Origin of the sequence: Kroppenstedtia guangzhouensis (genome assembly GCF_014637345.1) — a bacterium.
GTDB lineage: Bacteria > Bacillota > Bacilli > Thermoactinomycetales > DSM-45169 > Kroppenstedtia > Kroppenstedtia guangzhouensis.
Map to the genome: position 1 here is coordinate 1 of NZ_BMEX01000004.1, position 57671 is coordinate 57671.

Annotated in this window: 53 protein-coding genes, 6 pseudogenes and 1 riboswitch (1 of these 60 running past the window's edge); of the genes and pseudogenes, 35 read left to right on the forward strand and 24 right to left on the reverse strand. The window is 52.3% G+C overall.

All coding sequences use genetic code 11. The features are described 5' to 3' along the window. The first annotated feature begins 283 nt into the window (after window positions 1-283). Genes IEV46_RS06535 through IEV46_RS06555 form a run of 5 tightly spaced genes read left to right on the forward strand, consistent with a single transcriptional unit; the run spans window position 284 to window position 4032 of the window. Window positions 284-1132, forward strand: coding sequence for an ATP-binding cassette domain-containing protein (locus IEV46_RS06535; protein ID WP_188431202.1), 849 nt, complete (start codon window positions 284-286; stop codon window positions 1130-1132). Beyond that, on the forward strand, window positions 1129-1692 hold the full coding sequence (locus tag IEV46_RS06540; RefSeq protein WP_188431204.1) for a MauE/DoxX family redox-associated membrane protein: 564 nt from the start codon (window positions 1129-1131) through the stop codon (window positions 1690-1692). The genes IEV46_RS06535 and IEV46_RS06540 overlap by 4 nt, the downstream gene beginning before the upstream one ends. Further along, window positions 1676-2233, forward strand: coding sequence for a redoxin domain-containing protein (locus IEV46_RS06545; RefSeq protein WP_188431206.1), 558 nt, complete (start codon window positions 1676-1678; stop codon window positions 2231-2233). Before IEV46_RS06540 ends, IEV46_RS06545 begins: the two co-directional genes overlap by 17 nt. After that, on the forward strand, window positions 2220-3110 hold the full coding sequence (locus IEV46_RS06550; RefSeq protein WP_188431208.1) for an ABC transporter permease subunit: 891 nt from the start codon (window positions 2220-2222) through the stop codon (window positions 3108-3110). Before IEV46_RS06545 ends, IEV46_RS06550 begins: the two co-directional genes overlap by 14 nt. Continuing rightward, window positions 3103-4032 carry a hypothetical protein gene (locus tag IEV46_RS06555; RefSeq protein WP_188431210.1) on the forward strand — a complete coding sequence of 310 codons (930 nt, stop codon included), beginning with the start codon at window positions 3103-3105 and terminating at the stop codon, window positions 4030-4032. Before IEV46_RS06550 ends, IEV46_RS06555 begins: the two co-directional genes overlap by 8 nt. 42 nt (window positions 4033-4074) lie before the next feature. Here the strand turns inward: IEV46_RS06555 and IEV46_RS06560 are convergent, their stop codons facing one another. Both IEV46_RS06560 and acnA read right to left on the reverse strand, forming a co-directional pair. Next, window positions 4075-4446: a VOC family protein gene (locus tag IEV46_RS06560; protein WP_188431212.1), complete on the reverse strand. Its 372-nt coding sequence runs from the start codon at window positions 4444-4446 to the stop codon at window positions 4075-4077. Then, entirely contained in the window at window positions 4443-7145 is a 2703-nt protein-coding gene (gene acnA, locus IEV46_RS06565) for an aconitate hydratase AcnA (RefSeq protein WP_188431214.1), read from the reverse strand. Before acnA ends, IEV46_RS06560 begins: the two co-directional genes overlap by 4 nt. 220 nt (window positions 7146-7365) lie before the next feature. Here acnA and IEV46_RS06570 point away from each other — a divergent pair, with 220 nt between their 5' ends. Both IEV46_RS06570 and msrB read left to right on the forward strand, forming a co-directional pair. Next, complete coding sequence (locus tag IEV46_RS06570) at window positions 7366-8106, forward strand: IclR family transcriptional regulator (protein WP_188431216.1); 741 nt, start codon at window positions 7366-7368, stop codon at window positions 8104-8106. Between the two features lie 195 nt (window positions 8107-8301). After that, window positions 8302-8763 (forward strand): peptide-methionine (R)-S-oxide reductase MsrB, encoded by a 462-nt coding sequence (msrB, locus tag IEV46_RS06575; protein WP_188431218.1) that lies wholly within the window; start codon window positions 8302-8304, stop codon window positions 8761-8763. A gap of 105 nt (window positions 8764-8868) precedes the next feature. Here the strand turns inward: msrB and IEV46_RS06580 are convergent, their stop codons facing one another. Both IEV46_RS06580 and pdxK read right to left on the reverse strand, forming a co-directional pair. Next, window positions 8869-9894, reverse strand: coding sequence for a methyltransferase domain-containing protein (locus IEV46_RS06580; protein ID WP_188431220.1), 1026 nt, complete (start codon window positions 9892-9894; stop codon window positions 8869-8871). 438 nt (window positions 9895-10332) lie between these two features. Continuing rightward, window positions 10333-11130: a pyridoxine/pyridoxal/pyridoxamine kinase gene (gene pdxK / locus IEV46_RS06585; RefSeq protein WP_188431222.1), complete on the reverse strand. Its 798-nt coding sequence runs from the start codon at window positions 11128-11130 to the stop codon at window positions 10333-10335. A gap of 306 nt (window positions 11131-11436) precedes the next feature. Then, a riboswitch (guanidine-I (ykkC/yxkD leader) is annotated at window positions 11437-11539 on the forward strand. A gap of 56 nt (window positions 11540-11595) precedes the next feature. Between pdxK and IEV46_RS06590 the strand changes: the two genes are divergently transcribed. The 3 genes from IEV46_RS06590 to IEV46_RS06600 all read left to right on the forward strand — a co-directional run bounded on the left by IEV46_RS06590 (window position 11596) and on the right by IEV46_RS06600 (window position 12577). Beyond that, complete coding sequence (locus tag IEV46_RS06590; protein ID WP_188431224.1) at window positions 11596-11931, forward strand: DMT family transporter; 336 nt, start codon at window positions 11596-11598, stop codon at window positions 11929-11931. Further along, window positions 11931-12245: a DMT family transporter gene (locus IEV46_RS06595; RefSeq protein ID WP_188431226.1), complete on the forward strand. Its 315-nt coding sequence runs from the start codon at window positions 11931-11933 to the stop codon at window positions 12243-12245. The genes IEV46_RS06590 and IEV46_RS06595 overlap by 1 nt, the downstream gene beginning before the upstream one ends. A 161-nt stretch (window positions 12246-12406) precedes the next feature. Next, window positions 12407-12577: a hypothetical protein gene (locus IEV46_RS06600; RefSeq protein ID WP_188431228.1), complete on the forward strand. Its 171-nt coding sequence runs from the start codon at window positions 12407-12409 to the stop codon at window positions 12575-12577. Here IEV46_RS06600 and IEV46_RS06605 read toward each other — a convergent pair. The 7 genes from IEV46_RS06605 to IEV46_RS06635 all read right to left on the reverse strand — a co-directional run bounded on the left by IEV46_RS06605 (window position 12562) and on the right by IEV46_RS06635 (window position 21593). Beyond that, window positions 12562-13893 carry a YjiH family protein gene (locus IEV46_RS06605; RefSeq protein WP_188431230.1) on the reverse strand — a complete coding sequence of 444 codons (1332 nt, stop codon included), beginning with the start codon at window positions 13891-13893 and terminating at the stop codon, window positions 12562-12564. The two genes, IEV46_RS06600 and IEV46_RS06605, sit on opposite strands and share 16 nt — an antisense overlap. A gap of 56 nt (window positions 13894-13949) precedes the next feature. Beyond that, complete coding sequence (locus tag IEV46_RS06610; RefSeq protein ID WP_076526386.1) at window positions 13950-14957, reverse strand: agmatinase family protein; 1008 nt, start codon at window positions 14955-14957, stop codon at window positions 13950-13952. A 38-nt stretch (window positions 14958-14995) separates the two neighbouring features. Continuing rightward, window positions 14996-16264 (reverse strand): imidazolonepropionase, encoded by a 1269-nt coding sequence (hutI, locus tag IEV46_RS06615; RefSeq protein ID WP_188431232.1) that lies wholly within the window; start codon window positions 16262-16264, stop codon window positions 14996-14998. A 24-nt stretch (window positions 16265-16288) separates the two neighbouring features. Beyond that, window positions 16289-17959 carry a urocanate hydratase gene (gene hutU, locus IEV46_RS06620; RefSeq protein ID WP_188431234.1) on the reverse strand — a complete coding sequence of 557 codons (1671 nt, stop codon included), beginning with the start codon at window positions 17957-17959 and terminating at the stop codon, window positions 16289-16291. A gap of 129 nt (window positions 17960-18088) precedes the next feature. Beyond that, complete coding sequence (locus IEV46_RS06625) at window positions 18089-19600, reverse strand: response regulator transcription factor (RefSeq protein ID WP_188431235.1); 1512 nt, start codon at window positions 19598-19600, stop codon at window positions 18089-18091. 143 nt (window positions 19601-19743) lie between these two features. After that, on the reverse strand, window positions 19744-20643 hold the full coding sequence (locus tag IEV46_RS06630; RefSeq protein ID WP_188431868.1) for an SDR family oxidoreductase: 900 nt from the start codon (window positions 20641-20643) through the stop codon (window positions 19744-19746). 119 nt (window positions 20644-20762) lie between these two features. Then, window positions 20763-21593: an aldo/keto reductase gene (locus tag IEV46_RS06635; RefSeq protein WP_188431237.1), complete on the reverse strand. Its 831-nt coding sequence runs from the start codon at window positions 21591-21593 to the stop codon at window positions 20763-20765. 271 nt (window positions 21594-21864) lie between these two features. Between IEV46_RS06635 and IEV46_RS06640 the strand changes: the two are divergent. The 5 genes and pseudogenes from IEV46_RS06640 to IEV46_RS18460 all read left to right on the forward strand — a co-directional run. Then, window positions 21865-22483: pseudogene (locus IEV46_RS06640) on the forward strand (LysE/ArgO family amino acid transporter). Between the two features lie 151 nt (window positions 22484-22634). After that, window positions 22635-22850, forward strand: a complete 216-nt coding sequence (locus tag IEV46_RS06645) for a hypothetical protein (RefSeq protein ID WP_188431239.1) — start codon at window positions 22635-22637, stop codon at window positions 22848-22850. A 105-nt stretch (window positions 22851-22955) separates the two neighbouring features. Then, window positions 22956-23441: pseudogene (locus tag IEV46_RS06650) on the forward strand (spore coat protein). A gap of 179 nt (window positions 23442-23620) precedes the next feature. Beyond that, window positions 23621-23881: a hypothetical protein gene (locus IEV46_RS18455; RefSeq protein WP_308420287.1), complete on the forward strand. Its 261-nt coding sequence runs from the start codon at window positions 23621-23623 to the stop codon at window positions 23879-23881. A 12-nt stretch (window positions 23882-23893) separates the two neighbouring features. Continuing rightward, window positions 23894-24106: pseudogene (locus IEV46_RS18460) on the forward strand (TrmO family methyltransferase domain-containing protein); the annotation flags it as partial. Between the two features lie 183 nt (window positions 24107-24289). On the opposite strand, the gene IEV46_RS06660 reads toward IEV46_RS18460, so the two are convergent. Continuing rightward, window positions 24290-24439 (reverse strand): hypothetical protein, encoded by a 150-nt coding sequence (locus IEV46_RS06660; protein WP_188431241.1) that lies wholly within the window; start codon window positions 24437-24439, stop codon window positions 24290-24292. A 630-nt stretch (window positions 24440-25069) separates the two neighbouring features. On the opposite strand from IEV46_RS06660, the gene hsdR reads away from it, so the two are divergent. The 4 genes from hsdR to IEV46_RS06680 all read left to right on the forward strand — a co-directional run bounded on the left by hsdR (window position 25070) and on the right by IEV46_RS06680 (window position 32137). After that, window positions 25070-28333, forward strand: coding sequence for a type I restriction-modification system endonuclease (hsdR, locus tag IEV46_RS06665; protein WP_188431243.1), 3264 nt, complete (start codon window positions 25070-25072; stop codon window positions 28331-28333). Next, window positions 28334-29758 carry a class I SAM-dependent DNA methyltransferase gene (locus IEV46_RS06670; protein WP_188431245.1) on the forward strand — a complete coding sequence of 475 codons (1425 nt, stop codon included), beginning with the start codon at window positions 28334-28336 and terminating at the stop codon, window positions 29756-29758. Then, complete coding sequence (locus IEV46_RS06675; RefSeq protein WP_229735955.1) at window positions 29755-31299, forward strand: restriction endonuclease subunit S; 1545 nt, start codon at window positions 29755-29757, stop codon at window positions 31297-31299. The genes IEV46_RS06670 and IEV46_RS06675 overlap by 4 nt, the downstream gene beginning before the upstream one ends. Before the next feature lie 370 nt (window positions 31300-31669). Then, complete coding sequence (locus IEV46_RS06680) at window positions 31670-32137, forward strand: hypothetical protein (RefSeq protein ID WP_188431247.1); 468 nt, start codon at window positions 31670-31672, stop codon at window positions 32135-32137. 7 nt (window positions 32138-32144) lie between these two features. Here the strand turns inward: IEV46_RS06680 and IEV46_RS06685 are convergent, their stop codons facing one another. The 5 genes from IEV46_RS06685 to IEV46_RS06705 form a co-directional block, all read right to left on the reverse strand. Further along, on the reverse strand, window positions 32145-32351 hold the full coding sequence (locus tag IEV46_RS06685) for a bacteriocin immunity protein (protein ID WP_188431249.1): 207 nt from the start codon (window positions 32349-32351) through the stop codon (window positions 32145-32147). A gap of 182 nt (window positions 32352-32533) precedes the next feature. After that, entirely contained in the window at window positions 32534-32983 is a 450-nt protein-coding gene (locus IEV46_RS06690) for a hypothetical protein (protein ID WP_188431251.1), read from the reverse strand. Window positions 32984-33228: 245 nt separating this feature from the next. Beyond that, on the reverse strand, window positions 33229-33732 hold the full coding sequence (locus IEV46_RS06695) for a hypothetical protein (RefSeq protein WP_188431253.1): 504 nt from the start codon (window positions 33730-33732) through the stop codon (window positions 33229-33231). Beyond that, on the reverse strand, window positions 33729-34556 hold the full coding sequence (locus IEV46_RS06700) for a hypothetical protein (protein WP_188431255.1): 828 nt from the start codon (window positions 34554-34556) through the stop codon (window positions 33729-33731). Before IEV46_RS06700 ends, IEV46_RS06695 begins: the two co-directional genes overlap by 4 nt. A 4-nt stretch (window positions 34557-34560) precedes the next feature. Then, complete coding sequence (locus tag IEV46_RS06705) at window positions 34561-35511, reverse strand: DUF4244 domain-containing protein (RefSeq protein ID WP_188431258.1); 951 nt, start codon at window positions 35509-35511, stop codon at window positions 34561-34563. Between the two features lie 239 nt (window positions 35512-35750). Here IEV46_RS06705 and IEV46_RS06710 point away from each other — a divergent pair, with 239 nt between their 5' ends. After that, on the forward strand, window positions 35751-36092 hold the full coding sequence (locus IEV46_RS06710) for a type II toxin-antitoxin system HicB family antitoxin (protein WP_188431260.1): 342 nt from the start codon (window positions 35751-35753) through the stop codon (window positions 36090-36092). Window positions 36093-36179: 87 nt separating this feature from the next. Here IEV46_RS06710 and IEV46_RS06715 read toward each other — a convergent pair whose 3' ends face one another. After that, window positions 36180-36398, reverse strand: a complete 219-nt coding sequence (locus tag IEV46_RS06715) for a hypothetical protein (RefSeq protein WP_229735956.1) — start codon at window positions 36396-36398, stop codon at window positions 36180-36182. A 191-nt stretch (window positions 36399-36589) separates the two neighbouring features. Between IEV46_RS06715 and IEV46_RS06720 the strand changes: the two genes are divergently transcribed. Together IEV46_RS06720 and IEV46_RS06725 are read left to right on the forward strand one after the other, a co-directional pair. Further along, window positions 36590-38056 carry an aldehyde dehydrogenase family protein gene (locus IEV46_RS06720; protein ID WP_188431264.1) on the forward strand — a complete coding sequence of 489 codons (1467 nt, stop codon included), beginning with the start codon at window positions 36590-36592 and terminating at the stop codon, window positions 38054-38056. A gap of 192 nt (window positions 38057-38248) precedes the next feature. Further along, window positions 38249-39346, forward strand: a pseudogene (locus IEV46_RS06725) (NAD(P)-dependent alcohol dehydrogenase). A 176-nt stretch (window positions 39347-39522) separates the two neighbouring features. Here the strand turns inward: IEV46_RS06725 and IEV46_RS06730 are convergent. The 3 genes from IEV46_RS06730 to IEV46_RS06740 form a co-directional block, all read right to left on the reverse strand. Beyond that, window positions 39523-40392: a tetratricopeptide repeat protein gene (locus IEV46_RS06730; protein WP_188431266.1), complete on the reverse strand. Its 870-nt coding sequence runs from the start codon at window positions 40390-40392 to the stop codon at window positions 39523-39525. Between the two features lie 11 nt (window positions 40393-40403). Further along, window positions 40404-41720 carry an ATP-binding protein gene (locus IEV46_RS06735; protein ID WP_308420289.1) on the reverse strand — a complete coding sequence of 439 codons (1317 nt, stop codon included), beginning with the start codon at window positions 41718-41720 and terminating at the stop codon, window positions 40404-40406. A 143-nt stretch (window positions 41721-41863) separates the two neighbouring features. Continuing rightward, window positions 41864-42409, reverse strand: coding sequence for a flavodoxin family protein (locus tag IEV46_RS06740; protein WP_188431270.1), 546 nt, complete (start codon window positions 42407-42409; stop codon window positions 41864-41866). A 197-nt stretch (window positions 42410-42606) separates the two neighbouring features. Here IEV46_RS06740 and IEV46_RS06745 point away from each other — a divergent pair, with 197 nt between their 5' ends. Next, window positions 42607-43527, forward strand: coding sequence for a LysR family transcriptional regulator (locus IEV46_RS06745; RefSeq protein ID WP_188431272.1), 921 nt, complete (start codon window positions 42607-42609; stop codon window positions 43525-43527). A 141-nt stretch (window positions 43528-43668) separates the two neighbouring features. On the opposite strand, the gene IEV46_RS06750 is transcribed toward IEV46_RS06745, so the two are convergent. Next, on the reverse strand, window positions 43669-45003 hold the full coding sequence (locus tag IEV46_RS06750; protein ID WP_188431274.1) for a helix-turn-helix domain-containing protein: 1335 nt from the start codon (window positions 45001-45003) through the stop codon (window positions 43669-43671). A gap of 217 nt (window positions 45004-45220) precedes the next feature. Further along, window positions 45221-45520 (reverse strand): cytochrome C oxidase subunit IV family protein, encoded by a 300-nt coding sequence (locus IEV46_RS06755; protein ID WP_188431276.1) that lies wholly within the window; start codon window positions 45518-45520, stop codon window positions 45221-45223. Window positions 45521-45745: 225 nt separating this feature from the next. Between IEV46_RS06755 and IEV46_RS06760 the strand changes: the two genes are divergently transcribed. The 5 genes and pseudogenes from IEV46_RS06760 (at window position 45746) to IEV46_RS06780 (ending at window position 49556) form a co-directional block, all read left to right on the forward strand. Next, window positions 45746-46186 carry a BrxA/BrxB family bacilliredoxin gene (locus IEV46_RS06760; protein WP_188431278.1) on the forward strand — a complete coding sequence of 147 codons (441 nt, stop codon included), beginning with the start codon at window positions 45746-45748 and terminating at the stop codon, window positions 46184-46186. 149 nt (window positions 46187-46335) lie between these two features. Next, window positions 46336-46979 (forward strand): annotated as a pseudogene (locus IEV46_RS06765) (IS607 family transposase). Beyond that, complete coding sequence (locus IEV46_RS06770) at window positions 46939-48063, forward strand: RNA-guided endonuclease InsQ/TnpB family protein (RefSeq protein WP_188431280.1); 1125 nt, start codon at window positions 46939-46941, stop codon at window positions 48061-48063. Before IEV46_RS06765 ends, IEV46_RS06770 begins: the two are co-directional and overlap by 41 nt. Before the next feature lie 171 nt (window positions 48064-48234). Next, window positions 48235-48897 (forward strand): AIM24 family protein, encoded by a 663-nt coding sequence (locus IEV46_RS06775; RefSeq protein WP_188431282.1) that lies wholly within the window; start codon window positions 48235-48237, stop codon window positions 48895-48897. Window positions 48898-48911: 14 nt separating this feature from the next. After that, window positions 48912-49556 (forward strand): HAD family hydrolase, encoded by a 645-nt coding sequence (locus IEV46_RS06780; RefSeq protein ID WP_188431284.1) that lies wholly within the window; start codon window positions 48912-48914, stop codon window positions 49554-49556. Window positions 49557-49647: 91 nt separating this feature from the next. On the opposite strand, the gene IEV46_RS06785 is transcribed toward IEV46_RS06780, so the two are convergent. Continuing rightward, entirely contained in the window at window positions 49648-50376 is a 729-nt protein-coding gene (locus tag IEV46_RS06785; RefSeq protein ID WP_188431286.1) for an alpha/beta hydrolase, read from the reverse strand. 337 nt (window positions 50377-50713) lie between these two features. Here IEV46_RS06785 and IEV46_RS06790 point away from each other — a divergent pair, with 337 nt between their 5' ends. The 7 genes and pseudogenes from IEV46_RS06790 to IEV46_RS06820 all read left to right on the forward strand — a co-directional run. Then, complete coding sequence (locus IEV46_RS06790; protein ID WP_373284581.1) at window positions 50714-52609, forward strand: AMP-binding protein; 1896 nt, start codon at window positions 50714-50716, stop codon at window positions 52607-52609. A gap of 502 nt (window positions 52610-53111) precedes the next feature. Further along, entirely contained in the window at window positions 53112-53909 is a 798-nt protein-coding gene (sigI, locus tag IEV46_RS06795; protein ID WP_188431290.1) for an RNA polymerase sigma-I factor, read from the forward strand. Then, on the forward strand, window positions 53878-55005 hold the full coding sequence (locus tag IEV46_RS06800; protein WP_188431292.1) for an anti-sigma factor domain-containing protein: 1128 nt from the start codon (window positions 53878-53880) through the stop codon (window positions 55003-55005). The genes sigI and IEV46_RS06800 overlap by 32 nt, the downstream gene beginning before the upstream one ends. Window positions 55006-55128: 123 nt before the next feature. Beyond that, on the forward strand, window positions 55129-55377 hold the full coding sequence (locus IEV46_RS06805; protein ID WP_188431294.1) for an AbrB/MazE/SpoVT family DNA-binding domain-containing protein: 249 nt from the start codon (window positions 55129-55131) through the stop codon (window positions 55375-55377). A gap of 165 nt (window positions 55378-55542) precedes the next feature. Continuing rightward, on the forward strand, window positions 55543-56316 hold the full coding sequence (locus IEV46_RS06810) for an enoyl-CoA hydratase-related protein (RefSeq protein WP_188431296.1): 774 nt from the start codon (window positions 55543-55545) through the stop codon (window positions 56314-56316). Between the two features lie 15 nt (window positions 56317-56331). Continuing rightward, window positions 56332-57125, forward strand: a pseudogene (locus IEV46_RS06815) (enoyl-CoA hydratase-related protein). A 144-nt stretch (window positions 57126-57269) separates the two neighbouring features. Then, window positions 57270-57671, forward strand: the 5' end (the start) of a protein-coding gene (locus tag IEV46_RS06820) for a Leu/Phe/Val dehydrogenase (RefSeq protein WP_229735957.1). The gene runs 750 nt beyond the window's last position; only the first 402 of its 1152 coding nucleotides appear in the window; the start codon lies at window positions 57270-57272; its stop codon lies off the right edge, out of view.

Below are 57671 nucleotides of genomic sequence, written 5' to 3' on the forward strand. Positions count from 1 at the left end.
TTTTCATAGTGGCGGTTTCTCCTTCTTGGTTTGTCCACCACCGTTATACCAAACGGTTTAGGAGACCGCCACTTTCAATTTCCACGATTTTTGGGACATAGCCGGCGAGTGCCTTCTTACACTTACATATATGGTCTCCGGATTCTTAGTTGCATTCTTTATTTTTGCCGGGCGTATAAAGGTAGGTGATTTTGTATCGATATTGCAGGGTATACAAAATGTTCAAAGCGGATTGACCGAAAGCACGAGAACGTTGTCGCATTTTTATGAGGACAGTCTGTACATGGAAGAATTAAGGGCTTTTTTCCTTATTACTGAGTCTGATCAGGATAAAAAGCCTTACGAGATTGACGAAATCAAAGAAATTTCCATTGAAAACCTCAGCTTTCAATACAAAGATCAATTACGTCCGGTTTTGGAAGATATTAGATTTCGGATCCGGCAAGGGCAAAAAGTTGCTTTAGTTGGTGAGAACGGTTGCGGAAAAACCACGTTGATCAAATGTTTGGCGGGATTATATGAAACGGACTCATCGATGATCAAAATCAATGGCAAACCTTTGGCAAACATTAAATCTGAATCTTACAGAACACGCATATCTGTCTTGTTCCAAGATTATATTCGATACAATTTTACTGCCAGGGAAAATATCGGCTTTGGTAATGTAGAAAAGTTGCATGATTTTAACGGGATTAAGCATGCGGCTACTTGTACGGGAATTGATCACTATCTTACCAAGTTGCCTTATCAGTATGAAACGATGCTTGGTAAATTTTTTTCAGGGAGTGATGAGTTGTCTGGAGGACAATGGCAAAAAGTTGCTTTGTCCAGAGCTTTATTCCGAAACAGTGATTTGATTATCTTAGACGAGCCGACTTCGGCTTTAGATCCTAATGCGGAGATGAAAATCATTGAAGATCTCTTTCAGGAAAACAATCAGAAAGCAATTTTATTTATTACTCACCGCTTGGGAGCGGCTTCTTTAGCCGATATAATTTTGGTTATGAAAGAAGGGCGAATAGTGGAGAGAGGTACTCATGAGGAATTGCTATTGAGGAACGGAATTTACAAAAAAATGTACCAAACTCAAAGTAAATGGTACAAGCAAAATGAAGAGGTGGAAACGGTTTGAACTTCATATTCAAAATTATGGCTATGACCTTATCTTTGATTTTTTTCACAACGTTCATTAGCAAGGTCATTAATTGGAAGGACTATAAACAAACGATTGCTTCCTATAAGATTATACCTCCAAAAGGTATTTCTATTTCTTTGCTTTTTTTCCTTATCAACGAAGCAGTGATAGCACTTTCTGCTTTGCTAGTCGGTTGGCGCCCGTTCAATGCTGTTATGGCAACTATTCTACTCCTTATTTACACAATTGCGATCAGTATCAATTTGCTTCGAGGAAGGAAAGATCTTGCTTGTGGTTGTGGAGGTGTCCTTGAGAGCGAAAGATTGCACTATGGACTTGTGATTCGTAATCTACTCTTTATCATCGCAGTGGTACTGTTATCTTTTACCTCAAAGGAAAATGATATAAGTGATGGATGGTTAACGATTGGTATATTACTGGTTTCCGTTGCGCTTTTGTTGATAACAGCTGTTATTAGTGAATTTAATCAAGTTCGCAATCAATTTCGTCATTTGATCTCTGAAGACAGGAGGATCCATGATGGAATCAAGTTATAAACTTTTATTATTGTGTACAATGTTTTTAGTTTTGGCTGAATTGTTTCTGATTTACCTGTTAGCCCGTTGGGTGGGAAGGTTTATGAAGAAGCTTCAGTCCTTCCATTTAAAATCAGATTCAACTGTAATTGGAAAGCCAGTTCCTATTTTTAATGTGTTGGGTAATGAAGAAAATCTTGTTCCGTTTGAAGAACTTTTTACTCGGCAAAAAGTTTTGGTACTGTTTGTTAAAGAGGGGTGCGAACAATGCAAGGAACTTCTGGTGGAATTAAATAAAGAACACTGGGCGGAACAATCCATGAATCTAGTTATCATTTATAACTGTGATTCTTCAAAAATAATGCTAAAACGTCCCGACAATATTCCTAAATGGGCTTATTATCTTGTGTCTTCAAAAATGGATTTTTATTTTCATGTGAATCGTTATCCATTCGCCTTATTCGTAAACAGCCAGGGATTGGTGGAAAAGGGAATGCATATTTCCGATTCAAAGGAGTTGCTACAACTGATGGGGAGTGAACAACCGATTGCTGCCTCTTGAAGTCAACACAGAAAAAATATCTGTCTATGCACGAATGTGGAAGTACTTGCTGCTTTTTTTCATTTTGTTTGTGTCGGCGTTGTGCCTGGCTGCATTTCCCCTGTTTTTCAGGGTGGAAGGGGAAGTCATCTCCTTTGATTGGGAACCGGGTATGGAAGCGATTCTTCAGTTTTTGACGGGAACGGATGGGCACGCCCCGGGTTCTGTCCGGGATTTAACCGATTACAGCAACTTTGGGGAGATGTTCGGGTATTCGGCTTTCACGCTTTGGTTTGCCGGGACCCTGGTTTTGCTGGTGGGAGTGCCGGCGGGAATGTTTTTTTCCAAAATAAGCGGATGGCCAAAATCTGTGGTGGGTTTCCTGGGGATCATCCCCGACTTTGTGCTGGCGATCTTCCTGCAGTTGGTTGTGATTCTGATTTACCGGAAAAGTGGAATTCTGGTTCTGGAGGTTGCTTCCGTCTATGACCAGGTGGCGTGGGTTTTACCCATGATCACGTTGACCTTGGTGCCCTTGGTCTACTTGGTGCAATTTGTTTCCGGCAGAACCCGACAGATACTTACGGAGGACTTTATCCGAACGGCCAAAGCAAAGGGCCTGAGCCGGATCAAGATCTATATGCACCATGTTTTTCGAAATCTTCTCCCCTCCATCAGGGGTCAGCTTCACCAGCTGAATGCCACCCTGCTGGGAAATCTGCTCATCATTGAGTACTGGTTTAATTCACCTGGCATCACCCGGTTTCTCGATACCCGGGATTACTATTACCCACTGATGGCAAAAACCTTGATCTGTCTAATCCTTATTTATTGGATCGCCTATGGATGGATGAGACTCTTATTGTGGCTGATCGGAAAGAGGTTGGCTCATGATTAAGTCAGGAAAGCTGGCCATGTGGATCGGGGTCGGAATGCTTGGGATCTTCGTCCTGTTGGCTTGGGTTGGACCTGCCATTGCTCCATATGCACCGGATCATGAGCAGGCGGTGGAGTTCAAAAAGATCAACGGAATCACAGAGGTGAGCACTGCTCCCTCTCCTCCATCGAAAGAGCATTGGTTTGGCACGGATCGTTACGGTCGGGACCTTTTGACTTTGTATCTGTATGGATTGAAATACACGGTCTTTGTTCCCGTGGTCATCGTTTTTCTTCAGTTGTTCCTCGGTGTCAGCCTCGGCTGCTGGGCGGGTTTGTCGGGGCGTCGTCGGCCTGTTTCTCATCAGGTGACGGGGGGATTGGGGAGTATTCCGGTGATTATCGTTTTGTATTTCCTTTTATACCGATTGGGGACGAACACCCCTGTGCCCGTGATTTACTTGATCTTGCTTCAGGGCGGCATACTGGTGGTGATGGGGATCGGTCCGGTCGCTTCCGCCATACAGCAGAGAACGGAAGAATTGAAAGAAAGATTATCTTTTAAGGTTTCCCTTTATCTGGGTGCCTCCCATCGATGGCTCTTTCGGAAACATCTCTTCCCTTTTTTAAAGGAGGATCTCATGCTCCTTTTCCTGAAAAGCATGATTTCCACTCTCAACTTGATCGGTCAATTGAGTGTCCTCGGTGTTTTTCTTGGAGGCACCATCGAGAAGGTTTCGCCAACCGGGATGGAGTCTGTTTCCCGTTCTTTTGAAACCATCGGTTTGATTGCTCAGGAAAGGGGAGCTTTGATCGCGGGGCATGATTGGTTGATCCTTTCTCCCTTGGCGGGTTATCTGCTGTTGTTGTCGGCTTGGTATTTGCTTTTGTCAGCCATGGAGAAGAAAACTGAAGGGAAATACAGTCTGTATCCACATCTGTAACCATCATAAGAACCCCCTTCCCATAGCGGGAAGGGGGTTTGGTCATTTTTTCTCTATCAATTCCAACCGATTGCCGAAGGGGTCCCGCAGTTCGAAGCGGTCAAAGCCTGGGATGGGGATGGAGTCCAGAAGGGAGGCGCCGTGTTCCATCAGACGGCGATGCCAGGATTCCAGGTCCTCCACTTGGTAAGCCAGGTGGGCTTTGGTTCGATTGCGGTCCACCCCGTCTTCCGTTCCGACGTGGATCTCCACATCCCCGAGCCGGAGCCAGAATCCGCCCCGGCCTTTCAGACTGTCAGGCTTGGGAATCTCCGTGAGTCCCATCACCTCACAGTAAAAATGACGGGCCTCCTCTTCCGCCCCTCGGGGGATGGTGATCTGTGCGTGGTGAATGCGGAGAGGCTTCATCTTCATTGGTTGTTCAGGATCTGACGCAGAACGGTCTGCAGGATCCCGCCGTTCCGGTAGTACTCGATATCCACCTGGCTGTCGAGGCGGACGATTCCGTGGAATTCCACCTTGGAACCATCAGCTTTGGTGGCAGTCACCTTCACCTTTTGGAAGGGTTGCACATCATCGTTCAGCCCTTCGATATCGAAGGTTTCTTCACCGGTCAGGCCGAGGGATTGCCAGCTGTCTCCCTCTTCGAATTGCAGCGGCAGCACGCCCATGCCGACCAGATTGCTGCGGTGAATCCGCTCAAAGCTCTCAGCGATCACCGCTTTGACACCGAGGAGGTTGGTCCCTTTGGCCGCCCAGTCCCGGGAGCTTCCGGTGCCGTACTCTTTACCGGCCAGAACCACCAGCGGAGTGTTCTCTTCCTTGTATTTCATGGCCGCATCGTAGATCGGCATCGTTTCCCCGGAGGGCACGTGCTTGGTGAAGCCGCCTTCCGTTCCGGGAACCATCTGGTTGCGGATGCGAATGTTGGCGAAGGTACCTCGGGTCATGACGCGGTCATTCCCCCGGCGGGAGCCGTAGGAATTGAAGTCCCGGGGTTGCACGCCGTGCTCCTTCAGGTATTTTCCGGCGGGACTGCTGGGAGCGATGGCGCCGGCGGGAGAGATATGGTCCGTGGTCACAGAGTCCTTCAGCAGGGCCATGGCACGGGCACCTTTGATTTCCCGGATCGGTTCCACTTCAGGAGACAGATCTGTGAAGAAGGGCGGTTCCTGAATGTAGGTGGAGGCTTCGTCCCATTCGTACAGTTCTCCCTTAGGTGTATCCATTTGGTTCCAGCGTTCGTTGGCGTCGAAGACACTGGCATATTGTTCCCGGAACTGGTCGGCGTTCATCGATGCGGCGACTGTCTGCTGGATCTCTTCGTTGCTGGGCCAGATGTCGCGGAAATAGACCGGGTTGCCATCAGGGTCGTGGCCGATGGGATCCTTGGCAAAGTCGATGTTGACCGTGCCGGCGAGGGCGTAGGCAACCACCAGCGGCGGGGAAGCCAGATAGTTGGCTTTGACATCGGGGTGGATCCGGCCTTCAAAGTTCCGGTTACCGGACAGGACTGAGGCGACGGTCAGATCGTTGTCGTTGATGGCCTTGCTGATCTCTTCCGGCAGGGGGCCGCTGTTTCCGATGCAGGTGGCGCAGCCGTACCCGGCCAGGGTGAAGCCCAGTTTGTTCAGGGATTCCAACATGCCGGATTTTTTCAGGTACTCGGTGACGACCTTGGATCCCGGGGTCAGGCTGGTTTTCACGTAAGGCTTGACGGTCAGCCCTTTCTGCACCGCCTTGTGGGCCAACAAGGCGGCACCCAGCATCACCGACGGGTTGGAAGTGTTGGTGCAGCTGGTGATGGCGGCGATAACCACATCCCCGTGACCCAGCTCAAAGGTTTGGCCGTTGTAGTTGACCTGCACTTTTTTGTCGGTCTCCTGAACCCCGAAACCGCCTTCTTCAATCGGCTTTTTCAGGGTTTCATTCCAGTTTTTCTGCATGTCGGTCAACTCGATCCGGTCCTGGGGACGGCGCGGACCCGCGAGGCTGGGTTTGACATCGGCCAGATCCAGTTCAACGGTGTCGGTGAAGACCGGATCCGGTGTATCATCGGTGCGGAACATATCTTGGGCGACGTAGTATTCCTTGACCAGTTGCACCAGCTCTTCATCGCGACCGGTGTTGCGCAGGTAGTTGAGGGATTCCTCATCCACCGGGAAGAAGCCCATGGTGGCGCCGTACTCCGGAGCCATATTGGCAACCGTGGCACGGTCGGCCAGACTGATGTTGGACAGACCCGGGCCGTAGAATTCGACAAACTTGCCGACCACACCTTTTTTGCGCAGCATCTGGGTGACAGTCAGAGCCAAGTCCGTGGCGGTGGCCCCTTCGGCCAGTTGTCCGGTCAATTTGAAACCGATCACGTCAGGGGTGAGGAAGTAGAGCGGCTGCCCCAGCATCCCAGCTTCGGCCTCGATGCCGCCGACGCCCCAGCCGAGCACACCCAAGCCGTTGATCATGGTGGTGTGGGAGTCTGTTCCCACGAGGGAGTCGGGGAAAACTTCGGTTTCGCCGTCCACTTCCCGCGTCTGGGCCACCTTGGCGAGATATTCCAGGTTAACCTGGTGTACAATCCCGGTGGCCGGAGGGACGGCCCGGAAATTGTCGAAGGCGTCGGTCGCCCAGCGCAGCAGGCGGTAACGCTCTTCATTCCGCTCAAACTCCCGGTCCATATTGTAGGTGAGTGCATCTTCGGTTCCAAATTTGTCCACCATCACTGAGTGGTCGATGACCAGATCCACTGGGATCAACGGGTTGATCCGTTTCGGGTCACCACCCACCCGGTCCATGGCGGAGCGGAGTGCAGCCAGATCTACAACGGCGGGCACGCCGGTGAAATCCTGCAGCACGATCCGGGCTGGTTTGAAGGCCACTTCCGTTTTGTTTTTTTGCGAGGTCCAGTTGGCCAGTTGTTCAATATGTTCCTTGGTGACGGAGTGGCCGTCGTACTGACGCACGGCAGCTTCCAGCAGGACTTTGATGGAGAAGGGCAGGCGGGAGATTTCGCCGACACCTTTTGTGTCCAGGGACTTCAGACTGTAGTAAACATAATCCTTGCCACCGACAGTCAGCTTTTGGCGCACACCGAAGAGGTCCTTTTGGGACATGGGAAAACAACCTCCTTTGTTGATTGAATGATGGGAAGGAGTTCTGTTTCATTGAATGAAACGAAGTTTCTTTTTCGATACTATTATACACCGGGTCCTTTCGTTTTGTATACCCTTGAACCGCTTGAAAATTTCTCTTTGACCCCGAAAAAAAAGAGATTATAATGGATAGAAAAAATAAAAGGGAATTTCATTAAGCGGAACAAAGGGGATCCCGCACATGGAAAGTAAGAAAACAGTGCGTGCCGCTGAGCGTGCACTGGACATCCTGCTCTGTTTCACCCGGAAACCGGAACTGTCTTTGACTGAGATCGCCCGATTGACCCAATTGAATAAGAGTACGGTGCATCGCCTGCTGGCCACTCTGGAGGAGAAGGGATTTCTGTCCCGGGACCCGGATACGGAAAAATACAGGTTGGGTTTTCGCATCTGGGAGCTGTCCGCCCATCTTTCCCGTTCGGATGATCCGGCGGTTCTCTTTCTTCCTGGGATGGAAAGGCTTCGGGACAAAATCGAAGAGACGGTGAGTCTCTATGTCCGGGATGGTGTGGAGCGGGTTCGCGTGCAGGCAGTGGAAAGCTTCCAGGCGATCCGGCGGGTGGCCCCGGTGGGAGCCCGCATGCCTCTGGCGGTGGGGGCTGCCGGCAAAGTGTTGGTCGCTTTTGCCGAACCCTCTATCCGGGACGGGATCCTGTCGGATCCCCAGTGGCCGGAGAACGTGGACCCAAAGGGATACATCCAACAATTGAGGGAAATACAAAAAAAGGGATATGCCACCAGTGTGGAAGAACGGGAGGCGGGTACCTCCGCCGTCGCCGTTCCCATCTTCGGACAAAAGGGAGAGATTGTGGCAGCTCTAGCCGTCTCCGGGCCGGTGGGCCGCCTGACGGAAGAACGGATGAAGGAAGTGGTGCCCCACGTGCTGGAAGCGGCAGATCGAATGAAAAAGATGCTCAACTGAACCGGAGAGTGATTGTCTCCTGGAAGGGAAACTGGAGCGTTGTGAAAAATCTGTTCACAGGAAGGGGTTGAGTTTCGTATGGAGCGTCTTTGGATCGTCTGAGCTTGGCGCTGGCATGTGAAACCCAATTCCCCCCAAACCTGATGGATCAGACACACCTTTAAGGAAAAAAGTCATACCGAGGAGGAGATCAGATTGACCCAAGATCGGAAGCCGAACCGGGAAGCCCTGAAAAAGCGGTTGACTCCCCTCCAGTTTGAGGTGACCCAGAACAATGGCACCGAGCCTCCTTTTCAAAATGAGTACTGGGATAACCGACGGGAAGGCATCTATGTGGATATCGTATCGGGTGAGCCCCTCTTCAGTTCTCGGGACCAGTATGATGCCGGCTGCGGCTGGCCCAGTTTCACCCGGCCCATCGACAAGTCCCGCATCGAGGAGCACGAGGATCGCAGCCATGGGATGATTCGGACGGAAGTAAGGAGTAAACAAGCCGATTCCCATCTGGGCCACGTCTTTAACGACGGCCCGGGCCCGGAAGGCCTCCGCTATTGCATCAATTCAGCCGCCCTCCGCTTTATCCCCAAGGAAGACTTGGAGAAAGAGGGGTACGGCAAGTATCGGAAACTGTTTGATGAAGAAAACGGGAAAGATTGAACAGAGAAGAGGCTGTCCCGAAGGTTATCCATGGAGACCTTTGGGACAGCCTTTTCATTTCAAACCCGATTTTGACACCAGGGGCTGGAATCGGGGATTGTTCAATCAATATTTTCGCAATTGGCATATGATGGGTCGAAGACCTTTTAAACTCAGCTGCATCAACTCACGGCAATGGATTGAACATGTATCCGCGACACGGGTTAGCAAAGCGCCATCCTCTGTCAACAGAATAGCGATTCCGCCGGGTTTAAGCACTCGGGACATTTCTTGAACCAATTGGCGATACAGGATTCCCAATTCCGCACGATTTCCGATTTGACGGCCAAAGGGTAAATTGCTTACGAATCTGTCCGCATAGTTGCTGTCCAATGGCAGTTGTCTGGCATCCCATTTCTGAATCAGATGGCCCGCCTCTCTCAGATTGCCTCTGGCGGATCGGATGGCTTCTTCCGAAGAATCTCCTCCCATGATTTCTGAGAACGGATAGTAAAACCGTTCCTTAAGGATCGTTCCGGAGCCGCAACAGGGATCCACAAAAATGTCCGTATCCTTTGGTGATGAGCACCAGACCAGAGCATGAGCGATCGTGGGACGAAGGGCAGCTGGGGAGAAAAAACGGTGTTTGCCACGAAATCGGAAGGATGAATCGGTCAATCGAAGGGAAAAAACAGCCTGATCCTCATACAGATCCAAGCGAAATTCAAGCGTATGGTTATGGGCATTTCCTCTGATCCATTCAGGATAACGTTTGGATATTCCCCTCATGGCCGCTTCCGCAGCTTCGAATCGACTGTACGTATGTTTTCCCTTCCGACTGGCATTGACAATGTAGCTCTTTTGCGGCTGATTGATTGACTCCGCAAATGAAAGGTCGAAAGAAGAGATCTGTTTCTCCAAATGTGGTAAATGACGTTTATGTGGTCCTATGGAAAAACTGCTGATCAACCGGTATAAATTGTCGGCAGTCCTTAGTTGAAAATGGAACTCCTCGGGCAAGTGAGACTCAAAAAAAACTTTGCCCCACGATGTGGACAATAATCGAACTTCGGGAAATTTGTTCTTCATTTCATCGGTTAAAACCTTTTCCAATCCTGGAAGGACAGTGGCCATAAATTTGATGTCGTTCACGCTGGTTTTCCTCCGATTCATAAAACGGAAAACCGGTTGAGCACACTCATAGATAAAAATGAAGGATCTAAGGATGTGGATCTGTGATCAAGTGAACTGATCCCGCCCGGTACCAAGTGGTAACTTGGAAGATGCAGGGGCTGTCTGTTCCTCCGGCCCGTCGCAGGCATGTCCTGATCAGTTTCCAGGATGTCTGCCGAAATGGTGCTGCCTGCAACATGAAACCGGGCATATCTTTCCACATCCGAAGCGTCAGCCTTTATTTTATTGAAGCAACCGATTGACCGTTTGTTCCGGGAAGAAACAACGGTGGGATAATCTGTGGGCCAGCACTGATTCACATTGCTTTTAGGGAGAAGGGAGGAGAGAAAAGGAAAACGGGCAGTGAAGAAAAATCACTGTCCGTTTCACTGTTTGGGGCGTGTAGGATTCGTTTGCTCAATCCACGGAAGTCTTCATCTGCCGAACCGGCCCCACGTATTGGTTCAGGGGGAAGGCATTGCGGATCGCTTCGGTGATGAAATCCTTGGCAAGGCGGACGGCCTCCTCTACGCTTTTACCGTGGGCGAGACCGGCGGCGATTGCGGCGGAATAGGTGCAACCGGCTCCGTGGGTCCAGTCCGTGTCCATCTTTTCCGCTTCAAAAAGGGTGAACTCCTTGCCATCGTACAACAAGTCGACGGCCTGTTCATGCTGGAGACCGGAACCGCCCTTGATCAGAACGTAAGACGGGCCGAGATGATGAATGGACCGGGCCGCCTCCTTCATTTCCTCCAGAGTGGTGATGGGTTCACTGTCCGCCAGCTGGGAGGCTTCAAACAGATTGGGTGTGACCACCGTCGCCTTGGGGACGAGGCGGTCGCGGAGAGCTTCTTTGTTCTCCGGATGGAGGACATCATTCTCCCCTTTGCACACCATGACCGGATCGATCACCGCCCGGTGGACTCCGTATTTTTCGATGACCTCGGCGGCCAGCTCAATCACTTCCACCGTGCTCAACATCCCGGTCTTCATGGCATCGATGCCGGTGGAGAGAATGGTCTCCAACTGGGCCTTCACTGTTTCCGTTGGAATCGGATGGACTCCGTGGGCCCACCCACGATCCGGATCCATCGTGACGATGGTGTTGAGAGCGGACATTCCATAGACGTCCAATGCATGAAAAGTTTTTAAATCCGCCTGGATCCCGGCACCCCCACTGGTGTCTGAACCGGCGATGGTCAATGCTTTTTTCATCTGGATTCCTCCTCACAGGGTCGGGATACCTTCTGTTTCGATTTTTATTTTAATCCAATTCGACGGGTTTGTCAGAGGTGGTTTGGAAGCGAAAACTGGAAAATGGACCTGGGATGAAATGGTGATCATCTGTTTGCCTTGGTGCTGTCATCATCAAGATGGAGTGCGAGCCTGACAAGCCATTCAAACCCATTCAGGGATGTTGTGCTCTTGGACCATTGGTAGAATGGCGAAGGTGAGGCAACGGGTGAAAATCTCTGTGATAGACTCGCCAATCTGTGATAAAATAGGAAAAAACAAAGGCTTGCAATGGTTTTCTAGGGTTCCGCAGCGTTGCTGGACTGGTCCGAGAGAAAACACACGACTGATGTTTCAGTGGTGCACACGGAGGGACAAAAGCCCGGGAGGATATCCGATGATATCTTCCTGGGCTTTCTGTGTACGGGATTGGAAAGGGGTGTAAGGATGAATCGGGACTGGGTGAAAGTGTTGATTGCGGCTTTTTTTGAAGTGATGTGGGTGATCGGCCTGAAACATGCGGAGAATGTTTGGAGCTGGTTGGGAACCGTCGTGGCGATCGGGATCAGTTTTTATCTGATGATCATGGCGGGACGTACTCTGCCCGTCGGCACGGTATATGCGGTGTTTGTGGGCCTGGGGACCGTGGGGACGGTGTTTTCGGAAGTGGTCTTTTTTGGTGAACCCCTCCAGCTGATGAAACTGCTCTTGATACTGGTATTGTTGGTGGGAGTGGTGGGATTGAAACTGGTGACTGAAGAGACGGGAGAGAGTGAGTCCTGATGGCGTGGTTTTTTCTCGTGCTTGCAGGCGGAATGGAGATGATTGGAGTGACGATGATCAACCGTTTGCACCGGAATCGGGATTGGAAATCATTCATGTGGATGCTGGCGGGATTTACAGGAAGCTTTATCTTCCTCGCCCTCGCTATGAAGGATCTGCCCATGGGGACGGCTTACGCCGTATGGACGGGAATCGGCGCGGCGGGCGGAGCGATCGCCGGTATGCTGTTTTACGGCGAGCCCAAACATTTTTCCCGCATTTTCTTCATTACCCTCGTACTGGGAGCCGCCGTGGGGCTGAAGCTGGTTTCGTAGGTGGGAGGTTTGTCTGAAGAACACATGTCCAGATTGACTTTTCCCGCTAACCATCCTAACATCGAATATGAAATATATGACAGCGGAGGGGAAGCTCATCATTTTTCGCTTTTTGCATGGTTTGCGTTGGCCGCCGGGTGATCAAACAGGCGGGGATTCAGATGCTGAGCCGTAAACTGCAAACTGCTGTCTTTGCGGCGATTCTGAGTTCCTTCTGGATGGCTGTCGTCTTTCCACTCAATACAGGAAGGGATGGGTATGAAGGACCGCCTTTCTCCATACCGGAGAAAGGCGGATTTTTTCGAAAGTCCCGTTTTCACAACAACAGATAGACCAGAGGAGTGGCGATGAGCAGGGTCAGGATGGTCCGCTCCACCCAGATGAGGATCAACTCTCCGATGGAGACGGGGATCTCCGTGGATAGGATGCAGGGAATGGAGGCAGAGAAGAACAGAATGGAGGAGACGGAGACGATTCCGATGACGAACTTGGTGACCAGGGGCGCTTCAGCCGCCAACAAGGCGGGCAAGAACATCTCAGCGATCTCCACCGCGGAAGCCTTGGCAGCCAGCATCGGTTCCGGCAGCTGAACCAACCAGGTAAAGGGCAGGAACAGATAGCCGATCCAATCGAAGACCGGAGTGAACTTGGCCAGCAACAATCCGATGAGGCCGACGGAGAGAATCGAGGGCAGGATGGCCATTGTCATCACCAATCCGTCCTTCAGATTGCTCCAGATGTTGCGGTGAAGGGCAGGAGCCTGATTGGCAGCGTTGAGGGCTTCTCTGATGGCGGTTTGGAACAGCTGTTGCCTCACTTCTGGTTCGGGGATGCCCTTGCCATCGGCATAAGCTTCGCTCTTATTGCGGATGGGCGGCAGGTGGACCGACAGGGCGGTCACCAGGAAGGTGACGACCAGGGTCAGCCAGAAGTAGAGGTTCCAATATTCCATCAAGCCCAGGTTTTTGGCCACCACGATCATGAAAGTGGCGGAGACGGTGGAAAAACCGGTGGCGATGATGGTGGCTTCCTTGGCGGTGTAGTACCCTTCCTTGTACAATCGGTTGGTGATCAAGAGTCCGATGGAGTAACTGCCGACGAAGGAGGCGACGGCATCGATCGCCGATCGCCCCGGGGTTTTCCAGACCCGGCGCATGATCGGACGCACCAGCACCCCGACGAATTCCAACAGGCCGTACCCCACCAGCAGGGCCAAAAAAACCGAACCGACAGGAACCAGAATCCCCACAGGGATGACTAGCTTTTCAAACAGGAAGGGACCGATATCGGGATCGAACAGCCAGCCGGGTCCAGTTTGGGTGATGAGCAACAGAGCGGTCACCAATCCGAGGATCTTCAGCAGGGAGAAGACCCGGTCGACCCAACTTTTTTTCCAAGTGCCGGTGATAAAGGGATACAAGGCTCCCGCTAAAATCACCGCCAGGGCATACCAGGGAACGAGGGGGCCCAGGGACTCACGAAGCCAAGTGACTATATGATCCAGAGGGATGGTGGAGGAGTCTCCGAGGCGGATCGGTATAAAGAACATGAAGATACCCACGGCGCTGAATAGGAGTAATTTTGAGATATTTTTGACAGAAACGGAAGTTTCGGTTTTCAGAGGGTACTGAGGATCTGTTTGGCCCATGATGAACCCCTCCTCTTGTGGTTTTTGAAAATGGGGAGGGGAGAGTCCCCCGTCCCTTAAGCTGTTTTTCTCTGGACCAATCCGGTCAGGAAAGAGAGCATCACATGGACGCCGGCCTTCACCGTCGCCTCCCGCACATCCCGCAGGGGATCCAAGCAGACGAGATCCATCGCTTTCACCTGGGGATGGGTGCCTGCGATCCGAACCGCCTCAAACAGCTCGTCGGTGCGCATCCCGCCGGGAGTGGCAGCGGGGGCTCCGGGGCCGAGCCCGATGTCCAGCACGTCCATGTCGACGGTGAGATAGATGGTGTCCACCTGCTGTTTCAGCCGGGAGAGAGCCTCCCGGATCACCACATCCACCCCGCGCTTCCGGGCTTTCTTCAAGGTGACGTAGTGAACCCCGGTCTGATCGGCATATTCTTTGAGAGAGCGGGCGTTGAAGAAGCCGTGAAGGCCGATATTGCACACATCCTCCCCACGAATGATTCCGCTCTCGATCAGATTGCGGATCGGTGTCCCGTTGGTGGGGCCGAAGTCTTCCAAGCTGCGCAGGTCAAAGTGGGTATCCAGTTGCAGGATTCCGATCCTCTCATCGGGATGGGCCTGTTTCCACCCTTTCACCAGCATGGCGGTGATGGAGTGGTCGCCTCCCATCACCAAGGGCAGAGTGTGAGGATGATGGGATCGCATCGCCACCATGGCTTCCGTGATGTTCCGGTGACAGGCGGGAATGTCGGTCACATGTTGCTTTACATCCCCGAGATCGATCACACGCAGGGAGGTAAGATCCACTTCCTCCTCCAGATTATAGGTGGTGAAGCTTTTCCAAGCCCGGCGGAGGGCATCGGGATTTTCACTGGCCCCCGAGGCGCTGATGGAAGAGCGGGAGAGGGGTACTCCGAGCAGGGTGGCATCCACTCCCGTCCAATCCATTTCTTTGGCTTTCTCTTCATCCAGGCTTTCGATCCATTCATGGACCTTGGGGTCCGCCGGGAGCGGGTCGGGCCGCTGCCAACGAAAGGCGGGCGGATTCAACATGGGATAGGGATAGCGGGTTTTCATCGGTGGCAGCCGGTGCTGCCTTCCCTCCTTTCCTGGGTTCAGTCCCGTTCATAAACCACTTTTCCATCTTTGATCACCGTTCGGGTATGGTTGGAACCATAGTGGTACTGAAGACCCATGTAGTTGGGTACATCAAAGACGACCAGATCCGCTTTCTTTCCTGCTTCCAGACTGCCGATCTCGTGGCCCCGCCGGATGGCATGGGCCGCATTGATGGTGGTGGCGGTCAGCACCTCGGCGGGGGTCATGCCCATTTTGAGGCAGCCCAGATTCATAATCAACGGCAGGGAGATGGTCGGAGAGGAACCGGGATTGCAATCGGTGGACAGAGCGACAGGAACTCCGGCATCCACCATCTTTCGCCCGTCGGCCATCTCTGCCATCAGGAAAAAGGCGGTTCCCGGGAGCAACACAGCGACCACACCTGCCTCCGCCATGGCCCGGATGCCTTCGTCGGAGGCTTTCAACAGATGATCGGCGGAGACGGCCCCCACCTGTGCGGCCAATTCGGCACCGCCGTATGGCTCAATCTCATCGGCGTGGATCTTGGGGGCGAGTCCGTACTCTTTCCCTGCTTCCAAGATGCGACGGGACTGGTCCGGGGTGAACACTCCCCGCTCGCAGAAGACATCGTTAAATTCCGCCAGTTTCTGTCGGGCCACCTCGGGGATCATCTCCCGGATCACCTGTTCCACAAATTCATCGGGACGCTCTTTGTAAGCGGCAGGAATGGCATGGGCTCCCATAAAGGTGGAGACCACATTCACCGGGTGGTCCCGGTTCAGCTTTTGGGCCACTTTCAGTTGCTTCAATTCGTGCTCCAGGGAGAGGCCGTAGCCGCTCTTGGCTTCCACGGTGGTGACACCGTGGCGCAGGAATTGATCCAGTCGCCGCCGGCTCTCCTGGTACAACTGTTCTTCATCCGCCTGGCGGGTGGCCGATGTGGTGGCGTGAATGCCACCACCGGCCTCCATGATTTCCATGTAGGTGGCCCCTTGGAGGCGCATTTCAAATTCATTTTCCCGGCTGCCAGCGAAGACGAGGTGGGTATGGGGATCCACCAGCCCCGGGGTGACGAGGCGGCCGGCGGCATCCACCACCTCCGCCTCTTCCAGCCGGGAGCCGACTTGCTCCCGAACCTGGGCGTCAGTGCCGACGGACCGAATGATTCCGTCCTCCACCCAGACACTGCCGTCTTCGATGATGTGGAGATCCTCCATCGCCTTTCCGCGCAGGGGGGCGGTGGAGCTTCCTTTCAAAGTGACCAGCTGGGCGGCCTTTTGAATGAGAAGAGGTTTTCCGCTCATAATCTTCCTCCTGGTTCTTGTTTGTTAATCCAGCATCGGGATGCGGACACCTTTTTCCCGAGCGGTCTCCACGGCCTTTTCATATCCCGCATCCGCATGACGGACAACTCCCATGCCCGGATCAGTGGTGAGGACCCGCTCCAGACGCTTCTCGGCGGCGGAGGTTCCATCGGCGACGATCACCATCCCGGCATGGAGGGAGTAGCCCATGCCCACACCGCCTCCGTGGTGGACGGATACCCAGCTGGCTCCGCCGACCGCATTGACCAGAGCGTTGAGGATCGGCCAGTCGGCGACGGCGTCGCTGCCGTCCTTCATTCCTTCCGTTTCCCGATTGGGAGAGGCGACGGACCCGGAGTCCAGATGATCCCGTCCGATCACGATGGGAGCTTTCAATTCCCCGGTAGCCACCAGCTCATTGATGATTTTTCCGAAGCGGGCCCGCTCACCATAGCCGAGCCAGCAGATCCGCGCAGGCAGACCCTGGAAGGCGATTTTCTCCCGGGCCATCCGGATCCAGTGGCAGAGAGGTTTATTATCGCTGAATTCCCGCAGGATCACCTCATCCGTCCGATAGATATCCTCGGGATCTCCGGAGAGGGCCACCCAACGGAAGGGACCCTTCCCTTCGCAGAATTGAGGACGGATGTAGGCCGGGACGAAGCCGGGGAAGTCAAAGGCATTCTCCACACCCTCATCTTTGGCCACCTGTCGGATGTTGTTGCCGTAGTCAAAAGCGACGGCTCCGCGCTGTTGCATCTTCAGCATCGCCTGCACATGAACAGCCATGCTCTTCTTGGCCAATGAGACCAGTTTCTCCGGATTCTCTTTTCGCATGGCTGCCGCCGCTTCCAAAGTCATTCCCCGGGGGAGATAGCCGTTCAGCGGATCGTGAGCGGAGGTTTGATCTGTGACGATGTCCGGGATGAATCCCCGCTGGATCATGTCCGGGAGAATCTCCGCCGCGTTACCCAGCAGACCGATGGAGAGAGGTTCTCCCTTTTCCTTGGCATCCCGGGCCATGGCCATCGCTTCCTCCAGGCTGTTCGCCATCCGATCCAGGTAGCGTGTCTCCAAGCGCCGCCGGATCCGGGTGGGGTCCACTTCCACAGCGATCACCACCCCGCCGTTGAGGGTGACGGCCAGGGGTTGGGCCCCGCCCATTCCGCCCAGCCCGGCAGTGACGGTGAGGGTTCCGGTCAGGGAACCGCCGAAGTGGCGGCGGGCACACTCAGCAAAGGTTTCATAGGTGCCTTGGACGATCCCCTGACTTCCGATATAGATCCAGCTGCCTGCCGTCATCTGACCGTACATCATCAACCCTTTTTGGTCCAACTCGTGAAAGTGATCCCAGTTGGCCCACGCAGGAACCAGATTGGAGTTGGCGATCAGGACCCGGGGGGCGTCAGTGTGGGTCTTGAAAACCGCCACGGGTTTGCCTGATTGCACCAGCAGCGTTTCATCCTCTTCCAATTCCTTTAAAGAGCGTACAATGGCGTCGAAGGCTTCCCAGTTTCGTGCAGCCTTCCCGATTCCTCCATAAACGACCAACTCTTCCGGTCGTTCAGCCACCTCCGGATCGAGGTTGTTCATCAGCATCCGAAGGGCCGCTTCCTGGATCCAGCCCTTAGTGTGCAGTTCGTTTCCCCTGGGCGCGCGCAGGGTTCGCGGACCCGTCTGTGATTTGACCATCATTGGCCACCTTCCTTTGCAGTTTCCTTTCTCCCTTGAGTATAGGGAAAAAGGCGGCGTAATTTGCAGAATCCTCCCATTTGAAAAAGGGAGGATTCTTTTGGAGTGACTGCAAAAAAGGAAACGCTTTCATCATTGATCCTTCTTTTCTTTGGATTTTTCATTGTTCTTTAGGTTACGGTACATCCGGGGGGAATGACCGGTCACTTGTTTGAAGATGCGGCTGAAGGTGTTGACGTGATTGAAGCCGCATTGGCGGGAGATTTCCCCGATGGTAAGGGTTGTGGTCTCCAGCAGGCGGCGGGCGTGCCGAACCCGGATCCTTTGCAGCAGTTGGCGGAATCCGATCTGTTTTTTCCGGGAGAGAAGATAGCTGAAATAGGAAGGGTTTCGCTCCACATGGTGAGCCACCTCCGCCAAACTGAGATCCGGACGATGAAACTGGGTTTCCATCCACCGGATGCCCCGTTCCACGGGATCCGCCTCTCCCCGTTGCCGCTGTTCCGCAGCCCCGTCCAAGAGCGCATAGATAAACAGAAGCAGTTCCTGTACGATCCGGTACAGGAGGGGGCTGTAGAGAACAGTGGAAAAGATCCGATGATAATGGTGTTCCAAGGAAGGGCGGTGTTGCAGGGACCAGCTTTTCATAAACCGTCGCAACTGGGCCAGCAGACTGGTCAACCGGATGCGCAGCAGTCCCGGATCGGGATAAGGGGGGGTCAAACCGAAAAACTCCCGTTGCATCCACGACTTGATCCCGTCCCGGTCGGCTCTGTCCAGCATTTCGATCCAGAGACGTTGTTCCTCCGGGCTGAGAAAGGGGTCGATCGGTTTCCATTCCACCGGTTCATCCAGAGTCAATACTTGTCGGTCCCCCCGGTAAAACCGGAGTTGGAGGGCCAATCTCGCCATCCGGTACTGTTGCCGGAGAGGGGGAAGGTCCTGTCGGCTTGAGATGACTGCAAACAGGGATTCCGGTGAACGATCCGACCATTCCCGGATCAACCGGTATCCTTCCCTGTGAAGAGCTGGGGCCCCGCCGGAAGAGGAAGGGGGAAAAACCGCCGCCACAGTGTCACTCAAGGGAAACAGGCGGGGCGGCTCATGGAAGGGATAATCCTCCAAGAACCGGTACAGAGCCGGAACAGTCTCTGTTCGTTCCGGCTGGAGGAGCATCAGACGTTGCTTTCCTTCTTCCGGCTCTTCGAGGAAGAGAGAGCGGTAGGAGGGCGGGGTGGGGACTGAGAGGGAGGCGGGATCAGTGCCGGAGACCGCTTCGGTCAACTCCCGGCAGGCCCGGTTGAGAGAGCGTTTGATCCGGTCTGGAGAAGCAGGTTTCACCCACAGATCGACGGCGTGCAACTCGATGGCTTGGACTGCCCGGTCAAAGGTGGCCTCGGCGGTCATTCCGATCACCCTCCGGGTATAAGCGGGGAGCAGACGCCGAAATTCCTCCCACCGCTCCCGAGGGATCATATCCAGTTCGATGCAACAAACCGACGGTACCTCCCGGGTCAATCCTTCCAACAAGGTGTCAAAATCAGCTGTTGTCACCACCTTTTGAAAGGGAATCGGCCAAGCCCGCACGAGCCACTCCAGGCCGGTTCGCTCCTTTTCATCTCGGTCTGCGATCAACAGTTTCAACTGCCATCCCTCCCTGTGCTCATCCTTTTTATTATACCGAAAAAGGGCGCCCCACTCACTTCACAGGCGCCCCATATGGAAAAAGTGGACCGGTTTGTGGGGGAGGATGTCGGTCGCTCCCGCCGGTTCCGGGAGGGAGAACATCAGGAACCGGTGATGACTCCGCCGTTGACGTGGAGCACCTGACCCGTGACATACCCCGAATCCTCCGATGCCAGATAGACATAGGCGGGTGCCAGTTCAAAGGGTTGCCCCGCCCGCTTCATCGGGGTATCGGTTCCAAAGGGGGCGACCTGCTCTGCAGAGAAGGAGGAGGGGATCAGGGGAGTCCAGATCGGGCCCGGAGCCACGGCATTCACCCGGATTCCCCGGTCGGCCAGGGACTGGGAGAGGGAGCGGGTGAATGCGACGATGGCTCCTTTGGTGGCGGAATAATCGATCAGTTCCCGATGCCCTTCATAGGCGACCACGGAGGTGGTGTTGATGATGGAACTTCCGGGATGAAGGTGAGGGAGGGCGGCCCGGGTCAGATAAAAGAAAGAAAAGATATTGGTTCGAAAGGTCAGCTCCAATTGTTTCGGGCTGATCTCCAGGATACTTTTTTGGGGAAACTGAACGGCGTGGTTGTTGACCAGAATGTCCAATCTCCCAAAGGTAGACAGGGTTTGCCGGATCACTTCCGTTGCGGCCTCTTCTTCCGTCAAATCGCATCGGATCGGCAGACACCGCCGGCCCAGCTCCTCCACCCGCATCTGTGTGGCTTTTGCATCCCCGTCTTCGCAGAGATAGGGGATCACCACATGGGCACCCTCTTTGGCAAAGGCGATCGCCACGGCACGTCCGATCCCGCTGTCTCCCCCGGTAATCACCGCCACCCGGTCCAGCAACTTGCCGCTTCCCCGGTAATGTGGGTTTTCACTGATGGGTGGCGGAACCATCAACGACTCCAGCCCCGGCTGCCGGGGTTGGTGTTGAGGAGGAAAGGCGAGAGGCTGACAGGAAATCTTTGTTTCAACTCCCCAATATGGATACACCGGATACAAAATGGGAACACCCCGCTTTTCAATCGTTCCTGTCTGCAGTTTATTCCGCAGGAGCCCAGGGGTGAGTGGACACACATAAAAGCCCCCTTCTCCTGCGATGGAAAGGGGGGCAACCGGATTCAGAAGTTGAAATTGTCCGGATCGGGGCCGGTTCTTTCATCCCGGTTGAGAGCATCGATCCGTTCCATCTCTTCCGGGGTCAGTTCAAAATCAAACACATCGGCGTTGCTTTGGATCCGCTCTTTCCGGACCGATTTGGGAATGGTGACCACCCCGTGTTGCAGGTCCCAGCGGAGGACCACCTGGGCCGGGTTTTTCCCGTGCTTCTCCGCGATGGAGAGAATCGTCTCATGATCGAGGATCTTTCCGCGCATCAAGGGAGCCCAGGCCTCCAGGCGGATGTGGTTTTGCTTGCAGAAGGCCAACAGCTCTTTCTGGGTGAGACGGGGGTGAAACTCCACCTGATTGACCGCCGGGGTGATTTCACAGTTGCCCATCAGGTCCTCCAGGTGGTGCACCTGGAAGTTGCACACCCCGATCGCCCGCACCCGACCGTTATGGACGAGATGTTCCAGTGCTTTCCATGTCTCCAGGTACTTCCCCTTCACCGGCCAGTGGATCAGGTAGAGATCGATCCAGTCCAGGCCCAGTTTCTTCCGGCTTTCTTCAAAGGCCCGGAGGGTGGATGGGTACCCTTGTTGATCATTCCACACCTTGGTGGTGACAAAAATCTCTTCCCGGGGGATTCCGGATTCCCGGATCGCCTTTCCGACCCCTTCTTCATTGCGATAAAACGCGGCGGTGTCGATCAGGCGGTATCCGTGATCCAGGGCGGTCCGCACCGACCGGACCACTTCGTCCCCCTCTTCCGCTTTGTACACCCCCAACCCAAACCAAGGCATCTCCACTCCGTTGTTCAGTCGGGTCCGCTCAGACAAACTTTTCGGCATACAGGTGCCCTCCCATTCTTTTGAAGAGTCTATCTTTTACTATACCTGAAAGGATGAGGGGGGGAGACACGTTTGTAAGGGAGCTCTCCAATCTTCATCTGTGGAGGATCTAATATAAAAAAAGCCCATAAAATCTTGATGGAGGATCCCGAGTATCGGAAAGTACACCATTGCACGGGCTTTTTGTTCCCTTTGCCCTGGGCTTTACATCGGTGGTGGATGATAGAAGAGAGAGTCACTCCCGCCCCTCCCCGTGGGGGGGATCTCTTCAATGATCGGAGGGAAAAGTGTGTGGGCTTTTATGCATGGGTTTTTGTTGGCGTTTGGATTGATTCTCCCCCTCGGCGTGCAAAATGTGTTCATTTTTAACCAAGGGGCTGTACCAGCCCCGATTCTACAAAGCGTTGCCTGCCGTTATAGCGGCGACGCTGTGTGATGCAACCTTGATCATTTTGGCTGTGATGGGAGTCTCCGTTCTGATTTTAACCGTCGGATATTTTAAATATATCTTATTGCTGATCGGAATCATTTTTCTTATTTATATGGGGATCGTTACCTGGCGATCCCAGGATGATGGAAACGGGACCAACCCGGACAGAATGACTGCAAAAAAACAGGTTTTGTTTGCTTGTTCAGTTTCTTTGCTCAATCCCCATGCGATCCTGGACACCATTGGGGTGATCGGAGCCAGTTCGATTCAATATCACGGTTCCGATAAATTCTGGTTTACTTTTGCCGGTATCCTGGTATCCTTGCTATGGTTTATTACTTTGGCAATTGCCGGAGGCTTGCTTAAAAAACTGAAATCCGGTGTGATTCCTGTCTTCAATAAGATCTCTGCTCTGATCATTTGGGGAAGTGCAATTTATCTTGTGATAAACTTTCTTTAGTTGTGTTTTTTTAATAGTAAGTCTCCTGTCTGATCTCTAGTGCTGATGTCCCGCAAAAGATACCGAGACAAGACGTATTGCACTTTTGAAAGAAGAGAGGAAAAATAGTGTATGAGGCGATGGCCTCTCGTTTCCAATTGGGGGGGAAAACATGGAGAAGCTGTGGCGGCGATCCAGGAACTTTCCCCATCGGGTTATTCTCTGCCTGGTGGGTGTACGGATGCTGATCCTGGTCATTGTCGCGCTGTGGATCATTCTCCAAGACAGAGACCTTCCGGACCTGTTGTTTTGGACGACTTTCGGAATCCTCTTTGCAACCCAGTTCATCGACGTTCGCCGGAAGGTAAAAAGAAAGGTAAAAAGATAAGAAGAGAAGAGCTCGCCCGGGAGCCTGCCCCTGGGCGTTTTTTTTTGTAACCACTCTTTGTCCATAGGCTGAAGTGGACAGAAATTGTCAAGGGAGGAAAGTGTTATGGAGGATTCCCACCCTAAACAACGGTTGGCCTGGCATGAGACGTTGGAGTGGCATGAGCTGGTGGCCTTCCAGTCCGGTGGATTGATGAGACTGAAGAAGATTTACATGGTTTTTATCCAAGGATTAACTGCCAATCTGAAGGAGCTGATGGCTTTTTATCCCGCCGCCCCCCCAAGTGGCTGACCGACTGCATACAGATTCGGAAAATATCTCCATGGAACGGAGAGATGAGACGGGTTACTATGCGGACAAATCCTGGGATGGGCCAAATCCGCCGTCCGGAACTATGCTGTCACCCTGACGGAGACAACCACCCCCAACCTTCATCAAGTCCTGTTGAAGCAGATGGTGTCCGCTGTTCAGATGCATTACATGGTATTCCGTTTCATGTACCAAAGGGGGATGTACCCCTCCCACGACCTCCAGCGATTATTGGAAGGAGACCTGATGTGGGCCAAGAAGGCTCTGTCGATGAAATACTGATGGGGCTTTGGAAGATGGATCTCGCCCGATCTTTGGTTTGGACCATCCGGGGCGTACCCGGTTCCGTTGGAGGCGGAAGGTGGGTATGTTCCCGGCGGGAGTGACAGATTCAAAAAATACTGATGGATATGATAAAATAGGGGGGGACTTTTGGGAAAAGTCATCGGAGGAGAGAAACGATGAAAACAATCACCATACATCCAGTCGGCAAAGTCTTTTCCCCCCGTAAAGATTTGATGGATGATTATTGGGGAGGAGTTGTGTCCGAGATCCGGATTGACCCGGAACAATTTACGGCGGAGGCGGTTTCTGAATTGGAATCCTTCTCCCATTTGGAAATTGTTTTTTTCATGGATCGGGTACCAAGGGAAAAAATTCAACGGGGGGCTCGCCATCCCCGAAATCGGATGGATTGGCCCAAGGTGGGTATTTTTGCGTAGCGCGCCAAGGCACGCCCCAATTGCATCGGGGTGTCCTGTTGCCGATTGCTCAAGGTGGAGGGACTCGTCTTGTCTGTGGAAGGATTGGACGCCATCGACCAAACTCCGGTTTTGGATATCAAGCCATATATGAAGGAGTTTGGACCCCGGGGACCCGTCAGACAACCGGAGTGGGCCAAAGAAGTGATGAGATTCTATTATGAATCAAAGGAGGATCCAGTATAAGGGCTCCGGGATCATGAGGGAAGGGAATTCTGATAACCGCGCTTCCCACTTCCTCCACCCCACCTGCCGGGTTTACATTCCTCATTCCGTGGGATAGAATAAAGCCAAAGACCAAAGGCATACAATCATGGCACGAACCCGGCGACCACCGGGTCCGTACAGTCTTAACCAACTGGTCATTGGTCAGATGTCCGGTTCCCGGGGCCACGGGTGCCGGACTTCTTCTTTTTCCTGTTTAGCCAGTGAGCCAGCCATACCGGGCCAAAGGCCAGGAATGCCGCCCACAGCAGGGAAAGGAAGTCCATCGGCTTTCACCTCCTCCCATGGGAGCATGGAAGGTTCACCTCCTCGGAGTGAGACATGGGTGCTCCTGCGCTGGCCCCTTCCTTCCGTGAGGACGAAAAGAAGATGCGCCAGCAGGTCTGGTGATCCACTCCTCAGAAGTGGGGTGAAGATGTCGATGGGGTCCAACATCGTTGGGTTCGTGCCTTATGGGAATTATATCTTGTCTTACCCTGACCGTCATCCCCAATCGACAGAATTATCAGTATGGTCGCAAAGTTCCTCGCAGGTAACTAACTTCAGATGGGTTTACTTTCCGATTTTGATAGAAACCAATGGGCGAACGGGACCGGATCAAGGGTTGGGAATGCCACCATGGCAAGCACGAACCCGGCGGCCACCGGGATCGTGACGAGCTGAGCCATATGATTGGGGCGTTGTGAAAAAGCGGTTTACAGGGAGGGTTGGTTTTCCGATGGAGCGTCGTTGGATTGCTAAAACTTTGGCTCCGGAATGTGAAATCGATTCCGACCGAGCACGAATTCACATCATTTCCAGAGATCAAAGGGCTTCTAACTTAGTGTGCAAACAAAGGAGAAGCTTCGTGAGTTGCCCACACCTCTGAAAATATTACCAAGCCATGCTATACTAAAAGTATCACTTTTTTCTTACAAAGAGGGAGTGGAGGCTTTGGACTGGAGCAATTTTTCTTTTTTAACCAAACGATGGCCTCTGTTGGCGGAGTTGGGGGAGGCGGGAGAACGAAATCTGCACCCCGATCCCAATACGACACTCTTTAAACTGCGTCTCTTTGGGGAGAAGATGGCGAGGATCATTTATGCGGAGGAAAAACCCATCGCCGTCGAGCCCCACAACCAGAACGAACGGTTGCGGGTACTGAGACGGGAAGCGGATCTTCCCGGTGAAGTGATCGGCATGTTTCACTCCCTTCGTCAAAAAGGAAACGATGCGGTCCACGAAGGAGCCGGAACGATTCAGGAGGCAAAAAGTCTCCTCAAGATCGCCTACAAGCTGGGCGTCTGGTTTATGCAGACCTACGGCGACTGGGATTTTCGGCCGGAACCATACCGGGAGCCTGAACCCCGATTGGAACCGGAGGAGATCCGTCGGGAAATAGAAGAAAAATACAGGAGAGAGCAAGAACAGCGGGAGCGGGAACTGGAACAGAAACTGGCGGCGGAACTGGAACGGATGCGTTTGACTACCCTGAGTCACAAAGAGATGCTCAACCGCCGGGCACAGGCCCGCCGTGCCGCCGACCGGCTTGATTTGACCGAGGAGGAGACCCGCCGAATTATCGACGAACAGCTGGCCCTGGCAGGTTGGGATGTCGATTCTCGCCGCATTCGCTATGCCAAGGGTGCCCGGCCGGAGAAAGGGAAGAACCAGGCCATCGCCGAATGGCCGACGGCTTGCGGCCCTGCCGATTACGCCTTGTTTATCGGATTGAGACTGGTGGGCTTGGTGGAAGCCAAGAAGATCAGCAAAAACATCCCCTCGGATCTGGAGCAGGCCAAAGAGTATGCCCGCCACGTGGAAGTCCAAGGGGAAGAAGAGGGGATCACTCGCTGGGGGGACTACCGGGTTCCCTTCGTTTTCGCCACCAACGGACGGGACTACTTTCAGCAGGTGGAGGAGCAATCGGGGATCTGGTACCAGGATCTGCGCAGTCGGCGAAACCGGGGACGTGCCTTGCCCGCCTGGTTTTCCCCGGAGGACCTGGAGGAAAAGCTGTCCCAGGATGAGGAGCAGGCCCTGGAGCGTCTGGCGGAGGAGGAGTTGGGTTACCTCAAGCTCCGTCCCTATCAGGAACAGGCGATTCAGGCGGTGGAGCGGGGCATCCGGGAGGGGAGGCGGGAGATGCTTTTGGCCATGGCCACCGGCACCGGGAAGACCCGCACCGCCATCGGCCTGATCTACCGGCTCATCAAGAGCAAAACCTGCCGTCGCATCCTCTTTCTCGTCGATCGAAACGCTCTCGGCGAGCAGGCGGAAAACGCATTTAAAGAGTCTCCGCTGGAAAACTACCGGACCTTTGCCCAGATCTTTGAATTGCAGGGGTTACAGGAGAAGGTTCCCCAGCCTGAAACCAAAGTCCACATTCAGACGGTGCAAGGGATGGTGAGCCGCCTGTTCAAGAGCGGAGGGGAAGCCGGGGTTCCCTCTGTCGGCCTCTACGACTGCATCATCGTGGACGAGGCTCACCGGGGTTACAAGCTGGACAAAGAGATGGGAGAGGTGGAGCTTCTCTTCCGGGATCAGAAGGAATACATCAGCCAGTACCGGAGGGTCCTGGATTACTTCGATGCGATCAAGATTGGATTGACCGCCACCCCGGCCTTGCACACAAGGGAGATCTTCGGCGATCCCATCTACAACTATACCTACCGGGAAGCGGTGGTGGACGGTTATCTGATCGACCACACCCCGCCGCATCAGTTGACCACCCGTCTGGCAAAGGAGGGCATCCGCTGGCAGGTGGGGGAGTCCGTCGAGGTGTATGATGAGGACAAGCAGAGCGTGGAGAGGATCGACCGATTGGAAGACGAGGTCAACATCGAGGTGGATCAATTCAACCAAGCGGTTATCACCCGTTCCTTCAATGAGACGGTCCTCGATGAAGTGGCCCAACACCTGGACCTGGAAAACGGCAAGAAAGCCCTGATCTTCGCCGCCAATGACAAACACGCCGACATGGTGACGGAGATCCTGAGGGAAAAGCTGGGGGAGTGGCAGGAGGAAGAGGAACGGGCGGTGCTGAAGATCACCAGCTCTGTCCACGACTCCCTGGAAGCGATCCGCCGCTTCAAGAATGAAGCCTACCCCAAGGTGGCGGTGACGGTGGATCTGCTGACGACGGGGATCGATGTCCCCGAGATCAGCTCCTTGGTCTTCCTGCGCCGGATCAAATCCAGGGTCTTGTATGAACAGATGCTGGGACGGGCCACCCGGCCCTGTGAGCGGGTGGGAAAGGAGTTTTTTGAGATCTTCGACCCGGTTCGCCTCTATGAGGCTTTGGAGCCCTTCACCCGTATGAAACCGGCCACTGTCAATCCTCAGGTCTCCTTCACCCAGCTGGTGGCAGAGATGCGGGAGGTGGATGACAAGTCGGTGCAAAACCGGTATCGTAATACCCTGTTGGGGAAATTGAACCGAAAACAGCGCTTCTTCCAAGAGCAGGAACGAAAGGAGTTCCAGAATCACTGTGGGCGCACCGTGGAGGAAATGGTGGATTGGATCCGGAACACTCCCCCGGAAGAAGTGGCGGAAAAGCTGGAACAGGAAGCCCCGTTGCTCACTTTCCTCGATCAGCGGAGGCCGCAACCCCGACGCAAGTATATCTCCAACCATCCCGATGAGTTGCTCAGCCACCGGAGGGGGTACGGGGATGCCGAGCGTCCGGAAGATTACCTGGAAGCCTTCGGTCGTTTCCTGAAAGAGAATGAAAATAAACTTCCCGCCCTGCGCCTGGTCTGCCAGCGCCCGTCGGATCTGACCCGGGAAAGCCTGAAGGAGCTGAAGCGGGAGTTGGCCAAGGCGGGCTATCGGGAGACCACTCTGCGCACCGCCTGGAATGAAATGACCAACGAGGAGATCGCCGCCGATATCATCAGTTTCATCCGGCAACGCCTGCTGAAGGAACCCCTCGTCTCCCATGAGGAACGGGTCCGGGGAGCGATGGACAAGCTTCGCCGTTCCCAACAGTGGACCGTCCCCCAGAAACGCTGGCTGGACCGGATCGAAAAGGTCCTCAAGCAGGAGAGCGTGCTGGGTGCCGATGCGGAGCGGGTTTTCAATGAAGAGCCTTTTAAGGACCAAGGCGGTTACCGTCGCATCAATAAGATTTTTCATGGGCAAGCCCAGTCCATTCTCAACCGGATCAACCAACATCTCTTTGCCTCAGAGAAAGGAAGGACATCCTAGATGAACACCCAGGAAATCGTGCAAAAGCTGTGGAACTTGTGCAATGTCCTGCGGGACGACGGCATCACCTACCATCAGTATGTGACGGAACTCACCTATATCCTCTTTCTCAAAATGATGAAGGAGCGGGAGGAGGAGGACTCCATCCCCGAAGAATACCGCTGGGACCGCCTCACCTCCCTCCATGGGGAGGAGCTTTACCAACATTACCGTCGCCTGCTCACCGATCTGGGCACCCAGGGGAGCGATCCCCTGGTACAGCAGATCTACCGCAACGCCTCTACCAACATCGACGAGCCCAAAAATCTGGAGAAGATCATCCGCTCCATCGACGGACTGGACTGGTACAGCGCCCGGGAGGAAGGTCTGGGCAACCTGTATGAAGGTCTGTTGGAGAAGAACGCCAGCGAGAAAAAATCCGGGGCGGGACAATACTTCACCCCCCGCCCCCTCATCAATGTGATGGTAAAGCTGATCGATCCCCGACCGGGCGAAAAGTGCAATGACCCCGCCGCCGGCACCTTCGGATTTATGATTGCGGCGGATCATTACCTGAAGGAGAAGTATGACGAATACTACGATCTGGAACCGGAGGAGCGAACCTTTCAGAAACACGAGGCCTTCACCGGTTGCGAGCTAGTTCAGGAGACCCACCGCCTCGCCCTGATGAACGCCCGCCTTCACGGCATCGAAGGGAAGATCCATCTGGGGGACACCCTCTCCAGTCTGGGGAAAGAGATGGGGGAGATGGACGTCATCCTGACCAATCCCCCCTTCGGCACCAAGCGGGGCGGGGAGCGGCCCACTCGGGATGATTTCACCTATCCCTCCACCAACAAACAGCTTAACTTCCTCCAGCACATCTACCGGGCCCTGAAAGCAAACGGAAAAGCCCGGGCCGCCGTCGTCCTGCCGGACAACGTTCTCTTCCAGGATGGGGACGGCAAAAGCATCCGCGCCGACCTGATGGACAAGTGCAACCTGCACACCATCCTTCGCTTGCCCACGGGGATCTTCTATGCCCAGGGGGTGAAGACCAACGTCCTCTTCTTTGAGCGGGGCACTACCGATACCGGCAACACCGAAGAAGTCTGGTTTTACGACCTCAGGACCAACATGCCCAGCTTCGGCAAGCGCAACCCCCTCACCGAAGCTCACTTTGACGGTTTCATCCAGGCTTACACCGCTTCCGACCGGAGCCGGGTGCAGGACGAGCGCTGGTCCCGCTTCACCCGGGAAGAGATCCGCGCCAAGGGGGACACCCTCGACCTCGGCCTCATCGCCGACGCCTCCCTCTCCGTCTACGAGGATCTCCCCGACCCCATCGACTCCGCCGAGGAGGCCATCGGCAAACTGGAACGCGCCGCCGCCCTCCTACAGGACGTCGTCTCCGAACTGAAAGCCGCCGGGGAGGGACGAAAATGAGCCGGAAAAGAAAACAGAAAAAAACGCTGGAGGAGTTGCTGGCCGAGGCCCTGGTGCCCGAAGCGGAGCAACCTTATGAGCTGCCGGAGAATTGGGTGTGGGTGAGGTTGGGGAGTGTTTTTGAACGAATTAACGAAAATGTGATGCCATCTTTAAATCAAAAATATATTGGGCTTGAGCATTTATCTAAGAATGGGGGGCTTGAAGGAATAGGAAAAGCAGAGGGGTTAAAGAGTTCAAAGACTCCGTTTAAAAATGGTGATGTTCTGTACGGAAAGCTCAGACCTTATTTGAATAAGCATGTGGCTATTCAATTTGATGGAGTTGCTTCAACGGATATTCTTGTTTTTCGCCAAAAGATAGATGAATTAGGTATTTTTTTGGATAAATACTTTGGTTTGCCATATGTAATGGAATATGCGATGAGTAACAGTAAAGGTATTAATTTACCAAGGGTATCGCCTAAGGTGATGGAATCTCTCCCCTTCCCCCTCCCCCCTCTATCCGAACAAAAACGAATCGTCGACCGGGTGGAGTCCTTGTTGGGGAAAATCGATGAGGCCAAGGAGTTGATCCAGGAGGCCCGGGACAGCTTTGAACAGCGTCGCGCCGCCATCCTCGACCAAGCCTTCCGCGGCGAATTGACCCGCACCTGGCGGGAACAGCACCCTGACGTGGAACCCGCCGACCGCCTCCTGGAACGGATCCGGGAAGAGAAGGCAAGCTTGGAGACCCGGAAGGGGGGACGTCGCAAAAAGGCAACCAACCTCCCACCTATCGATCCACCCTACGAACTGCCACAGGGGTGGAAATGGGTGAGGTTGGGAGAAGTGACTGTCATTAATCCAGGAAAGCCAAGAAATCTGGAATATACTGATGATAATATCTGTAGTTTTGTTCCCATGGCTGTAGTGGATGATTTTACAGGATCTATTTCTGTTCTTGAGGAAAGGCCTTTCGGTGAGGTAAAGAAGGGATATACTTATTTCGAAGAAAATGATGTGTTATTTGCCAAAATTACACCCTGTATGGAAAATGGGAAGGTAGCAGTGGCGAAAGGACTTACCAACAAATTCGGATTTGGTACAACGGAGTTTCATATAATTCGGTGCAGTCATTTGAATATTCATCCAAAGTTAGTTTACCATTTGGTCCGATCAGATTTTTTCCGAAAACAAGCTAAAGCTGTTATGACTGGGGCTGTTGGTCAGCAGAGAGTTCCGAAACATTTTTTGGAGAGCTATCCATTTCCTCTACCACCATTTGATGAACAAGAAGAAGTTGTAAAAGTAGTGGATGATTTGTTGATGCATGAATATGAAACTTATACCACTCTTGAGATTGAGGGTCATCTCAACTCCCTCACCCAATCCATCCTCACCCAAGCCTTCCGGGGCGAACTGGGGACCCACGACCCCACAGAGGAGAGTGCCCTGGAGCTGTTGAAGCGCACCCTGGCGGAGCAAAACGGCCTCGCCTACGAATCCCCGGCGACGGAAGAGCTCCGGGTGGCGGAGCAGGGGGAATTGTATCTGACCTGATCGCCCGCAAATGGAGTGGTAGGCCCAACGATCCGTCGGGTTTACATTCCTCATCCCATGGGATAGAATACAATAATCCAGCACGAACCCGGCGGCCACCGGGTCCGTGCAGTAGCTCACAAAGCTAAGACGATTCCGAACTAAGAAGTCCGGTTCCCGGTGCCGCGGGTACCGGACTTTTTCCTTTGATTGGGGGTTTTCCCCGATTTGGTTTAAAATTGAGATGGTGATTTCAATAGAGAAGGATGGGGCATTTCGGAAATGGATGGGTGTGGCTCTGTCGATGGTGGCAGTGATGGGGATGTTGAGGGGTTGTGGTGACAACAGTGGTTCACCAGGACAAGATTCACCCCAGGAGGCCTTGGGAGAGATGGATCAAGCGCAACGGATCGAAATGAAATCCGTCGCTTCGGACCAGGTTCGGCGCACCCTTACGGAGAAAAAGGAATTGGAGAGATTCGTCGCCAAACAACGAATTGAAGAATGGGAAACCGAGTCCCGATTACCCAAAGGCGCGAAACCAAGCTATGAATATATTTTCTATCAAGAGGAGACGGTCAAAGCGGGGGAAAAGAAAGAGAAAGATGCCCCGCTGCACGTAGTGGCACGGCTCATCACCTACGGGGGGGCTTCCCTATATCACATTGAAAGTCTCCTTCATCGAATTGGACTGCAAAGTCCCGGAGGATGTCGCCCAATACTTGAATCAGATTTGACTTTTTTTGGATTCTTAAATCAAAAGATCAAAAAGCCTTTTATCCAAGCAAATGGTTATCTTAGGCACGACAACAGATCTCCATTCAAACATTTTAGCCTTGGACTTACTCCAAGGCTTTAAAATGAGACTATTTGTTCGGCTTTTTATAGTTAAGTGCTTCATCTACTATTTCTTCGGCTGTTAGGTTGCGGTTATCCCAAAAAATCAAATCAGACCCGGCTGGATTTGGAACACTTTTATTAAGCAAATGAACCATCTCTTCAAGCTCTTCTTCAGAATACGAAGCTGGGTTCAAAATTTTTTTTACAAGCTGTACTAGCTCTTCTCTTGTCATTTTTTCATCACCTTTTCATCCCATTTTTTCTGCACTGGCACCTCCAAAATCATATCACCTATTAGCTCATCTCCCGCCAAATCTGCATTCTGATGCCCTGATCCTTTACGCTGGCACGTCAAGGAAACCAAAACGCCCAGCTATTCTGGGCGTTGAAGTTGACAAAGGTTAACAATCAGGAATTACGATGCTTCAATCCAATTTAACCTGGGGTGAAGCTTTTCGTATTTGTAGAAATACTTTACTGCATCAAGCATTATCTGTTTATTAACACACATATTTTCGGGCAAATTCGACAGCTGAGATATCTTAATCAAGAATTCTTTGGTGTCAGATTTAGATGGGTCTATTAGGTGAAAGATCCTGTCCCCATCATAAACTGGCTCAATTCCCTCTTCCTCTTCTTCCCTCTCAAGCTCATCATCTACAATATAAGAGTAGCCTACATGATACAAAGCTTCATTTTCTATCAAATTACCTCCGCCCACAATCAATTCTCCCTTGGCCTTTCTTTTTAAAGTGACGACTGATCGTTTCTCCCCGTCTAACTGTGTCAAATATTCTTCAATCACTTTCCAATCAGGATCTTTGATCGGCGACAACTGCTCGGGGGTTAAAACCCATTGACTCATTTTTTACCTCTTCCTTTCCTGGATGCTTCTTTCATTGCCTTGTATTTATCTCTGATGAAAGTCCAAAAACCCCTCCGTTTTAGAGGGGGGTGTTTACTTATTCAGATCGAGAATTACTTTTGATTCACCTTCAATGTTCAATTTCCAGTGGAGCATTTCAGATCACCTCTGCTATGTAGTAGGCGAATAAAGCATAAATTCAATAACGGTAAACACCCCTCCACTTTGGAGGGGTGACAATCACTTTATGATAAACTCTCTTCAGGCAACAGAGCCCAATAGTCGCCGAATTCGGGTTTGTCCTTGATCAGTGTGTCCACGTGTTCGATGCCTTCTTCCCTTTCCAACACTCCTCCCGACCAACTGTGATAAGACCTTCTATACTTCCCGCTGACTTCATAAAGCCAGTTATTCCAACCTTCTTTGTCAAAATACTTTTCCTGACGATTCCTGAGAAAGATCTGGTTCTCAATCTCTTTTGGAATGCCAATCCCTGTTTTGTCGTACATATCGTACATTTCCGAGTAGGCTTCAATGATTTTTTCCCTTCTGTTCTCATTGAGATGGAAAACAGTACAATACCATGTTCTGAACTGCATCTTCACAACAAACTTCGGTGTATCCCCCTCTTTAAACACAACCACGTACATTTCCTGTTCGTCGTGCAGTTTTTTTGCTTCCTTTTCAGTTAGAGGTCCATCAGGGGTACCACTTGGAAGATCCCAATACTCATAGTACTCTTGTTTCATGGAATGTACCCTCCCAATACCTTTCCTTTTTCATCTCGAATGGTTATTCTATTCTTTTTCGCGTACTCCAAAACTGCCTTCGGTACGGGTTTTTTCTGTACTGGTACCTCCAAAAACATTCTACCCTCAAGGGTGGCCCCAGCCAAATCTGCATTCTGATGCCCTGATCCTGGCCGCTGTGTCGGAACATCTCTTATTCTAGTCCCAGGAGTATACTTCATCAAAAACTCATTCATGTAGTTCCTGGCTGTTTGATACTGAATATCAGCCAATGGAGTATATTTCCTTGATATGATTTCTCCTTTATCTGGATCATAGGAATCGACTTTTCCTTCCCGCCATCTCCCTTTCTTGTCTTTATACTTCACGTATACCTCATTGTGAGGATACTTTGACCTCATTTTGGCGTTGAAGGCATTTCCCCGTTCCAGATTAAGAGCAATTTTCCTTGCTGTCTTTTCATCGTACCTTTCACGAAGAGACTTATATAACGATGTTTCGGAGATATCTTTCCCGATGAGATCGTTCACGATCTCATCTACACTTTTGGACTTGCTTACGATGTCACCGACATCATCTGCGGTTTGCTTGCCACCCCCACCACCGTTACCCGTGGCCTTGTTATACCCCTCTGCCGCTTCCTGCCCGTTTTTCTTCACCCACGGCATGGCCAGTGTGCCGTCGCCGGAGACACTGGGGATCATTTGTTGCAGTTGTTTGCCCAGGGCGGGGGAGCCGTCGAGGACTGCTCCGGCATAGGGGATCAATATGCCGATCATGCCGGCAATGGTGGCACTTTTCCAATCGAATTTGCGGTCTCTCAACCAGTCAAAAGCCGATTGATCCGCCACTCCTCCACTGCCGCCGCCGATGATCTTGGGCAACCACTTCTGTATGAATGGACTGAGCGTGGATTGCGCCAATTTGGCCCGCATATCGGGTGACCCCGGCGAACACACCATAACCGAAGACTCCCGCAAATCCACCGATCCCCGCATCCCGCAGGATGGTGCTTAAATCGTTTCCCTGAAGCCACGAAACCCCGCCGGAAATGGCTCCACTGACCAGCATCGTTCCCCCAAGGGGAGGGGAGGCAAAGAGAGCAATGATGGTTGCGGTTAAACCGATGGTAAATTCGGGATGATCCAATCCAAAACTGACTAACTCAAAAAACGGATCGCCCCCGGTGATAGCACCAATCAGCTTGGAAAAGCCAATCAAACCTTTTAGTTGGGGATGTTTTCCCATCTGATCATACGCAATCCGCTTCCCGACATAGTTGGAAATGCATTCCTGATCGTTTCCACAGTGTTTACGTGCTTCCTGAAGAAGCCTTTTTATACGCTCTTCACGCAACTGCTTTTTCTTTTCTTCACTGGGGCCAGAAAGAAGCTCTCCCCCTTTTTTCTTGATGCAGTCCCAGCTTAGTGCACATTCATACCAAGGTGGATCACTCTTTACTGGCCGGGGTTGGTTTTCAAGGTCAGGCTTTGTGACCAATTGAAGAGGATTTGGTTCTTTCGCTGGAGGTTCCGGCTCCGGGTCTTCTTTGGCCATGTACTTCCCGGCCTTACAGGAAGGTTCTCCGTTTTCATCGTAAAGGAAGGGAACAGAGCAAAGAATGACTTGTCGTAGGGATGCCTGCACGGGCTCACTTTTCACAATTCCGACCACAATTCCCGCCAACATCGCGGCGGCCACCATCACAAACACATATTCAACGGTGGGGGAACCCCTTCTACTTCTTACCTTTCGAAGGAGCAAACGTAAAAAATCCAATCAACCACGCTCCTTTTTTGGAAGAGTTCGTCAACTGGATTATATTTCATCTTTACTTTCCTGACCAATAGGACTTTGGTTGTAAAAAGAAAAAATCCAGCTATAGCTGGATTGCGGAAGTTTTATGGGATTAGTGCAGTCTTCATAGCACTTCTAATGAAACGGTGACTCCCCAAAAGCCCATGTGCAACATATGCTATTGAACCCCCCAAATGAATCATGTGATGGAGAGTGATGATGTGGACCGAGGGATTCACTTGCAGGAGAAACAGATTTACGTTTACCCGGCGCTGTTTCGTGTGGGGAATCAAGCGGGAATTGAAGTGATTTTTCCCGATTTACCCGGCTGTGTTGCGTACGGTGAGAATGAGGGGATGGCCTATGTGGAGGCAAAGGAAGCACTGGCCCTTCATCTCCGTGGTCTGGAAGCGGAGCCGCCGGAGCCCACCCCCGTCGATGACCTGGATCCGGATCCATATTTAAGAGGAGAGGAGAAAGGTGTCTTCGTCCTGATTAGCGTGTCGGTAAGTCCGTCCTCAGGTTCTCCATCACAAATCCATCTGCATCACCCCCGGGGTTGATCCCGGCGGAACCATTAAACCTCACGTGAAGCGACCGCTACGTGAGGTTTTTCCCTGATTCCCGGAGGATCATCCCGACCTCTTTTTTCAGTGGTCCTCCACCTTGTGTCCATAGTGTTGCTTGATGTTTTCCACAGAATCCCCATCGATCAGAAAATCGGCGTCGGGTGTGCTCAGTTTGATGACTCTTTGCTGGAAATCAAAGGAGGTGTCACCCAGGTGGATTTCATACAGTTCTCCGGAGGCAGTCGTAATGATCAGTTCTCCCCATTGTTTTAACCGCTCTTGAACGGATTCCATTTTCATTGTGTGTTCACCTCTCATACTGGATTCGTGTTTAATATCTCCGGCTGTTTTCCCCCTCATTCCCCCGCCGTTCAGATAAAAAGTGGAATCTCTGCATCCATTTAAGGCGTGTTCCCGAAAGGCGCGCATACTGAACCGACGAAGGGGGGAGAGTAAGTTTAATCCATTTTTCAGCAAAAGGAGATGTGACGTTGGCTGAATACACGGATTTAAACAGGCCACTCATCGGTACCAGGTGGCGGGATGGTTCCACTGGGAAATCTTACAACGTCACCAATCCATACAACCAGGAGACGATTGCGGAAATCGTCATGGCAGACCAAGGGGATGTGGATGAGGCCTATCAGACCGCCAAAAGTGTGCAGGAAAAGTGGGCCCAGGTACTTCCCCAGGAGAAAAGGATGATTCTCGAACACGCGGCGGAGATCATGGAGCGGCGGAGGGAGGAGTTGGTGAAATGGCTGGCCGTGGAATCGGGGAGTTCCCGGTTGAAAGCCCATGTGGAAATCGATTTTTCCATCAGCATTATCAAAGAGGCCGCCACTTTTCCCTTTCGGATGAACGGCAGCATCGTACCTTCCATAGTTCCCGGGAAGGAAAACAGGATTTACAGAAAACCGGTGGGGGTCGTCGGGGTGATCAGCCCTTGGAATTTTCCCCTCTATCTGTCGATGCGATCCATCGCCCCGGCATTGGGTGCCAGCAATGGGGTGGTGGTGAAGCCGCCGGTTTCGACGCCGATCACCGGGGGGATTTTGATTGGGAAGATTTTCGAGGAAGCCGGTCTGCCTGCGGGATTGTTCAGCGTCATCATCGGTGCAAACGAAGAGGTTGGCGATCCCATGGTCGTCCATCCGATCCCGGGAATCATCTCTTTCACCGGATCAACCCGAGTGGGTCGAATGATCGGAGCCAAGGCGGGGGAGAGGTTAAAGCGGGTGGCCTTGGAACTGGGTGGAAACAATGTGTTCATCGTGCTGGATGATGCCGATCTCGACCGGGCGGCCCGGGCAGCCGCCTTCGGCAAGTTTATGCATCAGGGGCAAATCTGTATGTCGATCAACCGAATGATTGTCGACCGACGAGTGTACGAGCCCTTTCTCGAAAAGCTGAAGGAGAGGGTGTCATCGTTAAAAGTGGGCGACCCCCTGAAGAAAGAGACCGATATCGGTCCATTGATCAAACCTTCGGAAGTGAAGAGAATCCAGGAGATGGTGGAAGAGAGTAAACGCCAAGGGGCCCAAGCGGTTCTGGAAGGCAGTGCCAGGGGAACCCTTATGGATCCCGTGATTCTGGCGGATGTCACCAATGAGATGCCGATTGCTAAAAATGAAATCTTCGGGCCGGTGGCCGCAGTGATTCCTGTGGACGGGGAAGAAGAGGCGATCCAGGTGGCCAATGACACTTCTTTCGGATTGAGCGGGTCGGTACATGCCGGCACCATCGAACGGGGGGTGAGAGTTGCTCACCGGATCGAAACGGGCATGATCCACGTCAACGACCAGCCGGTCAATGATGAACCGGTGATCGCCTTTGGCGGGGAGAAAGACTCGGGATTGGGCCGGTTCGGCGGAGAATGGGCATTGGATGAGTTTACGACGGTGAAATGGATTTCAGTACAGGAAAAGGAACGGGACTACCCTTTTGATCCGAATTAGGGTGTGTCTGATTAAACCAATATTGGGAGGCGGGCCTGTGTGACCGGCAGAGAATTCAGGGGAGCACAAGTCTCGCCTGGGCCGCTTCGCTCCTTGGTCTCGCTAGGCGCTTTTTATAAGAGATCGGAGATGGTCACGCAGGTCTCACCTAATCCGATTGTCCTAAAATGTACAGGTACAGGAGGAGCCGATATGGAAATCAAAGCAGCGATCACGACAGAAAAAGGATCACCTTTTTATGTGGAGCAAGTCCAATTGGAAGATCCCAAAGAAGGGGAGGTGATGGTCAAGGTTGTGGCCTCGGGAACCTGTCATACGGATATGGTGGCCCGGGATCAGGAATATCCCGTTCCCCTCCCGGCAGTGCTCGGGCATGAAGGGGCGGGAGTGGTGGAAAAAGTGGGCGATGGCGTGAAGAGTGTATCGGAAGGGGATCATGTGGTCCTATCTTTTGCCTATTGTGGACGATGCAAGAATTGTCTCACAGGTCACCCATACGTTTGTGAGAATTTTACAGAACTGAATTTCATCGTGGACAGTCCGAACCCTCCCCGTCGCATCCATCGGGACGGAGAGTATCTCACCACTTTCTTTGGCCAATCTTCCTTTGCAACTTAACTGACCAGTGAGCAGAATGTGGTGAAAGTGGACAGGGAGGTGGATCTGAACATTCTCGGCCCCTTGGGTTGCGGGATTCAAACCGGGGCCGGTGCTGTACTGAATACCTTGAACCCCCGGGCGGGATCCAGTATCGCCTGTTTCGGTTGTGGTGCGGTCGGCTTGAGTGCGCTGATGGCGGCCCGGGCGGTGGGATGCACGCCGATTATCGCCATTGATGTTCATGATCAACGTCTCCAACTTGCCAAGGAACTGGGTGCAACCCATACGATCAATGGGAAAGATGAAGATGCGGTGGAAGCGATCCGGAAGTTGCTGGATACAGGAGTGAAATACTCCGTAGAGACCACCGGGGTGCCCGCTGTTCTGAGGCAAGCCGTCGAATCCCTGACATTTATGGGGATGACCGCAGTAGTTGGAGCCCCTCCCTTCGGTGCCACGGTGGAACTGGATATGAATGACGTCCTGATTCAAGAGAAGACCATCCGCGGGGTGATCGAAGGGGACAGCATTCCACAAGTGTTTATCCCGCAATTGATCGCTCTCTATAAAAAAGGCTTGTTTCCATTTGACCGGCTGATCCGCTTTTACGAGTTGGATGATATCAATCAAGCGATCAAGGATTCCGAGACCGGAGTTACGATCAAGCCGGTGATTCGGATGCCCCATTGATCACCCCCCTCACGTAAACCAACGTGAGGGGGGTTCAATCCCATTTAAATCCCCTGTTCTTCCAGCGCCCGGAGGATCCATGCGGGTATCCCGGCGAATGGGGAGAAGATCAGCCGGTCAGGGGTATTGAAGCGATTCATTGAATATTTCGGGCAGTTGCTAAGATTTCCCCCGCCTCATTGAATCCACCCCCGCCGGATCAGGAAGTTGAACAAGGGATCTACAATCCAAAACAGGATGGTAAAGAGAAGGAGAAGAAGGAAAAGGGGGCGAAAGAAGATAAACAGCCCGATGATCAAAACCCAACGCCATCGTCCGATTCGCGACATGAACAGGGCCCAGGACCAAAACAGATCGTAGACCGGATGCTTCGCTTTCAGGGAAACGAGGAAGGCTTTCCGGATGTCCGGATCTTCCGGATCGATCCGGATAGCTTCCCGCAGATATTCGAAAGCTTCTTTGGGATGGTTTTGATTCAGCAGGAACAACCCGTAATTATAATGGATGTTCAGCCCCTCGGGATCCATCCGGAGAGCCGTTTGGAAAGCTTTCCGGGCTGCCTCGGGTTTCTTTTTTTCCACCAGGATCCGCCCGTGGAGGGTGTGATAATCCGCGTCCCCGGGATCCAGCTCCAGAGCCCTTTGGATGTGGTTCAGTGCCCGCTTCAATTCCCGGCGGTCTTGGAAAAGAAAATTCGCGTACCAATAATGGATGAGATCGTGATCGGGATCCATCCGGAGAGCCTGTTGAAAAGCTTTGTCCGCCTCGGTCTTTTTCTTGTTGATTTCCAAAAGAACTCCGTGAAAGGCCAGATACAAAGCGTGGTCCGGTTGAAGACGGACCGCCTTGACAATGGATTCCAGCGCCCGCTGAGGCTGTCCCTTCAGATATTCCGCCCGGGCCATCAAATAGTGGGCACCGGCATGATCCGGCTCAGCGGTCAGAACTTTGGCTATCCGCTGTAAGGCGAGATCGTAGCGTCCGATCTGGATCGCCTGTTCTGCCCGGTCAAATTCCAGCGAGACATCGATTCCGGTGGCAGACATGATGTCTCCTCCTACTTATTCAGGTACTTCAGAATCTCATCATAGGTTCCGGCCTCATTGCTGTAGGTGGCATAATTTTTGGCGGTGGACAACCATTCCAGGGTGGAGGGTTTTACCTCTTTGACAGCCTGGATGAGCATCGAAGTGGTGATAGGACGCTTTTGGCCGGTTTTCATCGCTTCCCGGATCGCCATGTCGGCGGCGGTATCCACCACAGCACGCAGGTCCGCTCCGGAGAAGCGATCTGTTTTTTTCGCCACCTTCACATAGTCGATCTCCTCCACAGGCTTCTCTTTCAAATGGATATGCAAAATCTCCACCCGGGCCTCCAGATCAGGAGGTGCGACAAACAACACCCGGTCAAACCGTCCCGGCCGCCGCAGGGCGGAATCGACAAACCAGGGGGTGTTGGTGGCTCCCAGGACGAGAATGTCTCGGTTATCGGAGTGGATTCCATCCATCTCATTCAGCAGTTGGTTGGTCAAAGCCCGGGTGTGGGGCGACTGTCCCTTTTGCCGGGAGCCTCCGATCGCGTCCAGTTCATCGATAAAGATGATGGTGGGGGCATGGCGGCGGGCAGTCTCAAAAAGTTCGTGCAGATTTTTCTCACTTTGTCCGATATAAAAATCCAGGATCTGGTGGATGTCCAAGCTGACGAAATGGGCGTTGCACTCCCCGGCGGTTGCCCGGGCAATAAAGGTTTTGCCACAGCCGGGAGGGCCGTACAACAAGATGCCACCGCCGGTTTTCTTACCATAGGAACGAAACAGATCAGGGTTTTGAAAGGGATAGATAATGTTCATGCGGATATTTTCTTTCAGCTGTTCCAGCCCGCCCACATCCTGAAAGGTGAGGGTGGGACGTTCCAAGTCATGGTCAGAGGGGTCTTTTTGGAACTCCAGCACTTTCATCCGGGCCTTCGCTTTGACGCCCTGCTGCTGCAATTCTTCCCGAAACTCCCGATCTTCCAGAGAGGGATCCCGTTCCAGGGCTTCCTCATAGCGGTCAGCGGCCTCCTGGGGGTCTTCCAGGGCAAGTGCGATTTTGGCTGCGAGCATCAGCATCTGTGCTGTGGTTTCACCTGTGATCCGTTGCAAACAAGCCTGTGCTTTCCGGAACTGTCCCTGGTCATACCAAGCCTGGGCCAACAGGCAGACGGTGTCCGGGTCTGACTCCTTCTCCAGGATCTCTTCCAGATGAAGAATTCCTTCCTCGTGTCTTCCTGCTTGTATCAACAATTGAGCCGCATGCTTTTTCAAGGGAAGGTTTTCCGGGCTGTATTTCAGAGCTTCGAGGACGGCGGTGATGTTTTTTTGAAGATCCTGCATAAGTCCCTCCTGTGAGTGATGATCCCCCAATGCGGGGAAATAAAAAGATTTCACAACTGTTATATCATTTGACATCCGGATAAACAAGCGGTACCAAGAGGAATCCCCCGCGGGAATCAGCGGGGGAGGGATGTGATGAAGATTCATTTCAGTGTGCGGAGCAGCTGATTGAGGGATTGCGCCTTGGCAAGGGCGGCTTCGTCTTGAAGTACTTCCCCCGGCTTATTTCCCGTTCCGATGACATAATCGAGGAAGGTCATGCCTGCAAAATCAAAGATCCAGTGGAACTGCTGAATGAGTGGTAAGCCCTTCATTTTGGGAGAGTCACCGCCGGTGAGGACGACAATCGCCTGTTTTCCCTGCACTGCTTCGCGAAAGGACCAATCCGTATCCCGGAGGGATTGGGACCAGCGGTCGACAAAATTTTTCATCCGTCCGGTCATCCCGTACCAGTAGAGGGGGGTGGCGAAAAGAAATACATCATGCTCGGCCATCTGTTTCACACATTTGTCATAGTCGTCGTCCACGGCTTGAAATCCGCCGGGTTCGTGACGGAGATCATCGATCGGCAGGATTCGGGTCTCTTTCAGGCGGAGGGTGGTGACAGACAATCCGGTGGTCACCCGGTTTGCCAACTGTTCTGTATTGCCGTTTTTACGGGAACTTCCCAGCAGAGTGAAGATCTTCACGGGGATTGAAAGTCTCCTTTCGTGATAGAAATGAACACGGAGGCATCAGGATGATCCCTGGATTCCGGGACCGGTCCCACCTTTCAAGGAGGAACCGATCGCCTCTCATTATAGTTCCCCCTGTTTTATCTGTTAAATGGATGATTCCGATTTAAACGATCGGGATTTATAATGACAGGAAAAAGGAGGAGGGTGTCATGGAACTGCGTCATCTGAAAACGTTTCGAACCGTGGCGGAAAAGGGTGGCTTCAGTCGGGCCGGGGAGGAGTTGGGATATGCCCAGTCAACGGTTACCGCCCATATCCATAAGCTGGAGGAGGAACTGGGTAGTCCACTTTTTGACCGCTTGGGGAAACGGACGGTATTGACCAATGCCGGCAAGCGTCTTTTGCCTTATGCGAAAGAGATGGTCCGCTTGTCCCGGGAAGCGGCGGAAACCATCGGCAATCCGGAGGCACCGGCGGGCCCGTTGCGGATCGGGTCGGCGGAATCCTTGCTCGTCTACAGATTGCCGTCCATTCTCCATGAGTTCCGAAAGCGGTATCCCCGAGTCCGACTGGAACTGTTTCCCGGACAGTGTCGCAATATGCGAACCAAGTTAAAGGAAGGGGAGATGGACCTCGCCTTTCTCTTGGATGAGGAACGCAGGGAACCCGACTTGTATACGGAAACCCTGATCCAGGAAGAACTGGTACTGGTGGCCCCGCCGGGCCATGCCCTCGCGGGGAAAAAGCAGATTCTTCCCCGCGACCTGATCGGGGAGACCCTGTTGCAGACGGAGTTGGGTTGCAGTTATCGCACCTTATTGGAAAACCGGCTGAAAAAGGCCGGAAAGAGTGTTGGGCAACGGATCGATTTTTGGAATATTGAGGCGATCAAACAATGCACCATCAATGGCTTGGGCATTGCCTACCTCCCCCGCATGACCGTGGACAGGGAACTGGAAGAGGGACGATTGATCCAGTTGCCCTGGCTCCACCATGAAGATCGCGTTTCCACCCAGCTCGCCTGGCACAAGGACAAATGGAGATCACCGGCGATGGCGGAATTTGTCACATTGGCGAGGCGAAGGATTAAAGCTGTGGAGAGAAGGGAGGAGATGACAAGGAAACAGTGACCCTATCCCCGATCCAGTGGTGAATCGGGCAACGGTACAGGGGCTGGGGCGCGGTGAACTCGGCGATTCATCCCTCAACCGATACAAAAAAACCGGGTGTTCACCCGGGTGAAAGGAATTCATGAAATCCCATCGCCTTTTTTAGTCCATCTCTTCCTGAAAGCAGGCTTCTTCCTCTTGTAATTCCTGCTGTACTCGGTACAGATTGCGCAAGCATTGGTGGAATTCCTGCTCGTCCACAGTCTCATAACATTGAGACAGACGGAACAGGGCGAGGTATTCCTTTTTTTTGTAGTCATGCTTCTGAGCCAGTTTCAGCATGTTGTTGTAGTAGTGGATGGCTTCCTCCGGTTTATCCTGTTTCCGGTAATAATCCCCCATGACCTGCAGGGCGTAGCACAGGCGTGTGGCACTGTTCGTCCGTTCTCCGATTTCGATGGCTTTCCGGATGGTTTCCAAAGGGTTTCCCCCTTCGGATCGGTTCATATACAGGACACCCAAACGGGCGTGGACGGTGGCCAGTTTATCTTCGTGTTGGATCTTGTCAGCCAATTTCAAAGCCATTTCGAAGCTGGATTCCGCTTGATCCCATTGCTTTTTATTCATATAGACACTGCCCAGCACGGTCCACAGATCAAACATGGAATCATGATGACGGTTGATGCGCGCCAACTCCAACCCTTCTTTGGCATAGGCGACGGCTTCATCAAACATTTGGGACCGTCGGAGGAGGTCAGACCGCAACCAGTAGAAACTGAGGACGGTTTCGATTTGAACCATTTCAGGAATCTGAGGCCAGGCTTCCTGCACGATTTGCATCGCTTCCCCCAACCGGCCCAACCGTTCCAGGTAAATGGCCCGGTTCCGTTTGAGAATGGATTCGTATTGAGGTCGCTCTCCTCCGGACTGGAAAGCTGCTAAGCCGTTTTCCGTATACTTGAGTGCCTGTTTCATATCATTCTGACCGAAACTGTTGAGACCCAGTTCATTGTAGGCAGCAGCCTCAATGTTGCTCTCCCGGTCCGGATTGCCCTGATGGACCAGGCGGATGGCGTTGAAAAAAGAACGTTCGGCCCGTTTCCAATTCTTTTTTAAACGGTTCAGTTTTCCTTTCAGAAAATGAGCAGTGGCGGCAAGGGGGTGTCCATCATCCAGATTCAGTTTTTCCAGGTTTTCTTGAGCTTGGTTCAGATCTTCAATATCCAACAAGAGTTCCACTTTAAAAAGTTCGAACTTGGTCTCTTCCAGCTCCTGTTGTTCACTGACCATCAGACTGGGGAGAGTTTCAAGGTCCAGTTCCAGTTTTTTCAGAAGATACTTGGTTTTTTCCAGGTTAACGTGGGGAACCCCGCGTTCAATGTTGCTGATTGTGGCGGGGGAAATGTTTTCGTCTGCCAGGTCTTCCAAGCGAAGACCGCGTTCCTTTCTCACTTTGCGAATCACTTCGCCAATTTCATGGATTTCCAGAAGGCTCACGGGATCACCTCATTTAATTTATTCCACATAAGTTGAGTGAAATAGACCAATTGATCCTATTATAAAATAAAAAACAGACATATATAAAAATTTCTTTCCATGAAAAATCAACCATTTTTAAAGGTGGAACCAGCAGGATGGGTGCACCAAGTCGTTATTTTCGGAATAATCATTGCCGAGTGCGCCTGTTCTGTTTAAAACAGGCGACTGTGGAGGGTTATCCTCGCATAAAATAAATACCGACGACGATGATCGCGCTGAAACCGAGTCCGGCCGTCATAAACAGGATCGGAATCTGACTGCGCCGATCCAGATGCATGAAACTGGTCAGTTGCAAGATAAGTTGGATTCCGGCCATGACCAGGATCACCGTCAAGGTGATCGATGTCGGAAAATACCGGGATCCCACTGACGCAAAAGCAATCGCTGTAACAAGTAACATCCATCCGAAGGAACGGAGATGTCCCGAGGGGGTTTCCCGGCGACGGGTGTTATTCTTGTGATCGGTCTGAGTCATCCTTCATTCCGCCTTTGTTCTTCAGGTTCTTCCTCATTAGTGGAGGATGCTCCGAAACGGACTTGTCTATTCCGGTGGCAGGGAAATCGTCGATTCGTCCCACTCCCATGTCGGGCCGCACTGGTTTCTGCTCCCATCTTACCGGAGATGGGGGGAAGTCACCACCTCTTTGTAGACTGAAGGGAATGGTTGGGATACAATAATCAGTGAAGGAGGGATCCTGAAATGGCGCAAGATTTCTATATTCAACAGATGCAATCGATGGTTCAGCCGATGCGGGACGAGTTGACCCGGATCGGTTTTGAAGAGTTGCGGACACCTGAAGAAGTGGTGGAAGCGCTGGAGAAAAAAGGGGCAAAGGGGACCGCCTTGGTGGTGGTCAATTCTGTCTGTGGATGTGCCGCCGGTCTGGCACGTCCGGCAGTGGCCCATTCCCTGAATAACGAGAGGAAGCCGGATCATCTGTTCACGGTTTTTGCCGGTCAGGATCGGGAGGCAACGGCGAAGGCCCGGGAATACTTTGAGGGATATCCGCCTTCTTCCCCGTCCTTCGCTCTGATGAAAGACGGCAAGATCGTTCACATGGTGCAACGTCACGAGATTGAGGACCGGTCACTGGAAGAAATCTCGGCCAATCTGTCCAGCGCTTATGACAAATACTGCTGATTGTCGGAAAAAGCTATGGCGCCGCCTTTGCACGAAAGGCGGCGCTTTTTTAAGAGGGAGGTGGATAACAGTTAAGTTACACATATAAAAGTTTATAAAAACCTCTTTGCTAATTATAAACTTTAGCTCACCTGAATAGTAAGGGGATTTTGAAAATTTATTCTATTGGGCAGTTTGCAAAGAAAATCGGTGTTACGCAACAGACACTGCGTAATTGGCACAAAAAAGGGACACTTATACCGGCGGTGATCACGGATAGTGGGTATCGATACTACAGTGAAAAGCAGTTGAGGGATTACTTGGGATTGAATCCAAAAAACAAATAGAGAAGATAACAATTGGATATTGTCGTGTATCCAGTAACAAACAAAAAGACGACTTGGAACGACAAATCGAAAACATGCAAAGATATCTTATCGCTCAAGGGAAACCCTTTGAGATCATCTCTGACGTAGGGAGTGGAATCAACTACACAAAAAAGGGACTCCAACAGGTCATCAAACGCATAACACAAGGGGAAGTGGATGGGGTTGTAGTTCTTTACAAGGATCAACTGGTACGCTTTGGGTTTGAGCTAATCGAATATATAGCATCTTTGTATGATTGTCAGATCGAGATCATCGATCATACAGAGAAAACAGAAGAACAAGAACTTGTAGAAGACCTGGTTCAGATTGTGACAGTGTTCAGTTGTAAGCTACAGGGCAAACGTGCTAATAAAGCGAAAAAGTTGGTCAAGGAGTTGGCTAACGATGATAAAAGCCTGCAAAATCCGATTAAATCCGAACAATAAACAACGTACACAGTTGGAACAATCCGCACATGTAGCAAGATGGGCATACAACTGGGCATTGAACCAGAAAAAATCCCACTATGAGGAAACAAAGAAGAGTTATAGCCAAGGGGATTTACGAAAACATCTTACGAAACTGAAAAAGACGGATGAATACAAGTGGTTGTACAATTTTAGCAATAACATAACCAAGCAGGCAATTAAGGATTGTGATGAAGCATTTAAACGGTTTTTTAAGGGATTAGCTAAATTCCCAAGATTTAAGAGTCGAAGACGATCCAAGTGGAGCTTCTACAACGATCCGTACAAAGTAAAACTGGAACCAACCCGAATCCGACTTGAAAAGATCGGTTGGATTCGACTGGCTGAAACAGATACCCTACCAGAGAATTTCAAACCTCTGTCTTACCGTATTGGACGGGAAGGGATTCACTGGTTTGTCTCCATTACAGTAGAAGTTCCCGAGTATGTGGATCACTCCAAACCTACTAATCAGCCCATTGGAATCGACTTGGGGATAAAAACACTCGCCACACTCAGCACAGGGAAAGCATATAAAAACATCAATAAGTCAGGCAAAGTGAAACGACTTGAGAAGCGTTTCAAAAGGTTACAAAGAAGGGCTTCTCGTAAATATCAAATGAATAAGGAGGGAAACGGTTACCGGAAAACACGCAACCTTATAAAACTCGAAAAGAGTATAGCTAAGTTGAGAAGTCACATCAACAACATCCGAAAAGATTACATTCATAAAATGACAACAGAGATCGTGAAAACCAAGCCTTCTCATATTGTCATTGAAGACTTGAATGTAAAAGGGATGATGAAGAATCAACACCTGGCTAAACACATCCAGCAGTGTAACTTCTATGAAATCAGACGACAACTGGAGTATAAATGTAAGTGGTACAACATTGAGCTAGTTATGGCTGATCGTTGGTATCCTTCAAGCAAAACATGTTCCAGTTGTGGTCAAATCCATAAAGGTCTGAGGTTATCCGACCGTTGGATAAAGTGTGATTGCGGACTCAATCTAGATCGTGACTTAAATGCTTCTATTAACTTAGCTAAATTAGCGTCTTAGTCATTTCAAGACAACGCTAATATGTACCGTGAGTTACACGGGAATTTACGCCTGTGGAGTGTTATACAAACCGTTGTAGGGAGTACGTGCCGAAGCGGGACACGATGAATCAGGAAGAAAACATAGACTCTTTGTAGAGTTTTGTAAGTTTTTCGTAACGGAAGAGATCTGATGGCGGAAACCTTGCAACAGCTTCTGGATCAAGCTGAGGAAGTGGAGGCTGCGCAAGCTTTTGTCAAACAGAACAGCCGGGCATTGAAAATACATGTTACGGACAGGGTGTATTGCCGAGCGGGAAGCATGGTGGCTTATCAGGGAGAGATCAAATTTCGAAGCACCGCCGGCGGGATGGGCAAGTGGTTTAAGCAGAAATTGACCGGTGAGGGCTTTCCACTGATGGAGGCGACAGGGCGGGGAGACCTTTTTCTGGCCGATGATGGGGCGGAAGTCACCATATTGAAGCTGGAAGGGGAGATCCTGTTTGTGGAGGGACGTCATTTGCTGGCTTTTGAGAAGACTATCGATTGGGATATCTCCATGATCCGGGGGGCGGGAATCGCTTCCGGGGGACTCTTTACCTGCAGGCTGACGGGGAACGGCTTTGTGGCCATCAGTTCCCACGGAAAACCGATCGCCCTGGAGGCCCCGGTGGTGGTGGACCCCAATGCTGTGATCGGCTGGACATCCGGTGTATCCCCTCAGTTGAAAACGGACATCAATCTGAAAACCTTACTGGGCCGCTCCTCCGGCGAGACATTCCAACTGGACTTTACCGGTACAGGCAAGGTGCTCATTCAACCAGCGGAACTGGCATCTTTCGGGAAGAAAGAATGAAGGGAGTGGCTCGTGTGATCCGGGCAGTGCTGTTTGATTTTGACGGGACCTTGGCTGATACACTTCCGTTGGTCTACCGTTCTTTCCGGGAAATGTGGAGAGGAGTGGACGGAAGGGAGCGCTCTGATGAGGAGATTCTATCGCTGTTCGGTCCGCCGGAGGAAGAGATCATCCGCCAGAGAGTACCAGAAGAGCAACTGGAGGCTTCTCTGGAGGAATACTATTCTTTGTACCAGAAGTTTCATGAGGAAGAAGTGGAGCAGGTGCCTCAGATGCTTCAACTCCTTCGCGACCTGAAGGAGAACGGTTACCAGGTGGGTGTGGTTACTGGAAAAGGACGCAGAAGTGCCGAGATTTCCCTGGCCAAGCTGGAGATGGCTGACCTGGTTGACATATTGGTGACCGGTTCAGATGTTCGCCGATACAAACCTCATCCTGAAGGGATTCAAAAGGCTCTTTCCCAGTTGGGTTGCTCACCGGAGGAGGGAATCTATGTCGGTGATTCTCCGGGGGATGTCCACGCCGGTTTGGCGGCGGGGGTGGGTACAGTCGGTGTCCGATGGTTCGTCGGAAGTGACTCCCGACCCTTTGATCCCAAGCCCCAACTGGTGGCGGAGTCTGTGGAAGTTTTTCAGAATTGGTTAACTTCCCGGGGATAAATTTCAGGTAAAAAAAAGCGGTCCCGCTCGGGACCGCTTAGAAATGTTGTGATAAAAAAACGTTCTTGAACAGCCTTTCCACAACGCTTAGTCATTTTCCGAAAAAAGTCAACAGAGCCTGGGGAAGATCTTTCTGCCAGAATCCCCAGGTATGCCCGCCCTCCTGTTCCGAATAGAGGACCCGGGCATTCTTCTCCTGGAGAGCACGACAAACCTCCCGATTGCGTGCCAACAGATTCAGGGAGCCCATGTGGGTGGGGACATCGGATTCCGACTTTCCCACGGTCTGATAGATCTTCAATCCTTCCAGGGATTCCACCCGACGGATTGCTTCCAAGGTGGGGGGGAGAAAGGCCCCGGACTGGGAGAGAATCTGTCGAAAACGATCTGGGTGATTCAGTGCCAGGTGCAAGGAAACGGTACCGCCGAGGGAAGAGCCCCCCAGGACACGATCATCGACGGAAGCGGCAACAGGAAATTCCCGCTCCACCATCGGCACCAATTCCTCTGTGAAAAAGCGCAAGTACAGAGGGTTTCGCTCGCCATGGGGAGCATACTCCGAGGTTCGCTTCTTTTTATCGACGGGAATGGCCACCGCCGCGAAAGGATGGGCATGTCCGTCCAAGATCAGTCGATTGGCCTGGGTGGCCAAGCGGCCCATGTTGAAATAATCGTCCCCGTCCTGCAGGTAAATGACGGGATAGGATTGACTCCCGTCATACTCCGGGGGCAGGTACACCTGCAACTGGCGTGTCTCCCCCAAGTGGTCGCTCATGATCTCTTTTTTCAGGATAGTCCGTTTCAGATATCTTTTGTCCATGATACATCACCTGTTTCTGTACAAGTCCCTTGAAGAATTGTGAAAAAGCCGTTTTCACAAGGGAGGGTTGGGTTTGACATGGAGTGATTTTGGATCGAAAGAACAACGAAAAGGTCATGTGAAACCCAATCCCGACCGCCTTCAAAACGCAGTCATCACAACACTTCTTCGTCTCACTTTGATTGTACCCCAAATCCGGTGGATGACCACAGGGAGATGCGAGAGATTTTGACCATTGGGTTGAGACTGTTTAGAATAGAAGCAGAAAAGAATCCGAATGGGGGAGTGACCCGTGAACAAGGCGGTCTGGTTTCCAAAGGAAGATCAAGTGAAAGAGATGAAGTTGTACCAGTTGATGAAGAAACACGGGATGATGGACTATGACGAATTCCATAAACGTTCGGTTCAGGACACCGCCTGGTTTTGGAAGGCGGTGGAGGAAGATATGGAACTGGATTGGTTCCAACCGTATCGACAGGTGAAGGACAGTTCAAATGGAGTCCCCTGGACCCGGTGGTTTGTGGATGGAAAGATCAATGTGGCTCACAATTGTCTGGACCGGTTTGTGAAAAATCCCGATGTTCGCCATCGGTTGGCCTTGATCTGGGAAGGGGATGACGGAGAGGTCCGGAAGCTGACCTACCAACAGCTTTGGGAAGAGGTCAACGCCTTGGCCAACGGTCTTCGCAAGTTAAATGTCGGCCCGGGGGATCGGATTGCCATCTATCTGCCCATGGTGGCTGAAAACGTGATCACCATGCTGGCAGCCGCCCGGATCGGAGCTGTTTTCACCCCTTGTTTCTCCGGTTACGGAGCAGATGCTGTGGCTACCCGGTTAAGGGATTGCGAAGCCAAGGTGCTGGTGACTGCCGACGGGTTCCTGCGACGGGGAAAAGTGATCCCCATGAAGGAGGAAGCGGACAAAGCCGCGGATCTCGCCCCCAGTGTGGAGAAAGTGGTCATCGTCAACCGGCTCCAGCGGAAGGACTGTCCCCGCAACGGGAAGCGGGATGTGGATTGGGCCGACCTGATCACTGATGTGAAAGCGCATTCATCTGAAGCGACCGATGCCGACACCCCTTTTATGATCATTTACACCTCCGGTACCACCGGTCGTCCGAAAGGAACTGTCCATGTTCATGCGGGGTTTCCGGTCAAATCCGGTTTTGATGCGGGATACATGATGGATGTGAAGGAAGGGGACATCCTCTTTTGGATGACCGACATGGGTTGGATGATGGGACCGTGGATGGTGTTTGGCGCTTTGATGAACGGGGCGACCATGCTTCTGTTTGAAGGAACGCCGGATTATCCCGAACCGGATCGGCTGTGGAAGCTGGTGGAGACCCACGGTGTCACCCATCTGGGGGTATCCCCGACGGCGATCCGCGCCCTGATGAAACACGGGGAGGACTGGGTCAATCGACACGATCTGAGCAGTCTGAAGGTGTTCGGTTCCACCGGGGAACCTTGGAATCCTGAGCCATGGCAGTGGTTGTTTGAACAAGTCGGCAAGAAAAGGGTTCCGATCTGGAATTATTCCGGCGGAACGGAGATTTCCGGGGGAATTCTTGCCGGCAACTTGATGAAGCCGATCGCCCCTTGCTCTTTCAATGGACCCATGCCGGGGATGGATGTGGAAGTCCTGGATGGCGAGGGGCAGCCGGTCCGCGGAGAGGTGGGAGAGCTGGTGATCCGCCAACCCTGGGTCGGAATGACCAGTGGTTTTTGGAAGGACCCTCAACGTTACGAAGAGACCTACTGGAGCCGTTGGCCTGACCATTGGGTGCACGGTGACTGGGTTCTGGCGGAGAATGAGGGATTCTGGTATATCACCGGTCGCTCCGATGACACCTTGAAAATCGCCGGGAAGCGGTTGGGTCCGGCAGAGGTGGAGTCAATCCTGGTGGATCACGCTGCGGTACTGGAGGCGGCTACCATCGGGGTGCCGGATCCGGACAAGGGAGAGGCAGCCGTCTGTTTTGCGGTTTTAAAACCGGGCTTTGTGCCGGATGAGGGGCTGAAACAGAATTTAATGACTTCCATCGTTGAAAAAATGGGGAAAGCGCTGAAACCCAAGGAGATTCACTTTGTGTCTGATCTGCCCAAAACCCGGAATGGAAAAATCCTGCGACGGGCGATCAAGGCGGCTTATACTGGAAAGGAAGCTGGGGATCTTTCTTCTCTGGAGAATCCTCAAGCCGTGGAAGCGGTGCGGGGTGTCCATTCATAAAAAAGTTTATGGATCCAAAAGGGCCCGTTGTTTAAAAAACGGGCCCTTTTTCTGAGAATTACATTTCGAAAAAGAGTCGGGAAGTTTATAATATAAGTTGCTGTCAGGCCCATCGGTAAACTTCCCTGCCACAGACACTGCGTAAATTATGAAAATCCCCCGGAATCATTCCGGGGGAATGCTCAGTACCGGTTGTATTTTTCCTTCAACTGCACCACCCGCGTGTATTCTTTGCGACGAATCACTTCGGGTGATGCATCGGTTTGCAGGGGTTCATCGGGCCCGGTGCAAGCTCGGGATCGGTCGCCCGATTTAGTCAGGATGTCCTTCTTTTTTCATATTACAACCTCCTTTTATCTTAAAGAATGTCTGGTATGATTCTCCGCTATTCCCGGTGATTCTCCGCCAAAAGGACGGTTTAACCGACACAGGAGAAAGAGAGAAAAGGTCCAAACCGGACCTAAAAATGGTGCGAAGCTCCGAATATATAATGTAGGGAGAGGTGTCGGCATTGCATGGCCCGGGGGATGGTGATCACAATCTGCAGGTAACTGTTTTGAAGGAGCGCGTGCTGAAAGCCCGAAACGATCCCGACGTTCGGGAAGAGCTGATCGATGAGAATCAGACATATATTCTCAAAGTGGCCTCCAAAATTTGCATCCGAAACATTACCAAACAAGATGATGAGTATTCGGTGGCACTCCTTGGCTTCAATGAAGCGATAAACAGCTACCGATCCGATCAGAGTACCAAATTCCACTCCTTTGCCTTTACGGTGATTCGGAGAAGGTTAACCGATTACTTCCGGAGTGAGACCAGGCACTTCAACCAGGTACCGCTGGTATCCGCCGATTCAAAGGATAACGAACCGACCTACCCGGAAGTGATTCGAAAATCTTTTGAAGAGCATTACGATCGAGAACTGGATGAGAAACGAAGGTCGGATCTGGAGGAGTTTGAAAATCACCTTCGACGATTTAAAATTTCCCTGAATGATTTGGTGAAGGGCTCTCCCAAACATCGGGACACCCGGGAAAATCTCCAGAATATCGCCCGGCGGATCGCTTCCAAAAAAGAATGGTTGGAGCAGTTTTATAAACAAAAGCGTCTGAAAAAGGGGTTTGCCGAGAACATCGGTTGCCACAGGCGAACATTGAAGCGGCACCGAAATTACCTGATCGCGTTGGTGGTCATTCTGGTTGAGGACCTGCCCACGATCCGGGAATATCTCGGCCTGCCGGCCGTTGACAGGAAAGGAGGTGGCGATGGTGCAGAAAGGAATTTTGATGGAGGTCGGTAAACGGCATTGGATCGTGATGACACCGGATGGGGAGTTTCTGAAAATTCCCCATCCGGGTCGGGAAGCCAGGTTGGGCGAGGAAGTCCACTTCGCTGTGCGGGAGAAGACCAGCCGCTTGAGATGGTTGAGACAAAACCCCTGGCTCATGGGAGGGTTGGCGGCGGCAGTGTTGGTGATTGCGATGATCCTGCCGCTGTTTCAGCCGGTGGATGTCAATGCCCAATCCTATGTTTATCTCGATGATACGGAATCCAGTCTGGTGATCGGGTTGAACAAGGATAATAAAGTGATCTCTGTCGACGGGGTGAACGGCAAGGGAAAGAAGCTGGCGGATCGGATCAAGGGGGACATGGTTTTCAAGGGGGTCCATGTCGACGACTTTGTTACCACTCTGCTGGCCCATGCCAAAACTGATTACAAGGGACTGCTGAATACGGAGAACGGGGTATTTCTGTCCCAGATGCCATCCAATTCCAGAATCCTTGCCGGAGAGGAACTGGATTTCGAGGGCACACTGAACAATATTAAAGAAAAGGTGGGCCGGAATCCGGAATTGAAAGACACTCAGTTACTGTACACCATGTCTCTTCCGGACGAACTGAAAAGCCGGGCTAAGGAATACGGGGTGTCTCCAACCAAATATGCTTGGTGGCTTCTGGCCTGTGAAGAAGGATATGAGATTGAGATCAGTGAAATAGACAATCACTCTCCGGACTTGGTGGCCATTCTGGAATCTTTCCAAGAGAGATACCCACTGACGAAAGCCGAATGGCTGGAGATCATGAACCGACAGGATTCGGAAATCAAGTCGGATCAGGGGGAACCGGAAGATCCCAAGGATACGGATCCGCAACAACCTCCCGATGAAGATAAGGACCACAACTCCAAAGGGGAACAGGAGAAGAGTGGTACCGATCCGGGAAAGGAGCGTTCGACCAAGACGGAACCTGAGCCGAATGAGGAAACCCCATCCGAGGGTGGATCGGAAGATCCACCCTCGGAGACCAGAACCGGTGAAGACAACGACACTTCGGGTACGGGCGGGAACGGAAATTCCCAAGAAAAGGAAAATGCGCCCAGTGACCGAAAAGGGTAAATCCTTCATCCAGAGAATGCCTTGTTCCAGGCGGGGATCCGATGGGCCTGCGTTCTCCCCCCGTTTTTGCAAGCCGATCTCTCCCTTTCTGCTTGTTAAATCGGGGGATGGGAGGAATGGTGGATGCAAGGAATCGGGATCGTCCGAAAAGTGGACCATCTGGGCCGAGTTGTCTTGCCCAAGGAATTACGGGAAACAATGAATATTCACGCCCAAGACGGGGTGGAAATATTCATGGAGAATGAGCAAATTGTGTTGCGGAAGTATAATCCCTCCTGTATCTTTTGTGATTCCAGCGAATCCCTGTTCCATTTCAAGGGAAAAATCGTTTGCCGGGAATGTCTGGAGGACACTAGCAGTTATGTCCTGTGACGAGAAGCCCGAAAGGGCTTTTTTCTTTTGCTTTATCCCTGTAAAGCAGCTTACTGACATCTGGTGGCCACATTTGATAAAATAGTGGCTGTAGGGGGAATAGAACGTTAAATCGAAATTGACAGAAATGTAAGCGCTTTAATCAAGTTGGAAGGGGTGGGATATTTGGAGTCCGGTTTTCTCAAGGTGTCTGTTGAAAAAGGAGTGGGCTGGATCCGGCTTCACCGCCCGGAGGTGCTCAATGCCTTGAATCGTCAGATGGTGGCGGACCTGGTCAAGCAACTGGAAAGCTTTGACCGGGATGAAAACGTGCGCGCCATTCTGCTGTCAGGTGGGCCGAAAGCTTTTGCCGCCGGGGCGGATATCGGGGAGATGGCCCAGGCGACATCTGTGGAAATGCTTCATCAGGATCCCTTTGCCGATTGGGATCGGATTCGTCGCATCTCCAAGCCCATCGTGGCCGCCGTCAGCGGATATGCCCTGGGAGGAGGGTGCGAGCTGGCTATGGCTTGTGATTTGATCCTGGCGTCGGAGTCGGCCCAGTTCGGTCAGCCTGAAATCAACATCGGGGTGATGCCCGGGGCTGGCGGGACCCAGCGTCTGACCCGGGCAGTGGGCAAGGTCCGGGCGATGGAAATGGTGCTGACAGGAAAGCCGATCACCGCCCAAGAGGCTTTTCAAGCCGGCCTCGTCAACCGGGTGACTCCCGTGGAGGAATTGGAAGAGGAAGCGATAAAGCTGGCTCATGAGCTGGCCGCCAAACCCCCCGTCGCCCTCCAGCTCGCCAAACAAGCAGTGTTGAAAGCGGCGGAGGTCGGATTCGAAGAGGGATTGGATTATGAACAGAAGCTCTTTTACTTTCTTTTTTCCACCGAAGATCAAAAAGAAGGCATGCAAGCCTTCTCAGAAAAGCGTTCTCCCCGTTTTCGGGGGAGATAAAAGGAGGCATGGGAAGTGAAATCCCAAGGAGAAACGATCGCCTGGGAGTTAAAGGAGGGTGTCGGAGTGATCACTCTGAACCGTCCTGAAGTTTATAACGCCTTTAACCGGGAGATGGACCGGGCTTTGATCACCGCACTGAGGGAGGCGGCATCGGATTCCAGGGTACGGCATTGGTGATCACCGGTGCAGGCAAAGCCTTCTGCTCGGGGCAGGATCTGAATGATCGCTCCGATCTCAACCTTGAAAGTCTTTCCCTTGGAGAGAGTGTCCGGGAACGGTATAATCCTCTGATCCGAACCATCACGGAGATGGAAAAACCGGTGATCGCCTCCGTCAACGGAGTGGCTGCCGGTGCGGGCTGCAGCCTGGCCCTGGCATGTGATATGCGGATCGTATCCGACCGGGCTAAATTTGTGGAGGCGTTTGTCCGGATTGGGCTGGTTCCGGACAGCGGATCCAGTTGGTTTTTACCGCGACTGATCGGATTTGGGCGGGCGATGGAGCTCTTGGCCACCGGCAGGGAGGTGGATGCACAGGAGGCAGTTCAGATCGGATTGGCCAACCGACTGGTTCCCCATGAACGCTTGGTAGGGGAGAGCATCGCCTTTGCCCGCAAGTTGGCTCAGGCACCCACCCGGGCGATCGGATGGACCAAGCGTGCTCTTCACCAGGCGATGGATTCGGGTCTGGAGGAAGCATTGGAGTTGGAAGCCCGGTTACAGGAGTTGGCCGGCAAGACCGAAGATTTTCGGGAAGGAGTCCAGGCTTTCATGGAAAAACGGACTCCCCGGTTTCAAGGAAAATGAATAAACTCAAAAGTCGAACTTCCCCGCCACTGGGCGCATATCCTGTGATAAATCCTAAAAAAAAGCCTGTCTTTACTGGGTTACATCCTGAGCGGTCGCTCGATAAGCGGCCTTTTCACTTTACCAAGGACAAGGGTGATGGCGATGAAAGTCTTGGGAAGCAATCAACAGACAAGGGAAAACACAATCCGGAGTGAAAAGATCGATCACCAGAGCCAGATGGATGATGTTTTCCGATTAATGGAAGAAGGTGGTCATGAACAAGTGATCTTTTGCCGTCATCCCGGGTCAGGGCTGAAGGCGATCATTGCCATTCACGACACCACTATGGGCCCGGCTCTGGGCGGGTGCCGGATGATCCCGTATCCCTCCACGGAGGAGGCACTGAAGGATGTGCTTCGTCTTTCCCGGGGTATGACATATAAATGCGGCCTGGCTGATGTGGATTACGGTGGCGGCAAGGCGGTGGTGATCGGTGATCCAAACAAGGACAAAAGCCCCGAGTTGTTCCGAGCCCTGGGTCGTTTTATCGGAGGGATGAACGGG

Excerpts from the sequence above, each read along its gene's own strand:
- IEV46_RS06535 (WP_188431202.1), top strand. The coding sequence starts at position 284 with ATGGAAGAATTAAGGGCTTTTTTCCTTATTACTGAGTCTGATCAGGAT.
- IEV46_RS06545 (WP_188431206.1), top strand. The coding sequence starts at position 1,676 with ATGGAATCAAGTTATAAACTTTTATTATTGTGTACAATGTTTTTAGTT.
- IEV46_RS06555 (WP_188431210.1), top strand. The coding sequence starts at position 3,103 with ATGATTAAGTCAGGAAAGCTGGCCATGTGGATCGGGGTCGGAATGCTT.
- IEV46_RS06560 (WP_188431212.1), bottom strand. The coding sequence starts at position 4,446 with ATGAAGATGAAGCCTCTCCGCATTCACCACGCACAGATCACCATCCCC.
- acnA (WP_188431214.1), bottom strand. The coding sequence starts at position 7,145 with ATGTCCCAAAAGGACCTCTTCGGTGTGCGCCAAAAGCTGACTGTCGGT.
- IEV46_RS06570 (WP_188431216.1), top strand. The coding sequence starts at position 7,366 with ATGGAAAGTAAGAAAACAGTGCGTGCCGCTGAGCGTGCACTGGACATC.
- pdxK (WP_188431222.1), bottom strand. The coding sequence starts at position 11,130 with ATGAAAAAAGCATTGACCATCGCCGGTTCAGACACCAGTGGGGGTGCC.
- IEV46_RS06590 (WP_188431224.1), top strand. The coding sequence starts at position 11,596 with ATGAATCGGGACTGGGTGAAAGTGTTGATTGCGGCTTTTTTTGAAGTG.
- IEV46_RS06595 (WP_188431226.1), top strand. The coding sequence starts at position 11,931 with ATGGCGTGGTTTTTTCTCGTGCTTGCAGGCGGAATGGAGATGATTGGA.
- IEV46_RS06600 (WP_188431228.1), top strand. The coding sequence starts at position 12,407 with ATGCTGAGCCGTAAACTGCAAACTGCTGTCTTTGCGGCGATTCTGAGT.
- IEV46_RS06605 (WP_188431230.1), bottom strand. The coding sequence starts at position 13,893 with ATGGGCCAAACAGATCCTCAGTACCCTCTGAAAACCGAAACTTCCGTT.
- IEV46_RS06610 (WP_076526386.1), bottom strand. The coding sequence starts at position 14,957 with ATGAAAACCCGCTATCCCTATCCCATGTTGAATCCGCCCGCCTTTCGT.
- hutI (WP_188431232.1), bottom strand. The coding sequence starts at position 16,264 with ATGAGCGGAAAACCTCTTCTCATTCAAAAGGCCGCCCAGCTGGTCACT.
- hutU (WP_188431234.1), bottom strand. The coding sequence starts at position 17,959 with ATGATGGTCAAATCACAGACGGGTCCGCGAACCCTGCGCGCGCCCAGG.
- IEV46_RS06635 (WP_188431237.1), bottom strand. The coding sequence starts at position 21,593 with ATGCCGAAAAGTTTGTCTGAGCGGACCCGACTGAACAACGGAGTGGAG.
- IEV46_RS06645 (WP_188431239.1), top strand. The coding sequence starts at position 22,635 with ATGGAGAAGCTGTGGCGGCGATCCAGGAACTTTCCCCATCGGGTTATT.
- IEV46_RS18455 (WP_308420287.1), top strand. The coding sequence starts at position 23,621 with ATGAAAACAATCACCATACATCCAGTCGGCAAAGTCTTTTCCCCCCGT.
- IEV46_RS06660 (WP_188431241.1), bottom strand. The coding sequence starts at position 24,439 with ATGCTCCCATGGGAGGAGGTGAAAGCCGATGGACTTCCTTTCCCTGCT.
- IEV46_RS06670 (WP_188431245.1), top strand. The coding sequence starts at position 28,334 with ATGAACACCCAGGAAATCGTGCAAAAGCTGTGGAACTTGTGCAATGTC.
- IEV46_RS06675 (WP_229735955.1), top strand. The coding sequence starts at position 29,755 with ATGAGCCGGAAAAGAAAACAGAAAAAAACGCTGGAGGAGTTGCTGGCC.
- IEV46_RS06680 (WP_188431247.1), top strand. The coding sequence starts at position 31,670 with ATGGATCAAGCGCAACGGATCGAAATGAAATCCGTCGCTTCGGACCAG.
- IEV46_RS06685 (WP_188431249.1), bottom strand. The coding sequence starts at position 32,351 with ATGACAAGAGAAGAGCTAGTACAGCTTGTAAAAAAAATTTTGAACCCA.
- IEV46_RS06690 (WP_188431251.1), bottom strand. The coding sequence starts at position 32,983 with ATGAGTCAATGGGTTTTAACCCCCGAGCAGTTGTCGCCGATCAAAGAT.
- IEV46_RS06695 (WP_188431253.1), bottom strand. The coding sequence starts at position 33,732 with ATGAAACAAGAGTACTATGAGTATTGGGATCTTCCAAGTGGTACCCCT.
- IEV46_RS06715 (WP_229735956.1), bottom strand. The coding sequence starts at position 36,398 with ATGAAAATGGAATCCGTTCAAGAGCGGTTAAAACAATGGGGAGAACTG.
- IEV46_RS06730 (WP_188431266.1), bottom strand. The coding sequence starts at position 40,392 with ATGTCTGCCACCGGAATCGATGTCTCGCTGGAATTTGACCGGGCAGAA.
- IEV46_RS06735 (WP_308420289.1), bottom strand. The coding sequence starts at position 41,720 with ATGCAGGATCTTCAAAAAAACATCACCGCCGTCCTCGAAGCTCTGAAA.
- IEV46_RS06745 (WP_188431272.1), top strand. The coding sequence starts at position 42,607 with ATGGAACTGCGTCATCTGAAAACGTTTCGAACCGTGGCGGAAAAGGGT.
- IEV46_RS06755 (WP_188431276.1), bottom strand. The coding sequence starts at position 45,520 with ATGACTCAGACCGATCACAAGAATAACACCCGTCGCCGGGAAACCCCC.
- IEV46_RS06760 (WP_188431278.1), top strand. The coding sequence starts at position 45,746 with ATGGCGCAAGATTTCTATATTCAACAGATGCAATCGATGGTTCAGCCG.
- IEV46_RS06770 (WP_188431280.1), top strand. The coding sequence starts at position 46,939 with ATGATAAAAGCCTGCAAAATCCGATTAAATCCGAACAATAAACAACGT.
- IEV46_RS06775 (WP_188431282.1), top strand. The coding sequence starts at position 48,235 with ATGGCGGAAACCTTGCAACAGCTTCTGGATCAAGCTGAGGAAGTGGAG.
- IEV46_RS06785 (WP_188431286.1), bottom strand. The coding sequence starts at position 50,376 with ATGGACAAAAGATATCTGAAACGGACTATCCTGAAAAAAGAGATCATG.
- IEV46_RS06790 (WP_373284581.1), top strand. The coding sequence starts at position 50,714 with ATGAAGTTGTACCAGTTGATGAAGAAACACGGGATGATGGACTATGAC.
- IEV46_RS06805 (WP_188431294.1), top strand. The coding sequence starts at position 55,129 with ATGCAAGGAATCGGGATCGTCCGAAAAGTGGACCATCTGGGCCGAGTT.